The following is a 54,609-nucleotide window of genomic DNA, read 5'->3' on the forward strand; positions in this document are numbered from 1 at the left end:
CTTCCAGCGGGGTTCGTGGGGTCAAAGGAGCGATACCCAAAATTGTAAACGTACTGCGGAAGCCCGCTCGTGGCGGTCTGGTTGGCGTTGAAGGCGGTCCTGTCGAAGCCGTAGGATTGGTAAGTTACTCGGTCAGCGACCGTCGCTCTACCGATGGCGAGGCCGCCTGTAACAAAGGGCAGGAAACTGCCAAACGCATAGCCGGCGCGTGCCCGTATAGTCCCGTAATCCTGGACGCGGGTCGATGAACTGCCGGTCAGGCTGATGGTTTCGAGGACGCCGTCGGCTCTGTTTAGCGTTCGGCCAATAGAGTCGTTCGAGATGCCGCCGCCGGCGAACAATGTATAATCGCCTTCGATGCCGATCACGGCGTCGTCGAACTGGAAATTGTAACCGACGATGGCGCCGAATGTCGTGCGGTCTCTGCGGACGGGACCTGTCCGAAGGAGCGTGGACGCGCCGAAGTCAGTTTCCGCGAAGCTATCGTGGAGCGCGTTGCTAATCATCTCCTGGTAGACGTTCTTGAAGCCAAGCGCAGCCGAGCTGTACCCGCCATGGCCGCCGATATAGAAGCCGCTCCAATCGATGATCTGCGTCGTCACTGGCTCATAGTCAGCACCACGCAGGTAATCGTCGGCGAAATCGGCGGCGTGCGCGGTCGACATGACGCCGAGTGCGGACAGTGCCAGAAAACCGATGGTGAGTTTACGCATCGTCATCGTCCTACGGGCAGCGACGCGTCGGCGCGGCTTACCTCATGAGACGGTCTTACTTGAGTAACCTTAATGGTCGGTTGCTTTGCCTCGATTTGTCTTGATCCGAAACGGTGCTTTGTGCCGACCAATCCTTTGCGCAAACTCAAACGGCGTGCCGTCCTGTACGGCACACCGTTTCATCGCGTCGGGGCTGGTTCAATTGCCGTAGGGATTTTGCGAGATCATCGGCAGCAGGCCGCCCGCAAATTGGTAACGCAGGCCGATGCGCACCTCGTTGGACGTCAGGTCCTTAAGCCGCGTGCTGAAACCTGAGGAGTCGAGGCCGCTTTTGACGCCGCCAAGGTCGACGTAGCGATAGGCTGCGTCAAGGCTCAAGCCCGGCATGAGCTGGTACGACACGCCAGCCGTAAGGCTCCAGGCCAAAGAGGTGAAACCGTGATCGGGGCGTGACACCGGCGTGCGCGGTCCGATTACCGGATTGCCGTCGCAATTCGTCGCGCTGGTGCAGGTCGTCTGCGTATAGTTGCGGTGAAAGCTGTTGTCGGCCAAGCCAATGCCACCACCGAGATAGGGTGTCAGACCCCACCATGTCCCGAGATCGGCATAGACATTGACCAGGCCGGTCAGCACGTCGACGTCGCCCACCTCGATATTGTAGCCATAGGCGAAGTTGGAGCCCGACGAGACCGCGCGAAAGCGCGAGGGCGCACGCTGATCAATCGTCGCGTCGACCCGAAGCCATTCGTTGACCCGGTAGCCGATGCCGCCGCCGTAGCCGGCCTCGCTGCTCAGCCGCAGCTCGAGATAAGGCGGTAGGCCTGGGCTGGGCGGTGTCGCGTCGCGCGGCTTGCCGAAATCGCTCACCGTCGCGTCGGCACGGAGATACCAGCCGCTCTCGACGGGGGCGGACGCGACGAATTCCTCAGGCAGTGGGGCATGGCGCAGGAGGTCAGCCGCGCTGGCCGACCCAGTGGACAGAGCGGCAGCGAGCACGAGCCCGGCTTTGATGATCCAGGCGCAATCCGGAAAACGCATGTCGGTGATCTCTCTGCCGGCAGCCCGAGGCGGACTACGCCGCTTCATCCCGGCCAGGGCTCTGATCTCATCCTGTCAGATCGAAGTTATGATCTGATTAAGCCTAACCACTTCGGTATGAACGCAGGTTAGAAGTAGAAACGGCGCGGATATAATCCGCGCCGCTCCGAATGTTCGATCTGATGTATGCAATCAGTATTTGCGAACCAGCGGGCCGGGCTCGTAGGCCGGTGCCAGCGACGGCAGCGGAGCCGCAGCCACCCCACCGATGAGGTAGCGCAGGCCGATCTTCACATCGTGAGATGTGAGCTCGCTGACCTTGTAGGTCGCAACCGAACAGGTCGGATCGTTGACGCAGGTCACGGGGCCGGTCTTGGCATGGCCCATGTTCAGGTACCGATACCCGACATCGACCTTGAAGTTGGGCGTCACGTCGTAAGTCACACCGGCCTGAGCGGCCCAGGCAAAGCTGGTGGTGTTCTTTGACAGAGCGGTGCCGAAGCCGCCCGCGGCCGTGCCTGCGCCGACGTCCTGGTAGCTGCTGATCTGGTTGAAGGCTGCACCGACACCACCGCCGATATAGGGGGTCAGGCACCACCAGGTGCCGAGGTCGATGTAGCCGTTCGCCATCGTGACGATCGAGCGGAACTTGCCGGTGTTCGTGTCGATGCCGGTACCGCCATTGAGGGGGAAGCGCTCCACGTAGTGGAGGTTGCCGCCGCCACGGTATTCACCCGTGATGTCGCCGCGCAGGAAGCTGTTGAACTGATAGCCGACACCGGCGCCGGCGAAGAACTGGTCGTCCTGGTGACGGTCGGTGATGGTGTAGCCGGCGGGCAATGCAGCGCCGGTGACGCCAAGATTCGTGCTGACTTTCTCGAACTCGGCAGCGCCAACCCCGACGTCACCGCGCAGATACCAACCACCGCCGACATCGACGGGGGCAGGCATGGGCGGGGGTGGGGGCGGTGGTAGGAGGTCCGCGGCATGTGCGAGGCAGGGCGCTCCGACGCTCGCCATGAGCGTGAGGGAGCGCGCCAATGCATGAAGCTTGGAGCGGCCCATGGGATTTCCTTCACTCTTCGATACGTGCCGGAAGCCGCATGCGGCCGGCAGGGAGAACGAAGGACATCATGGCCAAGGTTGGTTAAGTCGCACTTAACGTAAAAAATTAGCCTTGCCGAAGTGTTGATCGATCAAATGACTGGCGCTGTACAAGTTAACGAAAGGTTTTCGCGTGCCGTGCGGCAGAGGAGCGAGCCGTCCAATGCAAAATCGGGCGACCCGTTACCGGAGAGGTGAGTCAGGCAGCGGCCCGGGTCACCGCGTCGACGACTTCATCCACGACCGCGTTGACGAGATCGCGGTCGTCGCCTTCGGCCATCACACGGATGACCGGCTCCGTGCCCGAGGGCCGAATGACCAGTCGGCCGGTATTGCCAAGTCGCGCCTTGGCCTGTGCGATGGCCGTGACCACGGAGTCCTGCCGCAGCGGCTCGCCGGAGCGGTAGCGCACATTCTTCAGGATCTGAGGTAGCGGATCGAAGCAGTGGCAGACCTCGCTCACCGGCCGCTCCAGGCGTTTGACCACGCTGAGCAGCTGGAGGGCGGCGACAAGGCCGTCGCCGGTGGTGGCGTAGTCTGACATGATGATGTGGCCGGATTGCTCCCCGCCGAGATTGTAGCCGTGCTCACGCATGTGCTCGAGCACGTACCGATCCCCAACGGCGGTGCGGGCGAGATTGAGCCCAAGGCCGCCAAGGAAACGCTCCAGGCCGAGATTTGACATGATCGTGGCCACGAGGCCTGGCTGCGTCAGCCGTTCGTCCTCCTGCCAGGAACGCGCAACCACGGCCATGAGCTGGTCGCCGTCCACCTTCTGGCCCTTCTCGTCGACGATCAGGACCCGATCGGCGTCGCCGTCGAGGGCGATGCCGACATCGGCGCGCAACTCGCGTACCTTGTTGATGAGGGCGTTCGGTGCCGTCGAGCCGACGTCGTCGTTGATGTTGAAGCCGTCCGGGTCGACACCGATCGAGATGACCTCGGCACCGAGCTCCCAGAGGGTCTCGGGAGCGACACGGTAGCCAGCACCGTTGGCGCAATCGACGACGACACGCAGGCCGTCCAGAGTCACGTGGCGCGGCAACGTGCGCTTGGCGAACTCGATGTAGCGAGCATGCACGCTCTCGATGCGCTTGGCCCGCCCGAGGTCGCGCGAGCCGGCAAGATGGCGCTTCATCTCGCCATCGATCAGCGCCTCGATCTCGTGCTCGACGTCATCGGACAGCTTGAAGCCGTCAGGCCCGAACAGCTTGATGCCGTTATCCTCGAACGGATTGTGGGAGGCCGAAATCATCACGCCGAGATCGGCACGCATGGAGCGCGTCAGCATCGCGACGGCTGGCGTCGGCATCGGACCGAGCAACATCACGTCCATGCCGACCGAGGTGAAGCCCGCGACCAGCGCCGTCTCGATCATGTAGCCGGAAAGGCGGGTGTCCTTGCCGATGACGACGCGGTGGCGATGGTCTCCGCGCTGGAAGGTCAGGCCGGCAGCTTGGCCGACCTTCAGTGCCAGTTCGGGCGTAATCACGCCGTTTGCGCGCCCGCGGACGCCATCCGTGCCGAAATACTTGCGCGCCATCGCCGTCTGAACCCCGCTCCCGGCAGCCCGTGGTCGTCTTTCCGAGACGAACTCTCTTGGGGTGCCACTGCCTCGCATCCGTGCGGCGAGTTTGGCCGCGAAGATTGAAGAGGCCCTTTTGATCTAGCTCCCAAAACGGGCAATCGCGAGGCTTCGTTAGCAGGTACTTTCAGGAAGCCGCGGGACTGCCGAAACGAGACGAGCCCGCTCCAGGCGGGCTCGACATGTCGTCGCTCTCTCCAGTCCGTATCGACTACGGCTGTGGCGAGGGCTCCAAGCCGCCATCGTTCTCCCGCGGGCGGCCACGGCCGGCCGAAGGGACTACCGAGCCGCGCGAGGGCGTCGAAGGCATATCCCCGGAATCGCGCACCGGCGGCTCGCCCTGAAGCAGCTTGCGGATCTCGTCGCCGGACAGCGTCTCGTATTCGAGCAGTCCCTGTGCGAGCGCCTCCAGATCGTCCTTGTGCTCGGCAAGGATGCGGCGAGCGTCCTCGAGCCCGGTCTCGACGAGACGGCGGACCTCGGCGTCGATCTTCTGCGCCGTCGATTCCGAGACCGTCTGCTGACGGCCCATCGACATGCCCAGGAAAACCTCGTCGTTGTTGTCGCCATAGGCGACGGTGCCGAGCTCGGGCGAGAAGCCCCAACGCGTCACCATCATCTTGGCCAGCCGCGTGGCCTGCTCGATGTCGGACTGAGCGCCCGAGGTGACCTTGTCCTTGCCGAAGATCATCTCCTCGGCGATGCGTCCGCCCATCATGATCGCCAAGCGCGACGTCATCTGCTCGTAGCTCATCGAGAGCTTGTCGCGCTCTGGCAGCTGCATGACCATGCCAAGCGCCCGGCCGCGCGGAATGATCGTCGCCTTGTGGACGGGATCGGTGGCCGGCACGTTGAAGGCAACGATGGCGTGGCCGCCCTCGTGATAAGCGGTCAACCGCTTCTCATCCTCGGTCATGACTAGGGTACGCCGCTCGGCGCCCATCATCACCTTGTCCTTTGCGTCCTCGAACTCATGCATCGTGACGATGCGTTTGCCGCGGCGTGCCGCGAGCAGAGCCGACTCGTTGACGAGGTTCATCAGATCGGCGCCCGAGAAGCCGGGGGTGCCGCGTGCGATGACCTTGAGATCGACGTCCGGTGCCAGCGGCACCTTGCGGACGTGGACGCGCAGGATGCGCTCGCGGCCGGTCACGTCCGGGTTCGGCACCATGATCTGGCGGTCGAAGCGGCCGGGACGCAGCAGCGCAGGGTCGAGCACGTCGGGGCGGTTCGTCGCCGCGATGATGATGACACCCTCGTTCGCCTCGAAGCCGTCCATCTCGACGAGGAGCTGGTTCAGCGTCTGCTCGCGCTCGTCGTTACCACCGCCGAGGCCGGCGCCGCGGTGACGGCCGACGGCGTCGATCTCGTCGATGAAGATGATGCAGGGCGCGTTCTTCTTGGCCTGCTCGAACATGTCGCGCACGCGGCTTGCGCCGACACCGACGAACATCTCGACGAAGTCCGAGCCGGAGATCGTGAAGAACGGCACGTTGGCCTCGCCTGCCACGGCGCGTGCGATGAGCGTCTTACCGGTACCGGGCGGGCCGACGAGCAGCACGCCGCGCGGAATGCGGCCTCCGAGCCGCTGGAACTTCTGGGGGTCGCGCAGGAACTCGACGATCTCCTGCAGGTCTTCCTTGGCCTCCTCGACGCCGGCGACGTCGTCGAAGCTGACGCGGCCCGAGGCCTCCGTCAGGAGCTTGGCCTTCGATTTGCCGAAGCCCATCGCCCTGCCCGCTCCGGACTGCATCTGGCGAGACAGAAAGATCCAGGCGCCGATGAAGACGAGGATCGGCAGCCAGCTGACCAGGAGCTGGATAAACCAGGGCGTGTTGTCAGAGGGCGGTCGTGCGTTGATCTGCACGCCCTTACCCGACAGCTTGGTCACGAGATTCGGGTCGTTCGGCGCGAAGGTCGAGAAATTGCCGCCGCCGACATAGGTGCCGCTGATGTCCTGGCCGGCGATGACCACGGACTGGATCTTGCCGGCGTCGGCGTCGTTCAGGAGTTGGCTGTAGGAGATTTCGCTGCCGCCGCCTCGGTGCCCCTGGCCCTGAAACAGGGTCACAAGGGCCAGGACGAGAAGGAAGATGACAACCCAAAGGGCAAAGTTGCGAAAATTCGGGTTCATCGACCAATCATCCCAGGACGAGCGCTACGGGCCGTCCGTTCCCGCCTCTCAGAGAGACCCTTACCCGGACGCACCACCCTCCCCGCTTCTCCCGGAGGAGATACGGATAAAGGCAACGTTCGGTGAAGGCGGGTCACTCTGGACACGCCCTGCCAATGTAAGCGCCACCCCCTGCCTTGCCAAGTAAATCGGGAGGCGACGCGACGTGACTGCCCGGATTGTCGCTGCGGGAGGTGCTGCGGGGCGGTGCCGGCGCAACCAGGACGAGGCCGGCAGCCGTCGCCTCGACCACCGTCCCTCGCAGCGTGCGTCTCAGGCATGCGCCCTGGTCGAGAGCAGGCAGGAGACTGCCGAGAACCAGACGTTCAAGGCGTTCGAGGCGTCGCGGTGTTGCGCGCTGTGGGTCCGACTGCACCGCCTCGATGGCTTGTTCGAGTACGCGAAGGGTGAGCGCCTCGGGTGCGGCAAGCAGAGGCCTACCGTCAAACGCGATGGTTCCGATCGCCGCCGGACGGCGTGCGGCATCGAAGAGGTCGCGCGCTTTCCGGACGAGCGCAGCTTCGTCACGGGCGAGCCGTTCGGCAAGACGCGTGAGCCGCTCCGGCGTCAGGCCCTCTGCGCGGAGGCGCGGCATTAAGCTGCGCAGCCGGGCGCGGGTAAAACGGTCGTCGGCATTGGACGGGTCATGCACGTATGGCAGGGCGTTTGCCGCGCAGTAGGCGATGAGTTCCGCCTTCGACATGTCGAGGAACGGTCGAGCGAGCCGGATGCCCTCCGCGAGCGGCCGCTCGCGGCGCATACCGGCGAGCCCTGCCGGGCCGCTGCCGGCGATGAGCCTCATCAGCACGGTTTCCGCCTGGTCGTCGGCAGTATGGGCTGTAAGCACCAGATCCGCGCCGATCGCGGCGGCATGGGCAGCGAGCAGCCGATAACGGGCAGTCCGTGCCGCGGCCTGGATGCCGCCGCGCGGCTCTGTCTCCCAGCGCAGGATGTTGTGCGCGAGACCGAGCGTCTTCGCGAGGCGGCCAACGGCCTCGGCTTCGCGACCGGAATCGGGCCTCAGGCCATGGTCGACCGTGGCGACGGAGAGAGCGATGGTTGGCGCGGCGGCTGCGGCGGCGTGCATCAGCGCCGTCGAGTCCGGGCCGCCCGATACCGCCAGGAGCACACCGCTCGGGGCAGGCCTATCGCGAAGGTAGGGAGCGAGGGCGCCTGTCAGACGGCTGCCGTCCTCACCGGAGGTCACGCCGCGCAGCGGGCGCGCTTCTGCTCGCGCTCGACGCTCTGACGAACGCTGGCTGTCGCGCTCGGATACTTGCGCTCGATCTCGGCGAGCGTCGCGCAGGCCTGGGCCTTGGCACCAAGCGCGTTGAGCGAGGTGCCGAGCTTCAGCATGGCCTCGGGCGCCACCGGCGATCCGGCATAGTCGGTCGAGACCTTGAGGAATTGCTCGGCTGCCTCACGAGAGCGATTGCGCTGCAGGTAGCTCTCGCCAAGCCAGTAGGTCGCCTTCGGCACGAGCTTGTCGCGCGGGTGCGACTGAATGAACTGGCGCAGGCTCATCTCGGCCTGCTCGTATTGCCGGCCCTGGATCAAGGCATAGGCGGCCTCGAAATCGGATTTTGCGTCGTTGCTGCCGGTTGCGGCGATGCTGGTGGACGGCGCCGGCTCGATGGCGCCGGTCGTCGGCACGGTAGGCGGCGCCAGGTCCACCGGGCCGCCGGGGCCTGCATCCTGATCGTCGTCCGCGCCTTCGTAATCGATCGCGGCCGGAACGCGGCGCAGGCCTTGGGCTTCACGCGCGACAGGCCCCTGCGAGGCCGCGGCGGGCGGGGCGGCGAAAGGCGCTGACGGGGCGGCAGTGCCGATCTGGCGCGGGGCGCCCGGAGCGCCGGGGTGCTGTTCGGGCTCGAAGGCGTCGCCGCGCTTGCCGGGCCGGCCTTCACCGGGATTGACCCCCAAGGGTGCCGGGCTGGCCGAAGGTGCACGCTTTACCGCCCCTCCCCCGCCCTTGGAGCCTTCCTGCAGGCGGAACTCGACGTCTTCCTGGAATTTCCGAAGCTGCTCCTTGAGCTGCCGGTTCTCGTACTGGAGGGTCTCGATCTGGCCCGAGAGCTGACGCGTGACGTTCTCGACGCGGTTGAGTCGGACGATCACGTCGGCGGCATCCTGCGCCTGTGCCTGCGGGCTTCCGAGGAAGACGAGGCTGCTGGCGAACGACGAGGCGAGAAGCAGGCGGCGGAGCATGGCGTAGGGCACCGGTCGAAGGACGTGCGCGCGGGAAGTCCGCCGCGCGCCGTATCAGAAGCCCCGGCTCGCGGCAAAACGAGGGCCGCAAGCCGTGAGGCCGGGTCGGACAGGATCAGGAGCCGGCGCGGCCACCGTCGAGGACGCTCACCGCGCGGCGGTTCTGCGACCAGCAGGAGATATCGTTACACACGGCCACCGGGCGCTCCTTGCCGTAGGAGACGGTGCGCATGCGCGACGAGGCGATGCCGCGCGAGGCGAGGTAGTCCTGCACGGCCTGGGCGCGGCGGGCGCCGAGGGAGTAGTTGTACTCGCGGGTGCCGCGCTCGTCCGCATGGCCCTCGATCAGGAAGGTGTAGCGCGGGTAGCGCTGCAGCCAGGAAGCCTGCTTGTCGAGCGTGGCGGTGGCAGTGGGGGTCAGGTCCGTCGAGTCGGATTCGAAGAACACGCGGTCGCCGACATTGACCACGAAGTCCTGCGCGCTGCCCGGCGTCGCCGCGCCCGCGCCGAAGGCCGATGCGTCCGCGAGGTCCTTGTCGTTGGAGCACGCCGCAACGCTGAGCGCGGCGCAGAGCGCGACGGCCAAGGGAAGCACGCGGAAGCGGGCGGGTCTGGACATGGTCTTGTCTCCTCGCGCGGCTGGACTGTGCGATCCGCCGCGCCTTGAAAGCTTCGTCCAGGCCTTTTTAGGCCCATGCGGTTAAGCGAAGGTTCGATCAACCTTGACGAGAGCTTTCCGTGTGCTGGTTTGATGCCCGATGCGGTGCGTGATCGCACGCAGCATCCGGCTCTCTCGTCTGTGCCGATCCACCGGAACGGCAGGGCCTTCTTCGCGCGACGATTGCGGCGTGGCGGCGGCGCGTTCTATGGCGATGCGAGATGGCGTGAGGCTGTGGCCCGGCGACAACAGCAGGATCAAACCCCGCCGCGCAGCCTCGCGATTACCGGCCTCGCCCGCGCCGCCTCGGCTCGCACAGCCTGGAGGGAGCTGTCGATGCCCGCACCGTCCAGACAGGCCAACTCGAGGTTCGCGCAGGCCCGCGACAGGCTCGCGAAGCCGAGGGTGCCGCTGACCGAGACCAGGGCGTGGGCATTAGCGCCGAGGTCGGTGCTCGCTACCGTGATCTGCTCCAGGCGCCGGACGATCTCCTCGTCGAGCCCGGCGAGAAGGTGCGTCAGCCGCTCCTTCCCGAATAGGTCCGTGAGATCGGCCAGCGTCTCGCGATCACAGACGGCCGGATCGACGTCGCTGAATGTCCCGGCCGCAGCGCTCAACATTTTGTCGCTTCTCCTGATTTGGTTACCGTATCAGGAGAGGATTTATCGATGATTAACTATTGCCACGTCTTCTGGGCAGAGAGCGCATGATGCGACCCCTCGGTCCGCGCGTGCCTCGGACACCAGACTGAACCACGAGCGTGACACGGCCTCGCCGATCCTGCTCTGAGACGGGGTCGAGCGCCATGACGCAGTCTGCCAGCGTCCTTATCGTCGAAGACAATTACCTCCTGCTCGAAATGCTCTCGAGCCTGTGCGAGCAGCAGGGAATTCGCGTCTTTGCCGCCTCCAGCGGAGAGGACGCGCTGACGATGCTGCGGCAACGCGCCTCCGAGATCGACTGGCTGTTCACCGACATCTCGCTGCCGGGCCTCATCGATGGCTGGGAGGTCGCCGCGGCTTATCGCGAGCAGAATCCCCGCCGCCCGGTCATCTACGCCTCGACCGCCCCGCATATCGCGCGGCGCACGGTCCCCGGAAGCATCTTCGTGCACAAGCCCTTCCAGGTCCGCGAGATCATCTCGCTGGCCAAAATGATGGTGCTGGCCGAGGGCGAGGAATCGCTGCTAAGCGCCGCGGGCTGAGGCGAACAGCGCCCGTATCCCAGGATCCGCGCGCCAAGCCGTGATGCGCTCGGCGCCCAATTGCTCGCGCGGCACCTGCGCATAGCGCGCGAAGCTCTCGGTGACGAAGCCCTTGAGGTTGTAGAGCCGCGGCGGGCGGCCTCTGACGGCCTTCGCCCGGAACAGCGGCTGCGCCTTCACGCCATAGTGAGCTGCTATGGCGGGATAGACTGGCCACAGCGCCTCCTCGACGAGCAGGTCCGGCAGGTAATCCTCGGCAGCGAGGTCGAGCGGCCCAAGGCCCGCCTCGACGGCGAGCCGGCGGGCGATGTCGGCGAGCACATGCAGCTTCGGATGGTTGCTGTCATGCATGAAGCAGCCGCGGCGCTGCCAGCGCGTGAGTTCCGTTTCCAGGCCGAACCCGACCTCCCGCGCGGCCATCAGCAGATGTGCCGTCCCCTCGTCCCAGGCGCGGTGGTATCCCAGCCGCTCGAAGACGGCGCCGTCATAGAGACCGAGTGTCTCCTCAATGCTCAGGCCTTCGAGGAAGCCGAACAGCGCGATCGCCGAGTGCGATGGCCCGAGAGGGCCGTGGACGAGCGCCGACAGCCTCAAGCTGGCGATGTCGCCGACATAGATCATGTCCGGATGGAAGGCCGGGAAGACCACGACGGGAAACATCCGGAGGCGCGGCAGCTTGCGTTGCAGGTCGAGCGTGTTGCCTCCCGGGAAGGAGGCGAGCCAGAAGAAATGCGAGAAGACGTGGTCGCTGTCGCGCAGGTGACGCGCCAGCCCGTCCTGATCGCCGAAGCGCTGCTTCAGATGGGCGATGAGATGAAGCTCGACTCGCGCATCGGGCAGCAGGAGTTGCAGCACCTGCGCGACGCCCTCCGCCTGGCAATTGCCGATGACGGTGATCTTCGGCCCGCGCCGCTCCGGTTCAGGCGCGGGCGAGCGCCACGGTATTGCCCAGGATGGTATCGAGAAGGTCAGGGCGGTGAACGCGCCAGCTGGTCCGGGCACGGGCAAGACTGCCGACGTTCCGGATGATGGAGACGGGTCGATCGTGGCGACGAACCCTTACAGCGATCTACCGGCCGAGCGATTCTGGCGCAAGGCCGTGGCCGGCGTGCCGCCCTTCGCGGTCGATCCGCGGCCAAAGACGGCCTTCGCGATCCGGCGCGAGGACCGGGTCGCCACCGCCGGCTCGTGCTTCGCCCAACGCGTCGCCGAGGCGCTGCGCGAGGCCGGCTTCAACTACTACGTCACCGAGACCGCGCCCGAGGGAACGCCGCGGGCCGAGGCGGAGGCGCGCCAGTTCGGCACCTACTCGGCCCGCTACGGCAACATCTACTACACCCGCCAGCTGGTTCAGCTCTTCGACCGGGCCTACGGCACGTTCCAACCCGAACTGACGGCTTGGCAGCGGCAGGATGGGCGCTGGGTCGACCCGTTCCGCCCGACCATCGAGCCGGCGGGTTTCGCGAGCGAGGCGGAGGTGATCGCGGCGCGCGACGTCCATCTGGCTCAAGTCCGCACCCTGTTCGAAACCCTCGACGTCTTCGTGCTGACTCTCGGTCTCAACGAGGGCTGGCGCTACCCCGCCGACGGGGCCGCGCTGCCGCTTGCGCCGGGCGTCGCGGGGGGCGTGTTCGATCCGGCGCTCTATGCCTGCGTGACCGCTGGCGCCGGCGAGATCGCCGAGGACCTGCGAGGCTTCCTGGCCCGGCTTCGCTCGGTCAACCCGGCCTCGCGGGTGATCATCACGGTCTCACCCGTGCCGATGATCGCAACCTACCGTGACAGACACGTGCTCGAATCGAACGGCTACTCGAAAGCAGTACTGCGGGCTGCGGCCGGCGAAGTCTGCGATGGCGCCGATCCCGCCACGGTCTACTTCCCCTCCTACGAGATCATTACCGGCAGCGGCCCGGCCGGGCGCTATTTCAACGACGACCTGCGCACCATCACCGATGCCGGCGTCGGCCACGTCATGCGCTCGTTTCTGGGAGCCTTCGCACCCAATCTTGCCGGGGCGCCTGTCGGCGCCGCCAGCTACGCCACGAAGGCCGAGTTTGCCGGTGTCTCGGGCGTCATTTGCGACGAGGAGGAGATCGAGCGCAGCGTGGCGTGACGCGGCCGGCCCCATCATGGGACAGTCGCAACGCCCCTCACGCCGAGGGGCCGCGCGATGCGGCCTCCAGATACGACCGCCGCTGATCGCAGCTTCAGGTAAGGGTCGTTCCCGGCGCCGAGCCGGTCTGCATCCTACTTCAGATGCTCGAAATACGTGTTGCCTGCGGCGCGCTTCAGCTCGGCCCCCGCCTCCCGGCCGATCGCGGCGGCGTCGCTGGCAGGGCCCTCGCGGGTCACAGCCCAATGCTGGCTGCCGTCCGGAAGGAATAGCAGCCCGTCGAGGCTGAGCCGGTCGCCCTCGATGCGGGCAAGGGCTGCGATCGGCGTGCGGCAGGAGCCGTCGAGCTCGGCCAGTAGGGCGCGCTCTGCATCGAGAGCCGTGGTGGCCTTGGCGCATGCGATGGGCTGCAGCAGCGCACGGATGGCGTCGTGGCCGGCCCGCGTCTCGATGCCGAGCGCTCCCTGCGCCACCGCCGGCAGCATCTCCTCGACGGAGAGCACGCTGCGCGCGACATCCTCCATGCCCAGCCGCTGAAGCCCGGCGAGCGCGAGCAGAGTCGCGTCGCACTCGCCCGCTTCGAGCTTGCGCATACGGGTGTTGGCGTTGCCGCGCAGTGGCACGATCTTGAGATCCGGCCGCTTCATCAGCACCTGCGCGCCCCGCCGCAGTGAGGAAGTGCCGACCCGTGATCCGGCCGGCAGATCGGCGAATCCGTTGGCTCCGTTGGCGGAGAGGAAGGCGTCGCGCGGATCGTCGCGCTCAAGGATGCAGGCGATGACGAGGCCGTCCGGCAGCCAGGTCTCGACGTCCTTCATGGAGTGGACGGCGACGTCGACCTCGTTGGCGAAGAGGGCCTGTTCCAGCTCCTTCGTGAACAGTCCCTTGCCGCCGATCTCCGAGAGCGGCCGGTCGAGGATCCGGTCCGCCACGGTGGAGACCACGACGATCTCGGTCTCCAGTCCCGGATTGGCCGCAACGATCCTGTCGCGGACCATGCCGGTCTGGGCCAGCGCCATCGGGCTGCCGCGGGTACCAATTCGGAGGGGGCGTGACAGGCTCATACCGATTGTCGTAGCCGAGGCAGGCTCGGGGTGTCACGCCCGCCCTGGCCGTTGCGCACTCAGAACGCCCGCAGCGTCAGCTCCGTATGTTCGACATGGGGCGGGCTTTCGAAGGTGTCGGAGACCAGCGCCCGGTAGTCCTTCCACGGCTGCGAGCCGGTGAAATCCTTGGTGTGAGCCTCGAGCGTGTCCCACTCGATGAGCAGCCGGTAGCGCTGCGGCTTCTCGACGGAGCGGCGGACCTGGAAGCTGCGGCAGCCGTTCGCCGCCTTGAAGATCGCAGCCGCCTGCTCGATGCCGGCCTCGAACTGAGCCTCGGAGCCGGCCTTGACGTCGATCTGTGCGATTTCGAGGATCATGGCTCGCTGCATACTCCGACTGTTGGCTGGCCGCGCTCATAGCGCCTTCACGATCGTTCTCCCAACACGTTTCCCTAGCCTCACCGCTTGATGACCGCGGTCAGTCCGGGTTCGGCTCACACGCCAGGGAATGACGCGGCGTGTCAAGATGCGCGTCATCGTCCCCGCGCGGTGCTCCGCCGGGGGCATGGCCTAAGACCACACCCCGATGAGGGGGTGACGCGGGACGCCGTGGAACCTCACGGCGCGCAGTGATCACAAACACATCCGCTTCCCCGGCGTCCCGCGGTTCCGCGCCGTTGTGAGCGGCGCGGGCCGGTTTTGCGTCACGATGCTCTCCGGAGCCTTCGACCTGTCGCTCAACACGCCCCGGTGCCGGGCGCCCATCTCGCAGGACGCCCCCATCCCGAGGAAGTTGCGTGGCACCTCCTTCCGTGCGCGACGCCTCCTAGTGGACGCCGCCGACAGCATCTCGGTGTCGCCGAGCCAGGGTCGGCCAAAGCCCGGCGCATTTCCTCGCCGAACCCCGCCCTGCCAGGACGAGCTTGCGTCGAAGCTCCGCCCGGGGCGGCGATGGGTGAGATCACCGACGCGGGCATCGCCCGACCTCCCACAAGCACCGCCCTCAACCCTGCGGCGCTCCCCCGACGGTTCGGGAAACCGGTACAGGCACAAAATCATATAATAGGAAATATGTCAAGACATAAAGCCTATGCTCACCGCCATCGCGGGCGCCGCAAAGCCATCCTGGGCCAACGATCTGAGGGGACGAGTGTGGATCCCGGATCGCTTCAGCTTCGCCCGACCACCACGGTGGACACGGCCCGAGCTTCACCGAGACGTCACGACCGATGCGATCGGTGCCTCGAAAGTCCCTCGCGGCCGGATCAGCGTGACGCTCCCTCGGTCCACCAGCACTTCTGCCGGGGTCGGATGGCTGAGAAAGCCGATCGGGCTTGCAGTGAGGCCGTAGGCACCAGATTGCAGGATCGCGACCAACTCGCCCGCGTGCAGGTCCGGCAGCGCGGCTTGCCGGGCCAGGGTATCGAGCGGCGTGCAGAGCGGGCCGACCAAGGTGCAGGGCGAGGCCTCGCGACCGGCCGGAGCGGCGGCGACGATCGGAAAGTCGCGCTTTATCACCTGGCCGAGATTGCCCGAGGCGGCGAGATGGTGGTGCATGCCGCCGTCGATCACGAGGAAGCGCGTGCCGCGCGACATCTTCGAGGCGAGCACCTGCCCCGCATAGAGCCCAGCGGGTCCAACGAGGAAGCGGCCCGGCTCGATCAGCACGCGCGCGTCGCGGATCAGGGGGTCGTCGCGCAGATAGGCGGCGAGGTGGTCGACGCGCTCCCTCAGCCGGCCGAGGTCCAGCGCGGTCTCGCCCTGAAAATACGGGATGCCGAGCCCGCCTCCGAGGTCGATCGTCTCCAGCGGCTGGCCGAGATGCCGTGCGGCTCGTGATGCGAGCTGCAGCCCATGCCCCCACTGACCGGCGAGGACGTCGGCATCCAGGATCTGTGTTCCGGCGAAGAGGTGGATGCCGGTGAGGCGCAGGGCCGGATGCGCCGTCACCGCCTCAATGACGGCCTTGATCTCCTCCTCGTCGAAGCCGAAGGGTGAGGGCTTGCCGCCCATCCGCATCGCCCCGCCCTGGGCAGCGGCCGAGGGATTGATGCGCAGCGCCACCGGCACCGTGACGCCGAGGCCCTGCCCGATCGCGGCGACGCGGGCGATCTCCTCGTGGCTTTCGAGATGGATCTCGCCGATGCCGCGCTCGATGACGAACGCGAGTTCGTCCAGCCGCTTGCCCGGCCCCGCGAACAGGATGCGCTCCGACGCGGCGCCGGCCGCGCACGCGGCGAGGTACTCCGCCGCCGAGGCGATCTCGAGCCCAGCGCCCTCTCTCACGAAGACCCGCGCGACGGCCGGGTTCGGGTTCGCCTTGATGGAGTAGTAGATGTCCGCGAAGCCCGCGACGGCCTCGCTCAGGGCGCGGAAGATGCGCCGCATGCGCTCGGCGTCGTAGACGTAGAGCGGGGTGCCGTGGTGCTCGGCGAGCGCGGATAGCGGAACGCCGCCCACCGCGAGCTCGCCCGCGACGGAGCCGAAGAGGTCGGCGAGCTGTTCGGCCGGTGCGGGGCCGTCAGGCTGCGGCATCCATGATCCTGTCCGCCGCGTTCCTCTCCGCGACCAGACGCTTGTAATCGACCTTGCCGTTCGGCGTCACCGGCAAAGCTGCCACGCATTCCAGGCTGCGCGGAACCATGTAGGCGGCGAGGCGCTCGCCCGCCGCCAGCAGCACGGCGGGAACGTCGAGGGCGCCCTCCCCCGCTACGGCGACCGCGTGGACACGCTGGCCGAGGATCGCGTCCGGCAACCCGATCACCGCGACCTGGCGCAGGGCCTTGGTCGCCATGAGGGCCTCCTCGACCTCGGAGGGGCTGATGCGGTAGCCGGCCGACTTGATCATCGCGTCGTCGCGGCCGACGAAGGTGAAGTAGCCGTCCTCGTCCTCGACCACGAGGTCGCCCGAATAGCAGACGAGGCCGCCGCCCTGCGCGGGGGCGTAGAGGGGATCGGGCCGCAGCACCCGGGCCGTTTCCTCCGGCCGGTTCCAGTAGCCGAGCGAGACCGTCGGCCCGCGATGCACGAGGATGCCGGGCTCGCCGGGCGCCGCGCGGCGCCCGTCCGGCGTCACCGCGAAGACCTCGCATTCGGGGATCGCCCGGCCGATCGAGCCGGGACGGCGCCCGACCTCGTCCGGCGGCAGGTAGGTCGACCGGAATGCCTCGGTGAGCCCGTACATCAGCACCACGTCCGTCCGCGGCCATTGCCGGCCCAGGCGCGCGACGATGTCGGTGGGCAGGGCACCGCCGGAATTGGTGACGTAGCGCAGGTCCGGCAGCGGCGTCGTCGCGAAGCGGGGCGTGGCCCGCGCCAGGATCGTCCAGATCGTCGGAACGCCGGCGAGTCCCGTGATGCGGTGGCGCGCCAGGAGATCGACGATGTCGTTGCCGAGCCGAAACCCTGCGAGCACCAGCACCGCCCGCTCCTGAACGGCGGTGAGCAACTGGTTCAATCCATAGTCGAAGCTGAACGGCAGCAGGGACAGGATGCGATCGCTGCCGGTGATCGAGAGATAGTTCGCGACGATCCGGCTACCGGCGAGCAGGTTGCGGTGGCTCAGCATCACGCCCTTGGGCGTGCCGGTGGAGCCCGAGGTGTAGAGGATCGCCGCGAGATCCTCGCCGAGGGCCGTATCGGCCGGCGGTTCGACCGCACCGACCTCGGCCTCCTCGACGAGAAGCGCGGTCGCAAGGTCGTGCAGGCCGTCGAGGGCGTCGCCCAGGGCGGACAGGCCGGCTCGGTCGGTAATCAGGACGCGGGCGCCGCAATCGGCCAGGATGTGGCGGACCTGAGCCGGTTTCAGCAGCGGATTGACGGGAACGAACACCGCGCCCGCATGGCTCACGCCGAAGATCGCCGCGCATTCCGCGATGCATTTCGGCAGCAGGATCGCGACGCGGTCCCCCCGCCGGATTCCCGCGGCGCGCAGGCGTGCCGCGCAGGCATGGGCCTCGGGGCGCAGCTCCGCATGCGTCACGGCCCGTTCGCCCTCGACGAGCGCCGTCCGGCCCGCATCGTCGGGGCGCGGTCCGAGCAGGTGGTGGAGCAGGTACATCGCGCGATCAGGCCGCGCGCTTGCGTGCGACGAAGCCGACGAGCCGGCCGAGCGTCGCGAGGTTGTCGGCGTCGAAATCGCCGTCGTCGAGGCCGATGGCATAGGTCTCGTCGAGGAACATCATCAGGTCGAGCACGCCGAGGGAATCGAGCGCGCCGGTGGTCAGGAGCGGAGTGTCGTCGGCGATCCCGCCGGCATGGGCCGCCGGAAAACGGCTCGCCATGAAGCCGAGGATCGTCTGCCGGATCGCGATCGGTGACTGGGATTGCAAGCGGGGGACTCCTCTTCGGGATCAGGTATCGAGGTCGAGCAGCACGAGTTCGGAGAAGGCGTAGTCGATCCGGTCACGGTCGAGGCCGCCCTTGCGGAAGCGGCAACGGCCTGTGCGGAAGAGGCTGCCGCGCGGGCAATCCGCCCGGTCCCCGTCGACCGTGAGCGCGAGGACGCCGCGCGCGACGAGGAAGCGGGCGATGGCGGCGCGGTTCGCGAGCACCCCCTGGCGGCTGTCGGCGTAGATCAGGTTGGCGTGACGGATGCCCATGCGGGGCGCCACCCGGAACAGCAGCGGCGACACCCGGTCGCCCTCGCGGAGCACGGCGGCGACGCAGCCCAAGGCCTCGTGCCGCTCCAGGAGATCGCCCTCGGCGACCTGCGCGGCCGCTGGATGGTTCAGCCCGACGACGCCGGCGCCGGAGGGCGAAGGCAACGCCGCCCAGGGCGGAAGGAAGGTGACGACTCGGCCCTCGTTGCAGGTCTCGAAGCCGAGCGCCGTGTTGAGCCGCTCGACCGAGGTCGACGGCGTCAGATCGGTGAAGACCGTCTCGCGCTCCGTGACGACCCGGCGCAGCATCATCGGCGCCTGCCAGCGATGCCCGGGGGCAACGTACCATCCCGCGAGGTTGACGGTCGCGGTACGGCCCTCGCGGCCGAGGCGCTCGCTGCGGAAGGTCAGCAGGACGCCGACATCCTCGCCGCGCGAGCGGAGCAGGTAGCCCAACGGACCGGATCGCCGCGCGGCGCCGAGGCGGGCGAAGCCCCGTTCCCAGAACCTGCGGTCCCGATCGGGGAAGCCGCGCCGGAGCACGGGGATCGCCTCGTCGAGTCCCCCGTCCGGGATCGGACGCAGGCCATCGCTTACGGGCGGCGCCTGGCTCTCCAATTGAAACGCGAGATTCGTCGACATGGACCGAATGATTGCAGCTCAGACCCGGCGTTGATGCTGTCGCCATGATCGATTGAGGCGACTATCTTGTCTATTTTTGCGTTCCTATTTAGTAAATCGGCGCAAATAGCTTAGCGAAGACGCAATGTGACAAAGTTTATACTTTCAGAGCATGAACGTGCGGAGCTGTCGATTAATCCGGTCGGCGCAACGAAAACCGCCCGACCGTTCGAAACATCGTGAATCGCGGTTAACGGCGGCGTGGCGCCCCGTGCCGAACGTCACCGCGTCCCCGGCAACCAACCTCGACTATGGGCGTTGACGGCAGAGTTTAGCTTGGCCTTACGCCGAAGAGGACCGCCATGACCGTGATCTCGCTTCTCGTCGCCGGAAATCTGCTTCTCGCCGGTGCCTTCTCCTGCGTGGCGATCCTGTCGGAGTGACGCGGCGGCCTGCCGCTCAGACCGACCCCACCGTCCTCAGCCGCGCCCGCGCGTGGATCTCCGCCTGACTCATCACCGGCGTCTCGCGACGGAAGCGCTCGATGATCGAGCGTACGAAGGGCCGTGATTGGACGGAAGTGACGAGCACTGGCATCTCGCCCATCCGGGCAGCCTGCTCGAAGCGGTCGCGTACCGCGTTGACGAAATCCGAGAGTTTGGACGGCTGCATCGCGAGGTAGCGCTCCTCGCGCTCCCCGACGATCGACTCGAGGAAGGCCTGCTCCCAGGCCGGCGACAGGGTGATGATCGGCAGCGTTCCGTCTGGCCCTTGATACTGTGCGCAGATCTGACGCCCGAGGCGAGCGCGGACGTGCTCGACGATGTCGCGCGGGTTCTTCACGTGGCCGGCAACCTCGGCGATGCCCTCGACGATGGAGCCGAGATCGCGGATCGAGACCCGCTCGGCCAGCAGGAGTTGCAGCACGCGTTGAATGCCGGTGGTGGCGATCTGCGAAGGCACGACCTCCTTCAACAGCTCGCCGTGCTCCTTGGAGAGTTCCTTGAGGAGCTTCTGGACTTCAACGTGGTTCAGAAGCTCGGAGACGTGCGCCTTGATGGTCTCTGTCAGATGCGTCGAAATCACGGTGGCCGCATCGACCACGGTGTAGCCCTTGAGCTGGGCCTGATCGCGCAGGGACGCGTCGATCCATGTCGCCGGCAGGCCGAAGGTCGGCTCCTGCATGTGCTGGCCGGGAAGCTGAACCTGGCCGCCCATCGGGTCCATCGCCATGAACTGGCCCGGGAAGACCTGACCGGTACCGGCCTCGATCTCCTTGACGCGCACAACGTAGGCGTTGGCCTCCAGCGCCACGTTGTCGAGGATGCGTACCGACGGCATGACGAAGCCGAGCTCGGCCGCGAGCTGGCGGCGCAGGGCCTTGATCTGGTCGGTGAGGCGGTCCTGGCCCTCACCGTTGACCAGGGCGAGGAGCGCGTAGCCCATCTCCAGCTTGAGGTCGTCGAGCTTGAGCAGGTCGGTGACCGTCTCTTCGGCGGGCGCGGTGCCTGCCTTGCCGTCGACGGCCTTCCCGGCCTCGTCGAGGGCCGCGGGGGCGTTCTTGTTGTCCCGGGCGATCTTCCAGGCGGCATAGCCCGCGGCGCCGCCGAGCAGTGCGAAGGGTAGCATCGGCATGCCGGGCAGCAGGGCGATCAGCCCCATCACGCCAGCCGACATGCCGAGCGCCTTCGGATAGTTGGCGAGCTGCTTCCCGAGCGCCTTGTCGGCTGAGCCGCGCACACCGGCCTTCGACACCAGAATACCCGCCGCCGTCGAGACGATCAGCGCCGGGACCTGGGACGCGAGGCCGTCGCCGATGGTGAGCAGCGTGTAGGTCTTGGCGGCGGCGCCGAAAGCGAGCCCTTGCTGCGCGACTCCGATGATGATGCCGCCGACCACGTTGATGCCGGTGATCAGCAGGGCTGCGATGGCATCGCCGCGCACGAATTTCGAGGCACCGTCCATGGCGCCGAAAAAGGAGGATTCCTCCTCCAGCGCGGCACGCCGCGCCTTGGCGGCTTTCTCGTCGATCAGGCCAGCGGAGAGGTCGGCGTCAATTGCCATCTGCTTGCCCGGCATGGCGTCGAGGGTGAAGCGGGCGGCGACCTCGGCGATGCGGCCCGAGCCCTTCGTGATCACCACGAAGTTCACGATGATCAGGATCGCGAAGACGATGATCCCGATCACGAAATTCCCACCCATCACGAAATGCCCGAAGGCCTCGATGACGTGTCCGGCCGCTGCGGTGCCCTCGTGGCCATGCCCGAGGATGAGGCGGGTCGAGGCGAGGTTCAGGGCCAGTCGCAGAAGGGTCGCGACGAGCAGCAGCGTCGGGAAGACCGTGAATTCGAGCGGGTTGTCGATGAACAGTCCCGTCATCATGATCAGCACGGACATGATGATCGACACTGCCAGCAGCAGGTCGAGCAGCACGGCCGGCAGCGGAAAGATCAGCACCGTGAGGATGCCGAGCACTGCGGTCGCGAAGAAAAGGTCCGTGCGCTTGCCGAGCGCCTGTAGGTCCGCGCGGGTCGGCAGAGACAGGCTGCCGAGGCCCGAGATGCCGGCACCGGCGCCGGGCGCGGCGCTCGCGGTCTCGCTCATGATCGTCCCGACTGCCTGAAAGCGCGGTGCGCATCGCCACACCGGTGCACCCGGCAAGATTTGCCGGGTGCATGGTTAGCGCTCCGTTAACGGCGGGATCCGGGCTGCTCTGGAACCCGATCGCGAGGCGATGGCTTGAACCGGCATTCAAGTCTGGCCGGGCTGCCGGACGCCTTCACGGACATGCATTCGAGGAGCCGAGCCATGGCCTCACGCGCCATCACCGCCCTGTTCGACGATTACGAGGAGGCCGTGAAAGCGGTCGACCGGATCGAGGCGGAGGGCGTTCCGCACGGCGACATCTCGATCGTCGCGAGTAACGAGGGCGAGCGCCATCTCGGCCGCCTGCCGCCGGCGGCGCATGCCACCCATCACGAGAGCGACGCCGCTGACGGTGCCGGTGCCGGCGCGACGGTGGGCACGGTCCTCGGCGGCGGAGCAGGCCTCCTCGCAGGCCTCGGCATGCTCGCGATACCTGGTGTCGGGCCGGTCGTGGCGGCGGGCTGGCTGGTCGCGGCGGTCACGGGCGCAGGCGTCGGCGCGGCGGCCGGCGGCCTGCTGGGTGCCCTGACCGGGGCGGGCCTGAGTCATTCGGATGCCGAGACCTACGCGGAAGGCGTGCGCCGCGGCGGGACCCTTGTTACCGTTCGCGCTGGTGACGATCGCGCAGACCGGGTGATGAGCCTGCTGCAGAAGAGCGGCGCGATCGACCTCGACGAGCGCGCGCAGGACTGGCGTGCGCAAGGCTGGACCGGCGGCACCGCAAGCGCCGGTCGGGCGGCTGCCCCGGTCGCGACCGGACACGCCCTCGCGGCAGACGATACGCCCCCCACTGCCACCCCGGTGCCCGCGACAGATCCCGACGCCGCTCCGCCGACGCGGCTTCCACCCAGTGCCATCCGGTGAGGCGCCGGGTCAGTTCGCGTATTTGCGGAAGATCACGGCAAGCGCGAAGGCAGCGAGCGAACCCGCAGCGATCAGGCTGATCATCAGTGTGCGGCGCGGCTCCGTCGACGATTCCGCGAGGATCGGTTCGACGATGGGGCTGAAGAATTCGAGCTGGCGGGCCGCCACGATCCGCGCCCGCTCATTCGCGGAGAGAACCTTCGCGAAATACTTCTCCGCGTCCTTGCTCTCGTTCTCGTAGGCCTCGAACTGCGCCAGGGCCGCCGACAGCACGCGCCGCTTGGCGGGATCCATGCTGGTGGCCTCACGCTCGAGCTTCTCGATATTCTCGTCGAGGTTCTTGATCTGCGCCTTCATGTCCTGGATGCGGCGCGTCTCAGGCGCGAGGTCGCGCAGCGACATGGCGAGCTGGACCTCCTGCTCGATCCGCACCTTGCGAAGCTCACTGATGACCTTGAGGTTGGCGTCGTTGGTCTTCGCCGCGTCGAGCACGCCTTCCCGGTTGCGCAGGTCGCGCATGGCGAAGCGTACCTTGTTCATCCGCTCCTCGGCACGCACGAGCTCGCGCTGACTCTCCGCGAGCCCATCGTCACGCAGTTTCTGCGAGAGCTCGTTCACCTTCCGCTCGCTCTCCCTCATCACGGCTTGCGCGAGCGCCAGGGATTCGTGCGGGTCGAACGCCTCGACATGCAGGGTGATGATGCCGGAGCCTGTTTCGATCTTGGTTTGAACCCGCTCGCCCCAGTATTTGACGAGCTTCTCGATCGGCTTCTCGGGATTGAAGCGCGACAGCCAGTCGATGCTGTCGCGCGAGAAGATTTCCCGCAGCGGCATCTGTCGCTCGATCGCCTCGATCATCGGACGGCTGTTGATGTAGTTCGAGGTGATGATGGTGTCCTGGGCGATGAGCTGCTTGGGCACGCCGTTACCGGTGCCGACCTCGTCCGAGGATGCCTTCTCCGTGCCCCCGACAGCGGGCCGGATGGCGAACCGCGCCTCGGTGACGTAGCGATCCGAGGCGATGACGCCGAAATACAGCGCGCCGAGCAGGGTCGGCACGAGGCAGATCGCCACGAACAGGAACGGCAGTAGCGGGTCGCTCTTGACGTGGCTGTGGTAGGACCGGATGCCCTTGTTGCGGTCCGCGAAGCGCGAGGCGCGCGCCATCTGCCGCAACGATTCCGCCACGGCGTTCGAGCGGTCTGCCGTGGTGAGAGCCTGGCCCTGCGGAGTGCGGATCTCGACGGTCATAGGCCTGTTGGTCCGTGTGGTTCACCCGCGGTCGGGGTGCAGACCCCCGTCTCCGCCTATCTCGGATCGCTCATCTGACTTACGGGCACGGCGAAACCGTGTCCGTCGGGCCGCTTTCGCGAAGCCCTCAGGTGTTGAGGCGCCGATACACCTCGATCGCCTCGTTCACGTCGTCGTAGATGATCGCGCGGCCGCCCACGAGGATGATCACCTCCGAGCAGTACGAGCGGATCGTCTCCATGTCGTGCGAGATCAGAATCACGTCGGCCGTCTCGCGGCGGGCGTTGAACACCTCCGCGCAGCGCTTCTGGAAGCGGCCATCGCCGACCGCGAGAGTTTCGTCGATCAGATAGCAATCGAACGGGATGGCCATGCTCATGCCGTAGGCGAGCCGCGCGCCCATGCCAGAGGAGTAAGTCTTGATCGGCACGTCGAGGTAGCTGCCGAGCTCGGAGAAATCCTCGACGAATTCGAGCACGCGGCGCGGATCCTCGCCGTAGATGCGCGCCACAAAGATGACGTTGTCGCGCCCCGTCATCAGCGGATGGAACCCACCAGCGAAGCCGAGCGGCCAGGACACGCGCAGGCCCCTATGCACCTTGCCCTTGGTCGGTTCCTCGGTTCCGGCGATCAGGCGCATCGTCGTCGACTTGCCCGCGCCGTTGATCCCGATGATGCCGTAGCTCGTTCCCGGCCGCAGCGTGAACGAGACCTTTTCGAGAATCGTCCGCTTCTGCCCGTTAGTGCGATAGATCTTCGTGACGTTGTCGAAGCGGATCACCAGCCGTCCATCCCCGATGCCGCCGGCTCACGCCTGCGTTCGCAACCGGCTCGATGTCCTGGGAAAGCGGCAAATCTGAGGATCGCCAAGGCGATGCGGGTCGCGCTGGACGTCCATCGGCAGAGAACCCACCCGACACGCTTCGAGCGCCTTGCCAGCTGTGGCCGCAGCGGGTTACAGGACGCCGCCCGCGCTGATGTGCGGGCCTGGAGGGGTGGCCGAGTGGTTGAAGGCGCACGCCTGGAAAGTGTGTATACGGGAAACCGTATCGCGGGTTCGAATCCCGCTCCCTCCGCCAGCCCATCGATCTGATTTTCGGCAGCCCTTCGGCTTTGAAGCCGGGCCGCCTTTTCGCTCGCTCATGTAACCGCGCTGGTCAGCGTTTGCGCCTGCTTCGCAAGGCAGAGCCTTACCCGTACAGGGCGCCTCTCCATCCTCATGCGGTAGCAAGATCGCTATCAATAGGTCGCAGCACCCTCGCAGAACAGAGCCGCTTTCACGGCTTTGATGCAGCAGAGGCGCAGTAAGCGCGACCTGAAAACGAGGCTCAGATGGTCAGAGGCTGGCAGCGCCTGATGCGAGGCTCCGGCGCGATCGGGTCAGCGACCGCGGAGAAAGAAGAACCAAATGAGCAGGATCACCGGGATCGGGATGCCGATGAGCCACAAAAGACCGCCCATAAGCATGATGTCCTCCTGAATTGCAGCCGGCAACGCTAAAGCCGGCAAAAGGTTTTGAGGGCTGACCGGCTCTCGCCAAAAAGAAGGCCCGCCGACATCTCAGCCAGCGGGCCGGTCGGCTTGTGCGAGCGAGCTTCAGTTCGAATTGTTGCCGCCGCCAGCGCTGCCGCGAGCGCCCGGCTGTGAGGGCGACGACGAGTTGCCGCCAGCGGCCGACGAAGTGGCGCCACGCCCGCCGGTGTTGCTGGGGCTCATGCTCTTGGTGGTCGACATGCGCTTGTGGCGACTGCGTGCTTCGGCAGAATCCGCCATCTGCGCCAGAGTGAACGAAGAGAGCGCCAGAGCGCAGGCAGCGATGGTCAATTTCTTCATGATCAGCTTGTCCCTCAAGGGCTTGGGACTCACGCAACGGGCCACCAGCCCGAATAGTTCAGTCATCGGCCCACGAAAAACGTCCGCCGCCGCGACGGAGCGCGAGGACGGGGCTGTTACGATGGGTGGAAGGGGACTGATGGTGGGCCCGGCAGGACTCGAACCTGCAACCAGACCGTTATGAGCGGTGTGTAGGAAGCCTTTGTCGCCCTGTGGAGGGTGAGAACAAACGACGTACCGGAACCGCTATTCCCCCCGAATTCCCCCCATTCCGGTTCCGGTTCGGTTCCGGTACCGAAACGCTCAGGCGGCCTTCGCCTTCGCCACGGTCGCCAAGGACCGGTGCACCAGCCCGAGCCGCGTGAGCCGCGCATCCCGGTTCGCCGCCGCGATGCGCAAGTCCTTGTCGCGGTGGTAATGGATCGAGAAGGCGTCATGGAGCTCGGGCGGCGGGAGCAACCGCTTCTTCCGGCCGCCGGCGATGCCCGCCTGGTAGTCGGCGGCCCAGTGGCCGTAGACCTCCAGCAAGATCTTCTCGCTCATCCCGAGGTAGTTCGCGGCGTCCCACGACTTCAGGCCGCGCTGCAATAGCCAAGTCGCGCAGGTATGCCTCAACATATGCGGCGTGCCCTTGAGCCCGGCGTCGGCCAGGGCTACGCCGAAGCCTTTGTTCACCTGTTCGACCGGCTGCCCGTTGTACTCGACGACGTAGTCCCTCGACACGCCAAGGCGCTTCCACCGGCGGATGTGCGCTAGGAGGCGGTCGGGGATTCGGACAGGCGGCTGGCGCTTGTTCGTGGCGGCTTGCCCGACTGCGAGGCGGTGGAACATCCCGGTGTCGAGGTCGAGCCACGACCGCCCCGGGATGGGGTCGAACGCGGCCGTCGCGATGGCCCCGGCCCGGGTGCCGGTGTAGATGCCGAGCAGCGTGAACCGGCACAGGTGCCGGTGCGGCCTCTTACGCGACAGCACCACCTGGCCGGCGCGCGTGGGACTGTCCTTGCGGACCGTCATGACGGCCCGCTTGCGCCACATGCCGAGCAGCAGCCGGGCCGCCTCGGGGCGCTCCAGGTGGTTCTCCTTCCGCTTCCCCTTGACCGGCAACGCGACCTCGACGATCTCGCGGCAGTAGCCTCGGCCGCGGTGCCAGTTGATGGCCGCCCGCATGTCCTCAAGTTCACGCCTGGCGCCCTGCGGCGAGACGGTGCGGGCCTCGTTGCCGGTGTCCTCGGGGCGCGCGCTCTTCCAGGCCTGGCCGCAGCGCCAAGCCACGTAGGCGTCGCAGGAGTCACCGTCAACGTCCGCGAGCGTCTTGCCTTGCCACCACTCGCCGAGTTGAAGGAGCCGCGCCATGCACCTGCCGGCACGCGCCTCGTAGATCGCCGGCTTTTCGTGGGCGATGCCGGCCTTGGCGTCCTCAGCCCGCAGGTCCTCGACCTTCTTCTGGACGACGCGCTCGCCCCACATCAGGAGCACGTCGACGACTAGGATCTCGCCGGCGCCGCGGCCCTTCTGGACGGACGGGGTGTGCTTGGCCGTGATGTAGGCGGCCAGGGCCTGCGCCGCCTTGGCTTCCTCGGCCTCGTTGAAGGCTAGGGCTTCGCCCTTCGCGGCGCCCTTGAGGCCGCGGACATCGCGCGCAAAGCATCCAACGGGCTTCCGGACGCCGCCGTCGTCTTTGATGTGCCACTGGGCAAGACGCTCGGTGCCGCCATCCTTGGCGACTTCGCCGGGCCTGAGCCAGAGACGCGGTCCACTGTTCCTGCGCGGCATGCTTCCCGCCACTCCCTGATGATGCGCTTCGTCACGACAATTTTCCGCCCATGCCGCTCGGGCAGGAGATCGACCCGGTCGATGGCCTCTCGAAGCTGACGCTCCGTGTAGGCAGGCCACCAGCCCACGTCGGGGAGACCGCGCAGGCGCACGGGTGTCCGGAGCTCGGGCAGCCAGATCGCTGTTTCGAGGTCGAGCGGCGTGTCGTCTAATGCCGCCTCCGCGACTTCGACGCGGCCCTCGAAAATGTCATCGGTCACTATGAAGGTTGTCGTCGTCATGCGAGCGATGATCGCCGCTTCGCTGGAACCGGGCAACGGTGACCGTCGCACGTTGAGGGTCCGAGGTTAACGTCGTTGCCCTCCCGGTCCCTGGGCCCAGGCTTCCCGCTTCACTCATCCTTCACCGTGGCGGTGGATGGCCCCTCTGCCCCAGTTGACCGCACGATTCGCGAGCTGCGATCCTCCCTTCATCGACGCCACGAGGCTCCCATGAAACCGCGCATAGCCCCCTACCAGACCGAGACCATTCCCGGGGCGTGACGCCGTGCGCGCAGCCCCCGCCAAGGAGGCTGCCTTCATGAAGACCAAGCAAACCCGCCAGACGTATTCGTCCCACCGCACCTGGTTCACGGCCGACACGCATTACGGCCACCGGGGCATCCTCGCCATGGAGGGCCGCCCCTGGGACGACATCGCCCGCCACGACGACGACCTGGTCTACGCCTGGAACGCTGTCGTGCGCCCGGGCGACCAAGTCTTCCATCTCGGCGACTTCGCCATGAACAGCAGCGCCGAACGGTGCCAGGATATCTTCGCTCGGCTGCGGGGCGATAAGCACCTGATCATCGGCAACCACGATAAGCCGAGGCACCTCGGGCTTCCCTGGGCGAGCCCGCCGGAGATGCTCCGGACGGTCCACGTCGACGGCACTCGCATCGTGCTCTGCCACTATGGCCTCCGGACGTGGAGCGGGTCCTGGCGCGGGGCGCTCCACCTCTACGGGCACTCACACGGCAAGCTGCCGGGGACATCGCGGTCCTGCGACGTGGGCGTGGACTGCTGGGGCTTCCGTCCGATCAGCCTGGCCGACATCCTGGAACGGATGGCCGCGACGCCGACGCCCCCCGAAGAGCAGCGCGCTGAGGCCGACGACGCGGAATGAGAAAGGGCCCCCGGATCGCTCCGGGGGCCCTTTGCGTCAGGGCATCAGCGCATCGGCTACGCTGGCGGCCTCGTCCGCCTCGGCGTGGAGATCTCGGGCCCGTCGCCATAGGAGCCCCACCAGGGCGGGGCGGACCCAGCCGGGGATCTCGCGCTGCCCGAGCGACCACCGGCTAACGAGCCGCTGATCGAGCTCCTCGCGGGGACCGTCCGGATGCAGCGGCCCCAACGCGCGGGCGAGCGGGCGCCGCCATTCGTCGCCGGCGAGCGCCCGGCCGGCGCGGGCGAGGAGCTCCGGCGTCATAACGTCCGCCGGGCGTAGGCGACCCAGGCGGACCAGACGACCTCCGGTTCGGTGTCGGGGCCGCACCAGAGCACGACGTCCCGGTCAACCTGGTCGCCGAACCAGGCGCTCGACAGGGACAGGACCTCCCCGGTCGCGAGCGTGGCGACGTAGAGGGCAGCCGTCGGGTCATCGAGCCAGTCCGGCGCCTTTGCCCGGGACGCCCATAGCAGGTGGTCGGTGAGCTCGGTCGCGTCGTCGAGGTCGTGGCAGGCGTCGTACGCAGCCCGGACGGTCACGGGACTCGCGAGCGTGGGCGCCATCTCGGCGCGGAGCCGGGCCCACTGCTCGTCGGTCGGGCCCGTGGCCATTAGGCCGAATGCGGAGCGGAATTCGCGGCGGTCCATGAACGCCCCCTTAGATCGGCAGGGCGGCCGGTGCGGCCACTACCTCGGCCTCGGCGGCCTTCCGGACGCGCCACTGCGGTTCCGTGTAGCCCGGCGGCTTGACCCATGGGCCCCGCTCCCCCGCCGCCTTCGCCGCATCGCGGTGGCGGTCCCACTCCCTGTTCTCGCCCCTCCTGATGCCGCGGGCGTGGATGTCAGCCAGCGTCACGATGATGTAGGGGGCCATGGTCGGGATGAGGTGCTCGAACGCACGGTCGGTGTCGACGCGGATCAGCGAGAGGCACTCGTAGCGCTCCTCGACTTTGTAGTTCGGCGCGAGGCGGGCGTTCAGCACCTCGACGTCCAGCTTGGGGCGCCGGACCTGCACGAGGGCCTGCCCGCGTTCGGCGAGGATGTCCGCGACTTGTGCGGCGATGCGGTCGGAGATGGGTGTGCGCTTGGTCATGGTGCCGGTTTCCCTTGCTGAGTGGGAGGCAGCGCCGTCCCGCATGGGGGTAGGCTACGAAGGGGCGAGCGAGCGACAAGCCACGCTGCTCGATGCGCTCGACGCGGCCCCGCCGTAACAAGCTAGGCCGGCATGGAGGTACGACACATGTGCAGTAGTCAGGACTTGATCTGACAGAGGGTGTCGTTGAGCTGAGGCGAGAGCCGAGGCCGGGCGCGGAGTGGTCGGGGTGCGCAGCGCCCGGCCTCGGCGTTTTCGAGGACACCGACCATGACGAGGGAACAGAAGGTCATCCGCGGCAAGGTGGGCCTGCTGGAGCTGGCCAAGCAGCTCGGCAACGTCAGCCAAGCCTGCAAGATGATGGGCTACTCGCGCGACAGCTTCTACCGGTTCCGAGAGCTGTACGACACGGGCGGCGAGGTGGCGCTGCAGGAGTTGAGTCGGCGCAAGCCGCTGCTGGCCAACCGCACCGCGCCCGAGGTCGAGGCGCTGATCGTGGAGATCGCCCTGGAGCAACCGGCCTACGGGCAGATCCGCGTCGCCAATGAGGTCCGCAAGCGCGGGCATTCCATCTCACCGGCGGGCGTGCGCGGCGTCTGGCAGCGCCACGACCTGGAGACCATGAAGAAGCGGCTGAAGGCTCTGGAGGCCAAGGTCGCGCAGGAGGGGCTGGTGCTCACGGAAGGCCAACTCGCGGCGCTGGAGAAGGCCAAGGCCGAGAAGGAGACGCACGGCGAGTTCGAGAGCGAGTGCCCCGGCTACTGCGGCGCGCAGGACACCTTCTACGTCGGCACCATGAAGGGGGTTGGGCGGATCTACCAGCAGACCTTTATCGACACCTACGCCAAGGTGGCGTTCGCCAAGCTCTACGACCGCAAGACGGCCCTCACGGCGGCCGACCTGCTCAACGACCGCGTGGTGCCGTTCTTCGACGCGCAGGAGGTGAAGCTCTGCCGGGTTCTGACCGACCGTGGCACCGAGTACTGCGGCAATCCCGAGCACCACGAGTATGAGCTCTACCTCGCGGTCGAGGACGTGGATCATTCCCGGACCAAGGCCAAGAACCCGCAGACGAACGGCATCGTCGAGCGCTTCCACAAGACGGTGCTGAACGAGTTCTACCGCGTCACCTTCCGCAAGAAGATCTACGGCTCATTGACCGAGCTGCAGGCGGACCTGGATGGCTGGATGAGGAGCTACAACGACGAGCGACCGCATCAGGGCCGCTGGTGCTTCGGCAAGACGCCGATGCGGACCTTCCTTGACGCCGTCCCGATGGCCCAGGAGAAGATGATCGCCACCTGAGCACCATCAGGCAGTCGAGACCGACCACCTCCGGACATCGCCTGTCAGATCGAGTACCAGCTACTACAACACATGGAAGGTCGGCGACCCCGTCCCGCCGGGCTGGTACCCGCCCCGGCCCGGCGACGAGCCCCGGAAGCCGCGTCGGGTGAGCATCAGCACGCAGCCGCTCGATCCCATCATCGTGGCGATGGTCGAACAGGCGGTGGCCGAGGTCTGGTACCAGCATCGGCCGGACCCGTTTACCGGCACACACGAGACCGTGCGCCACCACGACTGCGTCGTCACCTGCCTGGAAGCCTTCGACGGCGGGCTCACCGAGGTTCGCGTCCGGGGCGAGCCGGACGCCTGGACGATCCACTGGCAGTACGTCCCGGGCGCCTCCGCGGACTAACACTACAGCGGCCTAGCTTGGTGCGTGGACAGCCAGACCTGGTGGCACCTGCCTGCCAACCGCGTCCTGGAAGAGGCCACCGGCGACTACGTCAGACGCCCGTCGGCCAAAGCCGCCTAATCGCCCTGGTCGCTTGCTCCACCCTGCAGACAATGGACCCGTCACCCCCTCTCGAAGGAGACCCCACCCCCATGAGCATCCGTCGCATGTTCGTCGCCGCCATCCTGGCCATGCTGGCCGCCCCCCGCCTCGTCCTCGAAGGCGGCAAGTGGGTCCTGCGCAGCCTGTTCGCCCCACCCGTCGGTGCCCACGCCGAGGTCGAGGACATGATGGACGCCGTCCGGCACGCCGCGGCCCCGACTGCGCCCCCGGCGGCGGACACCGTCCAGGCCGAGGACATCGTCCGCGTCGCCGCCCCGTTCGTGTCCCGGACACCGTCCGAGACCGAGGAGGCCATCGTCGCATGGGGGCGCGTCGCCCGGACGTACGCCGTCTCCCGCCTGTCTGACGAGCCCGAGCCCGACATGCGCATCCTCGACGAATCCGCCGAGGTCTGGTTGCGGCGGCTGAGCGATCAGGAGTGCATGAGGCTCCTCGATTTCGGGGCGCGCCGCGTCAGCGACCACATGACAGGTTCGCACCTGATCCCCGGCCTGACCCGCTGCCTCGTCCGCCCGGAGTGGATGCCCCCGCTGGAGCTCGCGAGCGTCGACGGCGACGAGCTCTACGAGAGCGTCCGGGCTGACCTCGCCCGGGACCCCGGCCTCGTCCCAGGCTACCGCGTCGCCGCCTGACGCCACCCCCGGAACGGCCAAGGCCCGCCTCCTTCCGGGGGCGGGCCTTTCGTTTGCCTGCGCACGCCTGCGACAGCCTGCCACGCTAGGGATGTACGATTTCAGTTGTCCCTTGCCCTGTGCGCATCTGTGCGCACACGAGATGCTGACGTCGTGCGCACGTCAGCACGCGAGGACATCACGTCATGCCGCACGGCGGGCGGCGGCCTCCTTGGCGGCGCGGATCGGGCGGGCCTCGGCCTCCAGGGCGCGGCTTCGCATCCGGGCGAGCTCGTCCCGGAGCCGGGCGTTCTCTGTGCGGAGGGCGGCGGCTTCGGCACGGAGGCGGGCGGCCTCTTGCTGGGCGGCAACGAGCTCCCGGCGCTGGCGCTCGACGGCGGCGACGGCGCGCTGGGCCGCCGACATGTTCCGGCAGGCTTGCTCGTAGTCGGCGTCAGCCTGGCGCTGCCGGGCATCCTGGATGCAGGAGGCTGCAACGCCGGCCAGGGCGAGGCCACCGCGGTCGAAGGTGCTGGCAATCCCGTGTGCGCTCGTCATGGCGGCCTCCTGCGTAGGTGAGGCCACGTTCTCAGCTCAGGGACTCGGCGTCGACCTGGCGTCAAGGGTTATCCCTGGACTGCGGGATGGATTGGACACCGCCGCAGGAGATTGTTTCCACCATCGTTAGCGCCCCGTTACTTCAGCGAACAGTAACGCCATATCTTGGAGGACACCGTCCCGCCTCAGCGCAGGCGAAGCCGCTGCTGGAGGGCCTCGATGGCCGCCGCCTTCGTCACTGGCTGCCCCTCGACCTTGCCGCGGCGGATGCCCCGGAGCGCGTCCCGCAGGACAACCTCAAGGTCGAGCTCCATCCCCTTGGCGCTGCCCTGCGCGCGCATCCGCCCGACGACGTCGGCGCGCTCCAGTGCACCCACGAGGGCACCGACGATGGCGACATCCACGGCCCGCAGGTCAGGCAGGCCGGCATTCTTGCGGGCCTGGCGCTCGATGCGCTTGCGCTCGGCATCAGAGATCTGCGGCGGGGGAACGGGGAGCGGCTCGGGCTCCAGGAAGAACCGAGAGAGGTCAGCCGGCGCGGGGAAGGTGTCGATGGTGTCGAAGCCCATTGGATGCCTCTTTGGTAACGAACCAGGGTGCGGCTGTTGGGCGAAATGCACAAGGGTCCAATGCTTCCGGCGGACGGCGTCCTCAGGGCCGGACGAGCCCTTAACCAAAAACTTTGCGGACGGTGTCCGGGGCCGCAGTGGAGTTTCGCAGGTCAGGCTGGAGCGTCAATTCCTGCCTCCATCGCCAAGACCTTCTGCTCCTCGCGGCCCGTTTTGCCATCGACCTCGGGACCGCCTCCAAGACGCCGGAATGGCTGAGTGCCCAGGATGCCGCCCTGCTCTTCCGCCTCGCCTACCGCACGATGAAGACTGCCTTCGAACGCATGCAGGCGACGCTGCTAGCCGAATGACCCTTCCCTGGCGGATGTTGCGCAACCACGTGGGCGCGGCGGCATGCGTCCACCGTGACGACCTCGCCTTCATCGGCATGCCTGTCGGCGGGGTGCCCGACAGTCACGGTCACAGGCGCACCGCACGCAGCCGGAGCGCATTGCCGATCACGCTGACGGAAGACAGCGACATCGCCGCCGCCGCGATGACGGGGGACAAGAGCAGGCCGAAAATCGGGTAGAGCACACCGGCCGCGAGCGGGATGCCGGCGGCGTTGTAGGCGAAGGCGAAGAACAGGTTCTGTCGGATGTTGCCCATCACCGCGCGGGACAGGCGACGGGCCCGCACGATGCCGGTCAGGTCGCCCTTGAGAAGGGTGATGCCAGCGCTCTCGATGGCGACGTCCGCACCCGTCCCCATGGCGATGCCGACATCCGCCGAGGCCAGCGCCGGCGCGTCGTTGACCCCGTCCCCCGCCATGGCGACGACCTGGCCCGCCGCCTTGTGGCGCTCGACGACGGCCGACTTCTGGTCGGGCAGGACATCCGCCTCCACCGCCTCGATCCCGAGCTGACGGGCGACGGCCTCGGCGGTGGTGCGGTTGTCCCCGGTCAGCATCACGACGCGGATGCCTTCCTCCTTGAGGCCGGCCAGGGCCTCGGCGGTGGTCGCCTTGACCGGGTCGGCGATTGCGATGATGCCCGCGGCTCGTCCGTCGACGGCGGCGAAGATCGCGGTGGCCCCGTCCCTGCGCAGCCCGTCGGCCACCGCGTCGAGATCTCCCGTCGCGACGTTCTCCCCGGCAAGGAATTTCGCGTTGCCAAGAAGGACGCGGCGTCCCTGGACGGTGCCAAGGACACCCTTGCCGGTGGGCGAATCGAACTCCGAAGCCGCCGGGACCGCGATGCCGCGCCTTTCCGCCGCCGCCACGATGGCAACGGCCAGCGGATGTTCGCTGGACCGCTCGACGCCGGCCGACAGCCGCAGGATTTCCTCCTCCGCGAAGCCATGGGCCGGGACGATGCGGGTCACCGTCGGCTTGCCCTCGGTGAGGGTCCCGGTCTTGTCGACCACCAGGGTCGTGACCTTCTCCATACGCTCCAGCGCCTCGGCGCTTTTGATCAGAACGCCGACCCCGGCGCCGCGCCCGACACCGACCATGATCGACATCGGGGTGGCCAGGCCCAGGGCGCAGGGACAGGCGATGATGAGGACCGCGACCGCGGCGACGAGCGCGTAGGTGAACCGTGGCTCCGGCCCGAAGGCCATCCAGGCCGCGAAGGCGAGGACCGCGATACCGATGACGACGGGGACGAACCAGCCCGCGACCTGGTCGGCGAGGCGCTGGATCGGGGCGCGGCTGCGCTGGGCCTCGGCCACCATTTGGACGATGCGGGCCAGCATGGTATCACGACCGACCCTGAGGGCCTCCATCACGAGCGCGCCGGACTGGTTGATGCTGCCGCCGACGACGGTCGCGCCGGCCTCCTTCGTGACGGGCATCGACTCCCCCGTGACGAGGGACTCGTCGACCGAGCTTCTGCCCTCGACCACGGCGCCGTCGACCGGCACCTTCTCGCCGGGACGCACGCGCAGGCGGTCGCCCACCGCGATGCCCTCAAGCCGGACCTCCTCGTCGGTGCCATCGGGCTTGAGCCGGCGCGCGGTCTTGGGCGTCAGGTCGAGGAGGGCCCGCAGCGCGCCGCCCGTGCTCTCACGCGCCCGAAGCTCCAGCACCTGCCCGAGGAGAACGAGCACCGTAATGACGGCGGCGGCCTCGAAGTAGGCGGGCACGGCGCCGCCGTGTCCTCGCAGGGCCATCGGGAACAGGCCCGGCGCCAGGGTGGCCACCACGGAGTAGGCCCAGGCCACGCCGGTGCCGAGAGCGATCAGCGTGAACATGTTGAGCGAGCGCAGGACCACGGACTGGTAGCCGCGCACGAAGAACGGCCAGCCGGCCCAGAGCACCACGGGCGTGGCCAGCGCGAACTGGATCCAGTTGGAGTTCTGCTGCCCGATCCGTTCCGTAAGGCCCGTCAGATGCCCGCCCATCTCCAGCGCGAACACCGGCAGGGTCAGGACGAGCCCGACCCGGAAACGCCGGTTCATGTCGGCGAGCTCCTCGTTCGGGCCATCGTCCAGGCTCACGGTCTCCGGCTCCAGGCCCATGCCGCAGATCGGGCAGGCGCCGGGTCCGACCTGACGGATCTGGGGGTGCATCGGGCAGGTGTAGGTCGTTCCCTCCGGCACGGGCTCCGCCTTTTCCGCGGCGCTTGCCGGGTCAAGGTAGCGGGAGGGCTCCGCCTCGAACTTCGTCCGGCAGCCGTTCGAGCAGAAGTAGTACGGCCGACCGCCGTGTTCCGCGCGGTACTTGGCGGTGTGCGGGTCCACCGTCATCCCGCAGACGGGATCCTTGACCGACCCGGCGGCGGTGGGCGCCTCCTCATGGCCATGCCCATGGTGCGCGTGGTCGTGCCCGGCATGGTGGTTGTCGCCTCCATGCGCATGGGCGTCGACGTTCGGTCCGGTGCCGTGGGCCATGATCCAATTCCCCTGCGTTCGTATTGCCTATCGATCTGCGCCTTCCCATGATGGGAAGGTCAACCATGGAGTACGCCATGAACATCGGGCAGGCGGCCGAGGCATCGGGTGTCTCGGCCAAGATGATCCGGCACTACGAGGCCATCGGGCTGGTGCCTCCCGCCGAGCGCCGCGAGAGCGGCTATCGCGAGTACGATCCGGAGGACGTCCACCGGCTCGGCTTTGTCCGCCGCGCCAGGGACCTCGGGTTCTCCCTGGAACGCATCCGGGTGCTACTGGGCCTGTGGGGCGACCCCGGTCGCAGCAGCGCCGAAGTGAAGGCCCTGGCCCTGGCCCACGTCGAGGAACTCGAAGGAAAGGCCCGGCACCTTCGGGAGATGGCCGACGTCCTGCGAGGCCTGGCCCTGGCCTGCGACGGCGACGAACGGCCGGACTGCCCCATCATCGCGGGCCTGGAGGCCGGCCCGATACCGGCCTCCAGGCCCACCGTCGACTGGCCTACTTCGCGTTCTTCTTCAGCCAGGCCTCCATCTCGCCGATCTCCTTCTCCTGGTCGTCGATGATCTTCTGGGCCATCTCCTTGGTGGACGGGTCCTTGGCGTGCTTGAGCGCCACCTTGGCCATCGCCACCGCGCCCTTGTGATGCGGGATCATGTGGGTGCGGAAATCGACGTCCGGATCGCCCGTGTAGGGCACGTGCATGTCGTGCATCATGGCCATGTCGGCGGTCTTGAAGTCCTTCGTCGAGGCCGGGTCCTTCGGGTCCGGCTTCATGTCATTGATCATCTTCATCATATCGTTGTCATGCGAGGCCTTCGGGTCGCCGGCCATTTCATGCCCGCCATGGGAGTGGGTGCCTTGGGCGAGGCCGTGACCGGCCATTCCGAGGCCGAGCAGCGCGGCCAATGCAATCCTGCCGATGGTCCTCATGGTCGTTTCCATTCCTACGTGACGTAACTCGGTTGCGGGTCGGTGGGAGCCCTGCGGCCCGGACGGTCGCATAGGCATCCAGGGTCTGGGCGACGGATCAGCGGTTGCGGGACGGCTTGGATGCCGATCCCTCGGGATGGGCGTGATCCATGCGCTCGCTCGACCCCGTCGAGCCCGTCTCGCCCGGGCGGGCATCGTGGGCCGGTCCGCCCGAGGTGCCGCCGCGGTTCGGCGTCGGCTGGGTCTGCTGCTCGGCATTGGCGTTGCCCTGGTCGTCGGCCAGGGCCGGGGCGACCGCCGAGAGGACGATCAGCAGGGCGGCGGCGGTCATAGTCTTCATGGCGTGGGCTCCCTGTTCCGTCGTGATGGACAGGACGGCGAAGCGTCGGCTTCCCGGCCTGTGGCTTGGGCAGGAGGGACATGCCTTCGGCCGGTCCTCCTGCATCCCTACGCGGGATCGGTCGGGCCCTCCCGCCCGCGTTCGAGGCGGAAGGGCCATTGGTCAGTTGAACTTGCCGCTGGCGGTCGCGCCGTCCGGGGCGGTGAGCTGGACGGCGCCCTTCGGGCTCTCGCCGAGTGCCACGGACGCCTTGCCCGAGAGGCGGTTGCCGTCGGCCGGCTCCAGCGGCACCCGGGCCGGCTTTCCGCCGACGACGAGGATGGCGGTGCCCTTGAAACCAGTAGCGGAAACCGGCTTCTGACTGCCGTCCGACACGAACACGTCGACGGTCTCGCCCTTGGCGACGAGCTCGACGTGGTACTTGCCGGCGTCCGTCACGCGGCCGCCGTGCTGGCCGGACACCTCGTGCGCATGGACCGGCAGGGCGAGCAGCGCGCCGACCATCAGGGCCATCCTCCAGGGAATCATCGGTTCTCTCCGTTTTTGGGGTGGGGTGGCTCAGAACGCCTCGACAGGACGCGGCTTGGTGCCGTCCGGACGGGGAGTGTTCGGGGTCTCGGCTTGCGCCGCGCCCAGACGCTCCAGCGGGGCCTTGCCGAAGCGCAGGAAAAGGACCGGCGTCAGGACCGTGTCGAGCAGGGTTGCGCTGATCAGGCCGCCGAAGATCGTCACCGCGACCGGGTGCAGGATCTCCTTGCCCGGGTTGGCGGCGTCGTAGAGCAGCGGCACCAGGGCGACGCCGGCCGACAAAGCCGTCATCAGCACCGGGGTGAGCCGCTCCAGGCTGCCGCGCACGACGAGGTCTCGGCCGAACGGCATGCCCTCGTGCAGCGACAGGTTCAGGTAGTGGCTGATCTTCAGGATGCCGTTGCGGGCGCTGATGCCGGTCAACGTGATGAAACCGATCATCGACGCCACCGAGAGCGGCTGTCCCACCAGCCACAGGGCGAGCACGCTGCCAATGAGGGCCAGCGGCACGTTGCCCATGATGATGAGCGCCAGCACGACCGAGCGGTAGCGGCTGTAGAGGATGGCGAAGACCAGGGCGAGGGAGAGCCCGGACAGAGCCGCGATGGTCCGGCTGGCCTCCTCCTGCGCCTGGAAGGTCCCCTCCAGGCTCGCGAAGAAGCCCGGCGGGAGCTTCGCGTCGGCGACCTCCTTGCGGATGGCCGCCACGATGGTGGCCATGTCGCTCTCGCCGTTGGTGTTGGCCTGGACGACGAGGCGCCGCCGGCTGTTCTCCCGCAGGATCTGGTTCGGCCCGTCCGTCTCGCGGATGTCCGCGACCTGGCGCGCTGGCACCCATCCGGAAGGCGTCTCGATCAGCAGGTCCTTGAGCCCCTGCGTCGTGCGCTGGCGCTCGGGCAGCCGCAGAACGACGTCGAAGCGCTTGTAGCCGTCGGCCACGGTCGAAACGACGCGTCCGTTGGACAGGCGACTGAGTTGCTCGACCACCGCCGAGGGCTGGACCCCGTAGAGGGCCGCCCGGGTGTAGTCGACCCGGATCTCCAGTTGCGGGATGCGGACCTGCTTCTCCACCTGCAGGTCGGCGAGGCCGGGGATCCTGGCCATGCGGTCGCGCAGATCGTTGGCCACGCTCCGCAACGCATCGAGGTCCTCCCCGAAGATCTTCAGGGCGAGCTCCGCCCGGACCCCGGACAGCATGTGGTCGAGGCGGTGAGAGATCGGCTGCCCGACGTTCACCGAGAGCGGAAGCCGGGACAGGCGCTGGCGGATGTCGGCGACGACCGCGTCCTTCGGCCGGCCTCCGCCCTTGAGCTCCACCTCGATCTCCGAGGAGTGGACGCCCTCGGCGTGCTCGTCGAGCTCGGCCCGTCCGGTGCGGCGACCGACCGAGGCGACCTCGGGGATGTCGAGGAGCAGCTTCTCCGCGATGAGGCCGACGCGGTTGCTCTCGGAGAGCGAGATCCCGGGGTTGAAGGTCGTGTTGACGGTGAACGAGCCCTCGTTGAACGGCGGCAGGAAGGCGCGGGGCAGGTTCCAGGCGGCGATGCCGGCTGCAACCACCGCAAACGCCACCGTGGCGACGAGCAGGCGCTGGTGCCGGAAGGCGACCCCGAGCAGGCGGGCGTTGCCGCGCTTCAGCCATCGAAGCATGGCGCTGTCGTGCTCGGCCAGGCTCTTCAGGCCCGGCAGGAGGTAGTAGGCCAAAACCGGCGTCAGGGTGACCGACACCAACAGGCTCGCCAGGATCGAGATGATGTAGGCTTGGCCTAACGGTGCGAAGAGGCGCCCCTCGATGCCGGACAGGGCGAACAACGGCACGAACACGAGGACGATGATCATCGTCGCGTAGACGATGCCCGAGCGCACCTCCGAGGACGCGGCCACCACCACGTCGAAGGTGGATCTCGGCGAGCCGGCCGCCCGGTTCTCGCCAAGGCGGCGAAAGATGTTCTCGACGTCGACAACGGCGTCGTCGACGAGCTCGCCGATGGCGATGGCAAGGCCGCCGAGCGTCATCGTGTTGATCGATAGCCCGGCGAGGTGGAAGGCGATGGCGGTCGCCAGGATCGAGACCGGGATGGCGGTCAGCGAGATCACCGTGGTGCGCACGTTCAGGAGGAACGCGAACAGCACGATGGCCACCACCACGATGGCCTCGACGAGCACGCGCTCGACGTTGGCGATGGAGGTCTCGATGAAGTTCGCCTGGCGGAACAGGACTTGGTCGGCCTTGATGCCGTTCGGTAAGGTGGCGGTGACCTCCTTCAGGGCCGCCTCGATCTCGCGGGTGAGCTTCACGGTGTCGACGTCGGGCTGCTTCTCGACGGAGACGATGACCCCGGGCTTGCCCATGAAGCCGCCGTCGCCGCGCTTCACCCGCGGGGCGAAGGAGACCTCCGCGACCTGGCGCAGGTAGACCGGCGCGTCGCCGACGTTGGCGACGACGACGCTGCGCAGGTCGTCGAGGCTCATGGTCCGGCCGATGTTCCGGATGAGGTACTCGCGGGCGTACTGGTCGGTGAAGCCGCCACCGGCGTTGGTGCCGAACTGGGTCAGGGACGCCTCAAGCTGCGCGTTGGTCACCCCGAGCGCCCGCATGGCCGCTACGTTCGGGCTGACCCGGAACTGGCGCACCTCGCCGCCGATGGGAATGACCTGGGCGACGCCCGGGATGGTGAGGAGGCGCGGCCGCAGGATGAAGTCGGCCGCCTCGCGCACCTCCATCGGGGTGGCGTTGTTTCCGGTGACGGCCACCAGCAGGATCTGGCCCATGATAGACGAGATCGGGCCCATTTGCGGGGTCACGTTCGGTGGGAGCTGGTCACGGACCAAAGTGAGGCGCTCGGCGATCTGCTGCCGATTCCGGTAGATGTCCGTGCCCCAATCGAACTCGACGTAGACAATGGACAGGCCGACGCCGGAGACCGAGCGCACCCGGCTGACGCTCGGCAGCCCGTTCATCCGGGTCTCGATGGGATAGGTGACAAGCTGCTCGACCTCCGGGGGCGCAAGCCCCTCTGCCTCGGTCATGATGGTGACCGTGGGCTTGTTGAGGTCGGGAAAGACGTCCACCGGCAGCTTGGTGGCCGTGAAGGCGCCGTACAGGATCAGGACGGCGGCCACCGCCAGGACGAGGAGCCGGTTGCGCAGGGACTGCGTGACGAGGACGTTGAACATGGCTGGGCCTCCTCACCGGACCTGATCGAGGAGCTCGGCGCCCTCGGTGACGATGCGCTTGCCCGCGCCTACGCCCTCGGCGACGAGCACGTTGGTCCCGTCGAGGGGCTCGACGCGGACCTGTCGGGCCTCGAAGCGCTCGGCGGCGACGTGCTCGTAGACGATGGCCTGCCCGTTGCCGGAGCGGACCACCGCCGCCCGCGGCAGGGCGAGCCCGGACTGCTCGGCGTCGGTGCCGGCGAGCACGGTGAGGAACTGCCCGACCCGCAGCCCGGCGGTGTTGCCCTTCACCGCGAACTGGACCGGGATGGCCTGGTTGCGGTCCGCGAGGCCGGCGCCCTGGTAGTCGAGAGAGAGGGTGCGCCCGTCTGCGAAGCGGGCGGTGGCGTTCCCGGCCGGGGTCAGGGCGTCGAAGCTCAAGGCCTCCACCCAGAGGCGGGTCGGGTCCACGATCTGGAAGACCATCCCGCCTGCCGTTGCCATCTGGCCCGCCACCGCGGAGGCCTGCGCAATCACGCCGTCAACCGGCGCGACAAGGGCCTCCGGCTGCTGGCGCACCTTGTCGAGGGCCGTGCGGCGGTCCTGCAGGCCCTTCAACTCGGACAGGGCGTCGTCGAGTTGGGTCTGGGCGACCGCACCCGTCGTGGCGAGCTTGCGGTAGCGGTCCACCCGGCGCTCGACGACGTCGATCTGCTGGTCGAGCTCGCCCTGGCGTTGGCGCATGTCGGAGACGTCGACGGCCTGGACCGGCGGCGTGACGTAGGCCAGCACGTCGCCCTTCTTTACGGTGGTACCCAAGCGCGGGAATAGGCCCGAGGCCGGCGGCGAGAGCCGGCCGCCGACCGAGGATTGCACGACGCCGCTGGCGTTCGGGTCCGGGATCACGCGTCCCGGCAACTCGACCGTCCGGTGGAACGTCGCCTGCTCCGTCATCGTGGTGCGCAGGACCAGGAGGCGCTGAGTGGGCTTCGGCACGAACACCGAGCCGTCGGGCAGGCGCTGGGCCAGGTCGGACGAGGGTTGGGCAGGGTCGAGCAGCGCCGCGCCTTGCACGGGCGCACCCTTGGCCGGGGCGCCATGGTCCTCGTCGCCATGCGCGAAGGCCGCGGTTCCGAGCGCCAGGGTCACGACCACGGCCATGACCGCCACGGCCGGCAGGCTCCGGCGGCCCCGCGCGAGCACGGTGATCAGCATCCCGAGGAGGAAGGCGGCCGACGCGGTCAATATCAGGATCGGGTCCTTGGCAACGAGGCGCGCCTTCAGGTCCGCGACGGCGGCGGACGACCGCGCCAGAGCGTTCTCGCCCGGTGCCGCGGCGGGAGCGGCGCCGGGCGCCTTCGTCTCCGGGATGGACAGGGCGACGGTGAGGACGTCGACCGCATCCCCGGCGGTGACAGTCACCATGAGGTCGTGCGAGCCGGCGTTCGCGAGCCAAGGCGCGGGCAGCAAATAGGCTGCGTCCTCAGTCTCGGTAGCGGTCTTCGGCCCCTCGGGCGTCTCGATCTCCAGGACACCGCCGCGGACGGGCTCGTTCGTCCGGAAGCGGTCGAGGTAGAGCATGACCTTCCCGTCCCGCGGGATGGCGGTCAACTCGAACGCCTCGGACGCGGCCTCACCGCGCGGAGCGATGGACTTCGAGACGGGCGGGGGCGGCGCACCGTGGTCATGCCCTTCATGGGCGCGTGCGGGACCAGCCAGCGAACCGACGGCCAGCCACGCCGCGCCAAGGGCGGCGGCAATACGGAAAGACATGAAAGGGAATCCTCGCGTCGGGAAGACCGGACGCACGCGGCCGTTTTCGGGCGCAGTCCGGGCGTCGCGCGCCTCAGGCGCGCCTCACGTCACGCGAGGGTTCGTGGGGGTTTGGGCAGGGCCTCGGGGCCGGCGCCTGAACGGACGTCGACGTCTTGCGGGATCAGCACGACGGTCCGGGACAGGGGCACGGACAGGGAGGCGAAGGCACCGAGGATGCCGGACGCGCAGCAGACCATGGTCCCGCAGCACGAGCCCTTGCAGGCAGCGGGGCAGCAGCCCCCGCGGGCATCGTCCGCCCAGATGGCGGCCCCCGGTCCGACGGCCAGGACCATCGTGCCGAGGACGGGCATCATGGCCGCCCCGGCGGACGGGGACGGCGTGGCGGCCGCCGTAATGGGAGACGGTGCGTCGACCTGCATCGCTGCGGCCAAGTGATGGCCGTGGTGGGCATGGCCCTCATGAGCCTGGACGGCGGACGGCGCGAGGTAAGCGATGATCGCGAGGATCATCGCCGCCATCAGGCGCACGATATGCCGGTCGGAGCTCATGGGCTTGGCTTACACCGTTTTCGATGGCTGAACTACTTGTTCGGCCAGAACGTGAATGCCGGACCGAATGCTTGGTTGCCGAAGCGGCGCTTCAAACCGCTGCGATCAGCGGCTCCGCCGGGTAACCGGCGGCAGCGATGGCCCCGGCGATCCGTTCGACCGAGCCCGCGGCCCCGGCGACGGCCACGACCTTCGCCGTCAGGTCCACCTCGATCCGGGCGTTCGGCTCGACGCCCAGGATGGCGCGCGTGACGGCCTTGGCGCAGCCACCGCAACCCATCTTGTCGACCTTATAGCTGTTCATGACGCTCTCCCCTTGGTGGCGTCCCGCGTAGATGGGGCTTCCTATGGTGGGAAGGTCAAGGGGCAATCCTGTCGGTGATTGGCATCCCGGCCTGGCCTGGCTTACGAGGTGACGGCTTGCGTCATTCGCGGTCGTGCCCGGCGCGCCGCCTGTCGGGAGGAAGCGCGGTGGTTGGGGAAGGAGCGACGGCCTTGCTGGTCGGGTTGGTCTCGGCCGTCTACGCGGCGGCGGGCCAGGCGGGCGGTACGGCGTTCCTGGCCGTCATGGCCTTCGCCGCCGTCCCGGCCACGGAGATCCGTCCCACCGCCCTGGCGCTCAACGTGGTGTCGGCCGGATACGCGACCTGGCGGCTCCATCGGGCCCGGGCCATCGACTGGCCCCTCCTGCGCCGGCTCGGGGGACCGTCCCTGCCGGCCGCCCTCCTCGGCGGTCTCGTCGTGCTCGGGGGACGAACTTACCTCCTTCTGACGGGTTCGATGCTCCTGCTCGCCGCCTGCCTTCTCCTGACCCGGTCGCGGGCCGATGCCGTCGACGAACCCGAGGTCGGGTGTGGGCCCGCCACCGCGGCCGGAGCGGCGACGGGCTTCCTCTCCGGGCTGACGGGCGTCGGGGGCGGGGTCTTCCTGGCGCCCCTGCTGATCGGCCTCGGCTGGGCGTCCCCAAAGCGCGTGGCCGGCCTCTCGGCCCCCTTCATCCTCACCAACTCGGCGGTCGCCATCGCCGGCGTGACGCTAGCCGGCCAGACGGTGGCCCCCGGGGTTTCCCTCTACGGCCTGTTCGCCTTTCTCGGGGCCGTGGCCGGCACGGCCGTCGGGCTACGCTGGATGTCCCAGGCCGCCACCCGCCGCCTCATCGCCGGCATCCTTGCCCTGGCGGGAGCGAGCCTCCTGCTAGCTTGAGCTGTCATGCCACGTTCGCACGGTACCGCGCGAACGTGCGCCGTCCCTCGGGTCCGAACGGCACGACGTCGTTGGTGTCGGGCTGCATGCCCACGATATCCATGCCTGGCGATCCGGCCGGCATGCCCGGAACGGCCAATCCGGTGGCCCGCGGCTTCTCCGACAGGAGCCACTTGATTGCCCCCGCCGGGACGTGGCCCTCGGCCGCCTTGGGCCGCTTCATCGACGTGTCGGTCGGCGGGGTGCCCGACAAGGCCGCGCGATGGCTCGGCCTGACGGAAGCGGGCGCCGCTTTCCACCGTTCCCTCGCCAGGTCCGGACCTCTCCAGAGCCTGTTCGACGCCTTTGCACTCCCCTCAAGTCCATCAGCGGCCCGCCCCGGTCCCGGTCGAAGGCATCGACTTCACCGTCGCCATGAGGCGGGCCGGCCCCAGGGCGGCCGTCAGCGTCGCGGCCGCCGACCTGCCCGCCGTCGCGACATGGGTGGCCAAGGTCGGCGACCGCTCATGCGAAGGCTCCCTGCCCGACGAGGAGACCCGGCTCCCGGCCGATGAACAGGAAGCCGGGCTCAGGTTCGCGCCGGCCTGACCGCACTCCGCCTCCCCGTCAGGCTCCCCGCTTCGCGGCACGCCGGCCCCTTTCGATACGATGACCCTCGTCTTCGCACCGACCATGGTCCGAGAGCACCTCGATGACCCGGCATTCCCCGACCCGGCCATGCCCGCATGCACCGATCATGCGGGACAGCTCGCCTCGCAGCGCCGTGAGCCTCTCGATGCGGCGCTCAACCTCGGCGAGATGATGTCGGGCGATGACATCGACCTCGGCACAGGAGCGCTCGGGCTCCGCCGCCAGCGCCAGCAGCTCGCGGATGGCGTCGACCTCGAAGCCAAGCTCGCGCGCGTGCCGGATAAAGGCCAGGCGCTCGACGTCCGCTTGCCCATAGCGGCGGCGTCCCCCTTCCGTGCGCGGAGGCGGCGGCATCAGGTCGGCCGTCTCGTAGTACCGGATGGTGGTGGCGAGCACGCCGGTGCTCCGCGACAGATCGCCTATCGAGAGGTCCATGTTTGCGCTTGCTCCTCCAGTCGCTGGAGGAAGTAGACGTCCATTCAGGATTCGGGAAGGAGGCGTCATGGCCGAGGATTGCTGCGGCTCGACCGGTACCCGATGCGGGGCGTCGGCGGACCATGCCCGCGTGCCGGTGTCGGCCCCACCCGCCGCGGCGGATGCCTGCGAAACCGGGAATGCCTGCGGCTGCTCCGGCGGCGTGCCGGTCTTCGACGGCGTCGACCCGCGCTACAGACGCGTGCTCCGGACGGTCATCGCCATCAACGCTGCGATGTTCCTGACGGAGATGGCCGCCGGGCATCTCGCTGGCTCGCAGGCGCTCCAGGCCGACGCCCTCGACTTCCTGGGCGACACCGTCACATACGGCCTGAGCCTCGCCGTTATCGGCGCCTCGCTGCGGGCGCGGGCTACGGCGGCGCTCGCCAAGGGCCTGTCCCTGAGCCTGATGGCGCTCTGGGTGTTCGGCTCGACCGCCTACCACGTCCTCATCCTCGGGGTGCCCAAGGCCGAGGTCATGGGCGTCATCGGCCTGATGGCGCTCGCGGCGAACCTCGGCTCCGTGCTGCTGCTGCGGCCCTACAAGGACGGCGACGCCAACGTGCGCTCGGTCTGGCTGTGCTCGCGCAACGACGCCATCGGCAACGTCGTGGTGCTGGTGGCGGCGCTCGGCGTCTGGGGCTCCGCGTCCGCCTGGCCCGACCTCGCCGTCGCGACGGTGATGGCCGGCATCTTCCTGACCTCCTCGGTGCAGATCCTCCGGCAGGCCTGGGCGGAGTACCGGGAGGGCGGCGCCACGACCCGAACCGTACCGGCCGGTTAGGGCACGCACGTATGCCCAGACCGACCAAGACGTCTACAGGACGACAATGAAATCGCACGACGCACACGCCGGACACGACCATGGATCGCAGGACCATGGGAACCATGCCGGACATGCCCATGGGCCGGGGCACGGCCACGCACCCGCGAGCTTCGGGCGTGCGTTCGCCATCGGCATCGCGCTCAACGTCGGCTTCGTCGCCGTGGAAGCGACCTATGGCGTGCTGGCGAACTCGGTGGCCCTGCTGGCCGATGCGGGCCACAACCTCTCGGACGTTCTCGGCCTCGTCGTGGCGTGGATCGCGACGGTGCTGGCCAAGCGTGCCCCGAGCCCGCGCTACACCTACGGGATGAAGGGCTCGTCGATCCTCGCGGCCCTGTTCAACGCCGTGTTCCTGCTTGTCGCGGTCGGCGCCATCGGCTGGGAGGCCATCCAGCGCTTCGGCGAACCCGCTCCGGTCGCGGGCAAGACCGTGATGGTCGTCGCGGCCGCCGGCATCCTCGTCAACGGCATCACCGCCTGGCTGTTCGCCTCCGGGGCCAAGGGCGACATCAACATCCGCGGCGCCTTCCTGCACATGGCGGCCGACGCCGCCGTTTCCGCCGGCGTGGTCCTAGCCGGCTTGGTGATCCTCTACACCGGCTGGACCTGGCTCGACCCCGTCGTAAGCCTGGGCATCGTCGCCGTCATCGTCTGGGGCACCTGGGGACTCCTGCGCGACAGCCTCGCCATGTCGCTCGCGGCGGTCCCCCGCGGCATCGACCCGGCCGCGGTGCGCCGGCACCTCGAAGCCCTGCCGGGCGTCATCGCCCTCCACGACCTCCACATCTGGCCGATGAGCACCACCGACGTCTGCCTCACCGCCCATCTCGTGATGACGGGCGGCCATCCCGGCGACGCCTTCCTCATGGAGACGGCGCAGGTGCTGCGCGAGCGCTTCGGCATCGGGCACGCCACCCTCCAGGTCGAGACCGGCTCGGGCGCGGCCTGCTTCCTGGCCCCAGACCACGTCGTCTGACCCGTCCCGGCCTGCCACAGCCGCACCTTGAACCATTGGTCCGGGCCGCCGCTTGCACGGCCTGTACCGCGCGAGCAAAGCGAACATGGTCCAGCCCACCGACATCGCGGCGCACATGGAGGTCGGGTCCTCGGACGGGCTCCATGTCGGCAGGGTCGACCACATGGAAGGCGACGGGCTCATCAAGCTGATCCGGAAGGACCCGGCCGCCCATGGCCGGCACCACCTGCTTCCCCTGGCCTGGGTCGACCGCGTCGACGAGCGCGTCCACCTCTCGGCGACCGCTGCTAATGTCAGGAGCCTTTGGGAGGAGGATGTCCCTCCACAGTCAGGGTAATGAACGAGGACGATTTCACGTCGGCACCGGCAAATTTTGATGAATAACACCTTAACGATGGCATAAAGGCCCAATTATATTGCGCACGAGATAAGACGCTTTCAGCGATACGTTTGAGGAGCGATAATAATCTTGGATCGGTTTCAGAGGTGAGCGCGTTGCTGCCCGTACAATGTTTCCGGGAGCACCAAGATGAAGCGCAACCTTCTCGCCTATACCGCCGTCGCCGCCCTGGCCCTTTCGCCGGCCGCGGCCTTCGCCCAGCACATCGACGTCGGCCCGGGCGGCGTCGGCGTCCATGGCGACAGCCACGGCGAACGGCACGGTGACCGTCACCACGACGACCACCACGAGGTCGTGCGCGAGCACCACCACCATGACCACCACGACGACGACCACGGCGGCGAGCGCCGCACGACGGTCATCGAGCGCCACTGAGGTCGTTCGACCCGGGACCCCGCAGGATCCAACCGCGGGGCCCCGGCAGACAGTGCCTGAGGCGCGAACGCATGAACGGGGACTTCAGGCCGCGTTCAACTCTCCGCGCCCAGTATGCCGGCATCAATCCCCGAGGAACGAGCCATGAGAGCCCGCATTGCAGCCCTGGTCGCCGCGACCGTGATCCTCGTCCCCGCAGCCGCATCGGCTCAGTATTACGGCGGCGACTTCGAGCGGCGCGGCCGCGACGTCCATGTCGACCGGTACCATCACGGCGACCACGACGACGTCGTCGTGCATCGTCATCGCCGACACTACGAGGAGCGGCCGGTCTACTTCGAGGACCGCCACCACCATCACCATCACCACCACGACGACTGAGGCCGGAAGCTTCGCAAGGGCCGCCTGGCATGTACGGGCGGCCAGGAATGGTTCATAAGGCAGCCATGAGCGCGGGATCCTCCTTCAGGGCCTACGAGGCAATGCGCGGCTGGTGGGCGACCGCCATTCGTGCGCTGTCGCTCATGCTCGCCCTGGCGCTCGTCGCTCCCGGCGCGATCCACTCCGCCGAAGGCCATACGCCGGCGCACCACGATCTCTCCATCACGGTCAGCGCGGACAGCGCCGCCCCCGGGCACTCGGATACCTGCCCGGCCTGCCACGCCAACTGCGGCTGCCACCAGGCCATCAGCCCCGAAGGGACCTCAGGGTCCTTCATGGCCGCAACCGCAAGTCCCACCTACGCGACGCTGGACGTCACCGTCGCCTCCGTTTCCCCGGACCGCCTGCCAAGGCCCCCTCGCGCCTGAGGCGGCGTCGCCACCGTCGTGGCGCGTCCCGGCCGGGCATCCCCGCGGATACCGGCCTCCTCATCGAGCGTGACCAGTAAGGGATGACCCGGAACCGCGAGCGCGGTCGCCCGGCCTCCCAGGCGAAACGGCCTTCTTCCATGCGTGCATTCCTGTCCGTGGCCTTCCTGGCCATCGGCATCGCCATCGGCGGTGCCTTCCCCCGCATTTCCGAGACCGTGCAGGGTGCTCTTGCCGCCGCCGGCCTGACGAACGCCCGTGCGGCGCCGCCCACCAAGGCGGCCATGACCATGTCGGCGGCCGACGACAGTCACGGCCATGGCAAGCACGGCCATGAGCATGCGGAAGGTGAGCCCAAGCCCGCCGGTGAGCACAGGCATGCCGAGGGCGAGGCGTCGTACGATGGGGCAGCCAACAAGCAGTCCGAAGGCGAGGCCAAGCCCGCGGCCGGTGGGCACAAGCACGCCGAAGGCGAGGCTCACGGGCACGACGAGGAGGGCGAGGGCAAGATCAGGATGTCGGCCGAGCAGGCCGCTGAGCAGGACATCAAGCTCGCCCGCGTCGGCGGCGGCATCCTCTCGCGTCATCTCCTGGTGCCCGGCACCATCGCCCAAGACGCCGACCGGATCGCCCGCGTCCCCGTGCGGGTCGTCGGCACCGTCGCCGAGATGCGCAAGCGGCTCGGCGAGGAGGTCGCCAAGGGCGAGGTCGTGGCCGTCCTCGACAGCCGGGAGGTCGCCGAGGCCAAGAGCGACTTCCTGACCGCTACGGTGAAGGCGGACCTGGAGAAGACCAACTTCGACCGCCAGCAGGCCCTGTGGGACAAGCGGATCTCGGCGGAATCGGCCTTCCTGAACGCGAAGGCCGCCTACTCGGAGGCGACGCTGCGCGTCGACCTCGCCCGCCAGAAGCTCTCGGCCCTGGGCCTGAACGCCGCCGAGGTCGCCACGTCCGCCAAGAAGGACGAGACTACCCCGAACCTATCCAGCCTGCGCCGCTACGAGCTGAAATCACCGCTTGCCGGACGGGTGGTCGAGCGCAAGGTCGACGTCGGCACCGCGGTCGGCAAGGAGGGAGATCCGGCCGACGTCTACACCGTCGCCGACCTGTCCTCAGTGTGGATCGAACTCGCCGTCCCGACCACCGAACTGTCGAAGGTCCGCGAGGGCGCCAAGGTGACCATCGTCGGGAGCGACGACGCCTCGCGCGGCGAGGGCAAGGTCGTGTTCGTCAGCCCGCTCCTCAACCCAGAGACGCGCTCGGCCCGGGTCATCGTCGCCCTTCCGAACAAGGACATGGCCTGGCGTCCCGGCACCTTCGTCACCACCGAGGTCGAGATCGCGCAGGACAAGGTCGCGGTGCGCCTGCCGAAGTCCGCCGTCCAGACCATCGGGGGCGAGAAAGTGGTGTTCGTGCGGACCGCGGACGGCTTCGAGCGCCGGGACGTGACCATCGGCAAGGCCGACGACGACGCCTTCGAGATCCTCTCCGGCCTCAAGCCCGGCGATGAGGTCGCTGTGGCCAACTCCTTCGTCCTCAAGGCCGAGCTCGGCAAGGCCGAAGCCGACCACGACCACTGAGCGGGGACCGGACATGATCTCGAAGATCCTCGACTTCTCGGTCCACCAGCGCTGGCTCGTGGTCCTGCTTTCGCTGCTCGCTGCGGCCTTCGGCGCGTTCTCGCTGACGAAGCTCCCCATCGACGCCGTGCCCGACATCACCAACAACCAAGTGCAGATCAACACCACGGCGCCCTCGCTCTCCCCGGTCGATATCGAGAAGCAGGTGACTTACCCGGTCGAGACCGCGCTCGCCGGGATCAAGGGCCTGGAATACACCCGCTCGCTCTCGCGCAACGGCTTCTCACAGGTCACGGCGGTCTTTTCCGAAAAGCTGGACATCTACTTCGCACGCCAGCAGGTCGCGGAGCGCATCGGCGAGGCGAAGTCGACCCTGCCGCCGGGGGCTGAGCCCCACATGGGCCCGATCTCGACGGGCCTCGGCGAGATCTACATGTGGTCGGTCCACTACGCCAAGCCGGAGGAGCGAAAGGTCTCTCCCGACGGCAGGCCCGGCTGGCAGTCGGACGGCAGCTACCTGACCCCCGAGGGCCAGCGGCTCACGACCGAGCTCGAACGCACGGCGTATCTCCGTACGGTCCAGGACTGGATCATCCGCCCGCAGGTGAAGACCGTGCCGGGCGTCGCTGGCGTCGACAGCATCGGCGGCTTCGACAAGCAGTACCACGTCCAGCCCGACCCGATGAGGCTGACCGCCCTCGACCTGTCCTTCGCCGACATCGGCCGGGCGCTGGAGGCCAACAACGCCAACCAGGGCGCGCGGTACCTGGAGGACAACGGCGAGGGCTACGTCGTGCGCGCCGCCGGCCGCCTGGAGACCATGGAGGACATCGGCTCCGTCGTCGTGACCACACGCGGCGGCGTGCCGGTGCGCATCTCTGACATCGCCGAGGTCCGGATCGGGCGCGACCTGCGCACCGGCTCGGGCAGCGAGGACGGGCGCGAGGTGGTCATCGGCACCGCCCTGATGCTGATCGGCGAGAACAGCCGCACCGTGGCCGCCGCGGTCGATGCCCGGATGACCGAGATCCGGCGCACGCTCCCGCCGGGGGTCGAGGCCCAGACCGTCCTCAACCGGACCCTGCTGGTCGAGGCCACCATCCGGACGGTCGCCAAGAACCTGGCCGAGGGCGCCGCCCTTGTCATCGTCATCCTGTTCCTGCTGCTGGGCAACATCCGCGCGGCCATCGTCACAGCCCTCGTCATCCCGGTGGCGATGCTGATGACCATGACCGGCATGGTCCAGGGGCGCATCAGCGCCAACCTGATGAGCCTGGGCGCCCTCGACTTCGGCCTCATCGTCGACGGCGCCGTCATTATCACCGAGAACGCCCTGCGCCACCTCGCGGAGCGCCAGGCCGAGCGCGGGCGCAAGCTCGACCTGGAGGAACGCCTCGCCACCGTCCGAGCCTCGGCCGAGGAGATGATCAAGCCCTCCCTCTATGGGCAGGCCATCATCATCCTCGTCTACGTACCGCTCCTCACCTTCACGGGGGTCGAGGGCAAGATGTTCGAGCCCATGGCGCTGACCGTCATCATCGCCCTCGTCTCGGCCTTCGTTCTGTCGTTGACCTTCGTGCCCGCGATGATTTCCATCGTCATCACCGGCAAGGTCACGGAGAAGGACAACCTCTTCGTCCGCGCGATCAAGGCCGCCTACCGCCCCGTCCTCGGTGCGGCCCTGCGGGTCCCCATGACCTTCATCGCGGTCGCGCTAGCGCTGCTCGTCGGGGCCGGGTTCCTGTTCACGAGGCTCGGGCAGGAGTTCATCCCACAGCTCGACGAGAAGAGCATAGCGCTCAACGCGCAGCGCATCCCCTCGACCTCGCTGACCCAGTCACAGGCGATGCAGTTGAAGGTCGAGCAGGCCATCAGCCGATTCCCGCAGGTGGCCTACGTCTTCTCGAAGACCGGCACCGCCGAGGTGGCCTCCGACCCGATGCCTCCGAGCTCGTCCGACACCTTCGTCATCCTCAAGCCCCAGGAGGAATGGCCCGACCCGGACCTGTCGAAGGCCGAGCTCCAGGAGAGCATCGAAAAGGCCCTCGGGGCGCTGGCCGGCAACGTCTACGAGTTCTCCCAGCCGATCCAGCTTCGCTTCAACGAGCTCCTGGCCGGCACGCGCGGAGACCTCGCCGTCAAGATCTTCGGCGAGGAGTTCGAGCCGATGGTCGCGGCGGCCAACCAGGTCGCGGCGGTCTTGCGCGGGACCGAGGGCGCCGACGACGTGAAGGTCGAGCAGACGGCCGGCCTGCCCTTCCTGGAGATCAGGATCAACAAGGCCGAGGCCGCCCGCCTCGGCCTGAGCACGTCCGCGATCCAGGACGTCATCGGCGCCGCCATCGGCGGCCGTGAGGCCGGAATGGTGTTCGAGGGCGACCGGCGCTTTCCCATCGTCGTGCGCCTGAACGACAAGGTGCGCGAGGACCGCGAGGCCCTGGAGAACATCCCGGTACCGCTGCCCCCCGGACCGAACGGGCGGGCCTCCTCTGTGCTCCTGAAGCAGGTGGCGAGCTTCTCCGTCACCGAGGGTCCGAACCAGATCTCGCGCGAGAACGGCCGGCGCCGCGTCGTCGTCACCGCCAACGTCCGGGGCCGCGACATCGGCTCGCTCGTCGCCGAGGCCCAGGCCAAGGTCGCGTCCGGGGTCCGGCTTCCGGCCGGCTACTACGTGACCTGGGGCGGGCAATTCGAGAACCTTGCCTCGGCCCGGAAGCGCCTCATGGTGGTGGTGCCGGTTTGTTTCTTCCTGATCTTCCTGCTGCTGTTTTCAGCCCTGAACTCGGCCCGTGATGCACTCCTGGTGTTCAGCGCCGTCCCGCTGGCGCTGACCGGCGGCATCGCGGCCCTGTGGCTGCGAGGGATGCCGTTCTCGGTGCCGGCGGCCGTCGGGTTCATCGCCCTGTCAGGGGTGGCGGTCCTTAACGGCCTCGTCATGCTCACCTACGTCAAGCAGCTCATCGCCGAGGGGCGGCCCCGGCGCGAGGCCATCCTTGAGGGCGCGATGACCCGCCTCCGGCCGGTGGCGATGACCGCCCTGGTGGCCTCCCTCGGGTTCGTGCCGATGGCGCTGGCCACGGAGACGGGTGCGGAGGTCCAGAGGCCGCTCGCGACGGTGGTGATCGGCGGACTCATCTCGGCGACCCTGCTGACCCTCGTCGTGCTGCCGGCGCTCTACGCGCGCTTCGCTGGGGCCGCGGCGCCGAGGACGGCTTCGGGCACGCAGCCAGACCATGCTTCGCGCCCGGTCATTCCCCAGGCTGCGGAGTAGCCCCGGCACGGAGGGACGGGCCATGGACGGCAAGGTTTTCGGGGTTCTCCTCTGTTGCGGGGCGCTGTCCCCCGTTGCGGCCCAGGAGGCTCCCCTAGGTCTGTCATGGGGGCCGGTAACTGAGGTTCCGAAGCCATCGATGGTCGACCGCGAGGCGAACGTCACGGCCCTCATCTACCTCCACGACCGACCCCTGGCCGCAGGCGCGGACACCGACAGGATCATCCTTGAGGTGTGCAAGGACGAGGGCCTGCAGCAGGTGATCTGGCTAAGCCGCCCCCTGTCCGAGGCCGAGACGCCTTCCCGGTACGAGGCCATCTACCGGGAAGGCGTTCGCCGATACGGGCAACCCCTGTCGCAGGCACAAACGGAGACCGTCGCCTGGCCGGGAGGGCGGGCACTCCTCGCGGTCCGCAGGACGCTGCCCGGGGAGCGGCGGCTCCTGATGGTTTCGCGAGGTAGCCGCTACGCGGCTTGCTCCGATACACACCGGGCCGCGACGGGGCATCCGGCCAGCCTGCACGCGTCCACGCTTCTTACCGGTGGAGCCGATGAGCCATGATGAAGCCGACAGCCGCACTCCTGTTTC

At 68.1% G+C, this 54,609-nt stretch carries 56 protein-coding genes, 1 tRNA gene and 1 pseudogene (2 of these 58 cut by a window edge); 22 read left to right on the forward strand and 36 right to left on the reverse strand.

What is annotated here, in order from left to right; all coding sequences use genetic code 11:
- The 9 genes from MGN01_RS03290 to MGN01_RS03330 form a co-directional block, all read right to left on the reverse strand.
- Window positions 1-713 carry the 5' portion of an outer membrane protein gene (locus MGN01_RS03290; RefSeq protein WP_147045135.1) on the reverse strand. Its footprint begins 196 nt before the window's first position, so only the first 713 of its 909 coding nucleotides appear in the window; it begins with the start codon at window positions 711-713; its stop codon lies beyond the left edge, outside the window.
- A 198-nt stretch (window positions 714-911) separates the two neighbouring features.
- A complete protein-coding gene (locus MGN01_RS03295; protein ID WP_147045136.1) occupies window positions 912-1,751 on the reverse strand; it encodes an outer membrane protein in 840 nt (279 codons plus the stop codon).
- A 192-nt stretch (window positions 1,752-1,943) separates the two neighbouring features.
- Window positions 1,944-2,816 (reverse strand): outer membrane protein, encoded by an 873-nt coding sequence (locus tag MGN01_RS03300; RefSeq protein WP_147045137.1) that lies wholly within the window; start codon window positions 2,814-2,816, stop codon window positions 1,944-1,946.
- 238 nt (window positions 2,817-3,054) lie between these two features.
- A complete protein-coding gene (gene glmM, locus MGN01_RS03305; protein WP_147045138.1) occupies window positions 3,055-4,398 on the reverse strand; it encodes a phosphoglucosamine mutase in 1,344 nt (447 codons plus the stop codon).
- A 253-nt stretch (window positions 4,399-4,651) separates the two neighbouring features.
- Window positions 4,652-6,574, reverse strand: coding sequence for an ATP-dependent zinc metalloprotease FtsH (ftsH, locus tag MGN01_RS03310; protein ID WP_147045139.1), 1,923 nt, complete (start codon window positions 6,572-6,574; stop codon window positions 4,652-4,654).
- A 133-nt stretch (window positions 6,575-6,707) separates the two neighbouring features.
- Window positions 6,708-7,820 (reverse strand): tRNA lysidine(34) synthetase TilS, encoded by a 1,113-nt coding sequence (tilS, locus tag MGN01_RS03315; RefSeq protein WP_244612296.1) that lies wholly within the window; start codon window positions 7,818-7,820, stop codon window positions 6,708-6,710.
- On the reverse strand, window positions 7,817-8,821 hold the full coding sequence (gene ybgF, locus MGN01_RS03320) for a tol-pal system protein YbgF (protein ID WP_147045140.1): 1,005 nt from the start codon (window positions 8,819-8,821) through the stop codon (window positions 7,817-7,819). The genes tilS and ybgF overlap by 4 nt, the downstream gene beginning before the upstream one ends.
- A gap of 115 nt (window positions 8,822-8,936) precedes the next feature.
- Window positions 8,937-9,440 carry a peptidoglycan-associated lipoprotein Pal gene (pal, locus tag MGN01_RS03325; RefSeq protein WP_147045141.1) on the reverse strand — a complete coding sequence of 168 codons (504 nt, stop codon included), beginning with the start codon at window positions 9,438-9,440 and terminating at the stop codon, window positions 8,937-8,939.
- A 296-nt stretch (window positions 9,441-9,736) separates the two neighbouring features.
- Entirely contained in the window at window positions 9,737-10,099 is a 363-nt protein-coding gene (locus MGN01_RS03330) for a hypothetical protein (RefSeq protein ID WP_147045142.1), read from the reverse strand.
- Window positions 10,100-10,284: 185 nt separating this feature from the next.
- Here MGN01_RS03330 and MGN01_RS03335 point away from each other — a divergent pair, with 185 nt between their 5' ends.
- Entirely contained in the window at window positions 10,285-10,683 is a 399-nt protein-coding gene (locus MGN01_RS03335) for a response regulator (protein ID WP_147045143.1), read from the forward strand.
- On the opposite strand, the gene MGN01_RS03340 is transcribed toward MGN01_RS03335, so the two are convergent.
- Entirely contained in the window at window positions 10,666-11,538 is an 873-nt protein-coding gene (locus MGN01_RS03340) for a WcbI family polysaccharide biosynthesis putative acetyltransferase (RefSeq protein WP_174804541.1), read from the reverse strand. The genes MGN01_RS03335 and MGN01_RS03340 overlap by 18 nt on opposite strands.
- 190 nt (window positions 11,539-11,728) lie before the next feature.
- On the opposite strand from MGN01_RS03340, the gene MGN01_RS03345 reads away from it, so the two are divergent.
- A complete protein-coding gene (locus tag MGN01_RS03345; protein ID WP_147045286.1) occupies window positions 11,729-12,796 on the forward strand; it encodes a GSCFA domain-containing protein in 1,068 nt (355 codons plus the stop codon).
- Window positions 12,797-12,930: 134 nt separating this feature from the next.
- On the opposite strand, the gene hemC is transcribed toward MGN01_RS03345, so the two are convergent.
- The 7 genes from hemC to flhA form a co-directional block, all read right to left on the reverse strand.
- Window positions 12,931-13,860: a hydroxymethylbilane synthase gene (gene hemC / locus MGN01_RS03350; RefSeq protein WP_147045145.1), complete on the reverse strand. Its 930-nt coding sequence runs from the start codon at window positions 13,858-13,860 to the stop codon at window positions 12,931-12,933.
- A gap of 59 nt (window positions 13,861-13,919) precedes the next feature.
- Window positions 13,920-14,219: an antibiotic biosynthesis monooxygenase family protein gene (locus MGN01_RS03355; RefSeq protein ID WP_147045146.1), complete on the reverse strand. Its 300-nt coding sequence runs from the start codon at window positions 14,217-14,219 to the stop codon at window positions 13,920-13,922.
- A gap of 831 nt (window positions 14,220-15,050) precedes the next feature.
- Complete coding sequence (locus MGN01_RS03360) at window positions 15,051-16,376, reverse strand: type III PLP-dependent enzyme (RefSeq protein WP_147045147.1); 1,326 nt, start codon at window positions 16,374-16,376, stop codon at window positions 15,051-15,053.
- Window positions 16,363-17,901, reverse strand: a complete 1,539-nt coding sequence (locus MGN01_RS03365) for an AMP-binding protein (protein ID WP_147045148.1) — start codon at window positions 17,899-17,901, stop codon at window positions 16,363-16,365. The genes MGN01_RS03360 and MGN01_RS03365 overlap by 14 nt, the downstream gene beginning before the upstream one ends.
- Before the next feature lie 7 nt (window positions 17,902-17,908).
- Window positions 17,909-18,172 (reverse strand): acyl carrier protein, encoded by a 264-nt coding sequence (locus MGN01_RS03370; RefSeq protein WP_238258176.1) that lies wholly within the window; start codon window positions 18,170-18,172, stop codon window positions 17,909-17,911.
- Between the two features lie 21 nt (window positions 18,173-18,193).
- Window positions 18,194-19,084: a hypothetical protein gene (locus MGN01_RS03375; RefSeq protein WP_147045149.1), complete on the reverse strand. Its 891-nt coding sequence runs from the start codon at window positions 19,082-19,084 to the stop codon at window positions 18,194-18,196.
- 438 nt (window positions 19,085-19,522) lie between these two features.
- Complete coding sequence (gene flhA, locus MGN01_RS03380) at window positions 19,523-21,667, reverse strand: flagellar biosynthesis protein FlhA (RefSeq protein WP_147045150.1); 2,145 nt, start codon at window positions 21,665-21,667, stop codon at window positions 19,523-19,525.
- Window positions 21,668-21,871: 204 nt separating this feature from the next.
- Between flhA and MGN01_RS03385 the strand changes: the two genes are divergently transcribed.
- On the forward strand, window positions 21,872-22,573 hold the full coding sequence (locus MGN01_RS03385) for a hypothetical protein (RefSeq protein WP_147045151.1): 702 nt from the start codon (window positions 21,872-21,874) through the stop codon (window positions 22,571-22,573).
- A gap of 9 nt (window positions 22,574-22,582) precedes the next feature.
- Here MGN01_RS03385 and MGN01_RS03390 read toward each other — a convergent pair whose 3' ends face one another.
- Both MGN01_RS03390 and MGN01_RS03395 read right to left on the reverse strand, forming a co-directional pair.
- Window positions 22,583-23,824 carry a KpsE/RkpR family capsule polysaccharide export protein gene (locus tag MGN01_RS03390; RefSeq protein ID WP_147045152.1) on the reverse strand — a complete coding sequence of 414 codons (1,242 nt, stop codon included), beginning with the start codon at window positions 23,822-23,824 and terminating at the stop codon, window positions 22,583-22,585.
- A 127-nt stretch (window positions 23,825-23,951) separates the two neighbouring features.
- Window positions 23,952-24,605: an ABC transporter ATP-binding protein gene (locus tag MGN01_RS03395; protein WP_147045153.1), complete on the reverse strand. Its 654-nt coding sequence runs from the start codon at window positions 24,603-24,605 to the stop codon at window positions 23,952-23,954.
- 208 nt (window positions 24,606-24,813) lie between these two features.
- Between MGN01_RS03395 and MGN01_RS03400 the strand changes: the two genes are divergently transcribed.
- Window positions 24,814-24,903 (forward strand) — tRNA-Ser (locus MGN01_RS03400).
- 517 nt (window positions 24,904-25,420) lie between these two features.
- On the opposite strand, the gene MGN01_RS03405 is transcribed toward MGN01_RS03400, so the two are convergent.
- Window positions 25,421-25,657 carry a hypothetical protein gene (locus MGN01_RS03405; RefSeq protein WP_147045154.1) on the reverse strand — a complete coding sequence of 79 codons (237 nt, stop codon included), beginning with the start codon at window positions 25,655-25,657 and terminating at the stop codon, window positions 25,421-25,423.
- A gap of 303 nt (window positions 25,658-25,960) precedes the next feature.
- Window positions 25,961-27,430, reverse strand: coding sequence for a site-specific integrase (locus tag MGN01_RS03415; protein ID WP_170245825.1), 1,470 nt, complete (start codon window positions 27,428-27,430; stop codon window positions 25,961-25,963).
- Between the two features lie 579 nt (window positions 27,431-28,009).
- On the opposite strand from MGN01_RS03415, the gene MGN01_RS03425 reads away from it, so the two are divergent.
- Window positions 28,010-28,594, forward strand: a complete 585-nt coding sequence (locus tag MGN01_RS03425; RefSeq protein ID WP_147045155.1) for a metallophosphoesterase — start codon at window positions 28,010-28,012, stop codon at window positions 28,592-28,594.
- Between the two features lie 36 nt (window positions 28,595-28,630).
- Here the strand turns inward: MGN01_RS03425 and MGN01_RS03430 are convergent, their stop codons facing one another.
- The 3 genes from MGN01_RS03430 to MGN01_RS03440 all read right to left on the reverse strand — a co-directional run bounded on the left by MGN01_RS03430 (window position 28,631) and on the right by MGN01_RS03440 (window position 29,728).
- Window positions 28,631-28,897: a hypothetical protein gene (locus tag MGN01_RS03430; protein WP_147045156.1), complete on the reverse strand. Its 267-nt coding sequence runs from the start codon at window positions 28,895-28,897 to the stop codon at window positions 28,631-28,633.
- Window positions 28,894-29,175 carry a hypothetical protein gene (locus MGN01_RS03435; protein ID WP_170245826.1) on the reverse strand — a complete coding sequence of 94 codons (282 nt, stop codon included), beginning with the start codon at window positions 29,173-29,175 and terminating at the stop codon, window positions 28,894-28,896. Before MGN01_RS03435 ends, MGN01_RS03430 begins: the two co-directional genes overlap by 4 nt.
- Window positions 29,176-29,293: 118 nt before the next feature.
- Complete coding sequence (locus MGN01_RS03440) at window positions 29,294-29,728, reverse strand: hypothetical protein (protein WP_147045158.1); 435 nt, start codon at window positions 29,726-29,728, stop codon at window positions 29,294-29,296.
- Window positions 29,729-29,998: 270 nt separating this feature from the next.
- Here MGN01_RS03440 and MGN01_RS03445 point away from each other — a divergent pair, with 270 nt between their 5' ends.
- From MGN01_RS03445 to MGN01_RS03455, 3 genes are all read left to right on the forward strand, one after another.
- Window positions 29,999-31,033: an IS481 family transposase gene (locus tag MGN01_RS03445; RefSeq protein ID WP_147045159.1), complete on the forward strand. Its 1,035-nt coding sequence runs from the start codon at window positions 29,999-30,001 to the stop codon at window positions 31,031-31,033.
- 148 nt (window positions 31,034-31,181) lie between these two features.
- A complete protein-coding gene (locus MGN01_RS03450; protein WP_147045160.1) occupies window positions 31,182-31,427 on the forward strand; it encodes a hypothetical protein in 246 nt (81 codons plus the stop codon).
- Window positions 31,428-31,618: 191 nt separating this feature from the next.
- Window positions 31,619-32,221 (forward strand): hypothetical protein, encoded by a 603-nt coding sequence (locus MGN01_RS03455; RefSeq protein ID WP_238258300.1) that lies wholly within the window; start codon window positions 31,619-31,621, stop codon window positions 32,219-32,221.
- A gap of 183 nt (window positions 32,222-32,404) precedes the next feature.
- On the opposite strand, the gene MGN01_RS03460 is transcribed toward MGN01_RS03455, so the two are convergent.
- Both MGN01_RS03460 and MGN01_RS03465 read right to left on the reverse strand, forming a co-directional pair.
- Entirely contained in the window at window positions 32,405-32,758 is a 354-nt protein-coding gene (locus MGN01_RS03460) for a response regulator receiver protein (RefSeq protein WP_147045161.1), read from the reverse strand.
- Between the two features lie 185 nt (window positions 32,759-32,943).
- Window positions 32,944-33,327, reverse strand: a complete 384-nt coding sequence (locus MGN01_RS03465; protein ID WP_147045162.1) for a hypothetical protein — start codon at window positions 33,325-33,327, stop codon at window positions 32,944-32,946.
- Window positions 33,328-33,449: 122 nt separating this feature from the next.
- On the opposite strand from MGN01_RS03465, the gene MGN01_RS03470 reads away from it, so the two are divergent.
- Window positions 33,450-33,677: a hypothetical protein gene (locus MGN01_RS03470; protein WP_147045163.1), complete on the forward strand. Its 228-nt coding sequence runs from the start codon at window positions 33,450-33,452 to the stop codon at window positions 33,675-33,677.
- Between the two features lie 109 nt (window positions 33,678-33,786).
- Here the strand turns inward: MGN01_RS03470 and MGN01_RS03475 are convergent, their stop codons facing one another.
- Window positions 33,787-36,198, reverse strand: coding sequence for a heavy metal translocating P-type ATPase (locus tag MGN01_RS03475; RefSeq protein ID WP_147045164.1), 2,412 nt, complete (start codon window positions 36,196-36,198; stop codon window positions 33,787-33,789).
- A gap of 77 nt (window positions 36,199-36,275) precedes the next feature.
- Between MGN01_RS03475 and cueR the strand changes: the two genes are divergently transcribed.
- Window positions 36,276-36,761: a Cu(I)-responsive transcriptional regulator gene (gene cueR, locus MGN01_RS03480; protein WP_147045165.1), complete on the forward strand. Its 486-nt coding sequence runs from the start codon at window positions 36,276-36,278 to the stop codon at window positions 36,759-36,761.
- Here cueR and copM read toward each other — a convergent pair.
- The 7 genes from copM to MGN01_RS03515 form a co-directional block, all read right to left on the reverse strand.
- Window positions 36,697-37,128, reverse strand: a complete 432-nt coding sequence (copM, locus tag MGN01_RS03485) for a CopM family metallochaperone (RefSeq protein WP_147045166.1) — start codon at window positions 37,126-37,128, stop codon at window positions 36,697-36,699. The two genes, cueR and copM, sit on opposite strands and share 65 nt — an antisense overlap.
- 97 nt (window positions 37,129-37,225) lie before the next feature.
- A complete protein-coding gene (locus tag MGN01_RS03490) occupies window positions 37,226-37,468 on the reverse strand; it encodes a hypothetical protein (RefSeq protein ID WP_147045167.1) in 243 nt (80 codons plus the stop codon).
- 162 nt (window positions 37,469-37,630) lie between these two features.
- Window positions 37,631-37,996, reverse strand: a complete 366-nt coding sequence (locus MGN01_RS03495) for a hypothetical protein (protein WP_147045168.1) — start codon at window positions 37,994-37,996, stop codon at window positions 37,631-37,633.
- Window positions 37,997-38,026: 30 nt separating this feature from the next.
- Window positions 38,027-41,173, reverse strand: a complete 3,147-nt coding sequence (locus MGN01_RS03500) for an efflux RND transporter permease subunit (RefSeq protein WP_147045169.1) — start codon at window positions 41,171-41,173, stop codon at window positions 38,027-38,029.
- 12 nt (window positions 41,174-41,185) lie between these two features.
- Window positions 41,186-42,925 (reverse strand): efflux RND transporter periplasmic adaptor subunit, encoded by a 1,740-nt coding sequence (locus MGN01_RS03505; RefSeq protein WP_147045170.1) that lies wholly within the window; start codon window positions 42,923-42,925, stop codon window positions 41,186-41,188.
- 89 nt (window positions 42,926-43,014) lie between these two features.
- Window positions 43,015-43,476, reverse strand: coding sequence for a hypothetical protein (locus MGN01_RS03510; protein WP_147045171.1), 462 nt, complete (start codon window positions 43,474-43,476; stop codon window positions 43,015-43,017).
- A gap of 91 nt (window positions 43,477-43,567) precedes the next feature.
- Window positions 43,568-43,780 carry a heavy-metal-associated domain-containing protein gene (locus MGN01_RS03515; RefSeq protein ID WP_147045172.1) on the reverse strand — a complete coding sequence of 71 codons (213 nt, stop codon included), beginning with the start codon at window positions 43,778-43,780 and terminating at the stop codon, window positions 43,568-43,570.
- A gap of 167 nt (window positions 43,781-43,947) precedes the next feature.
- Between MGN01_RS03515 and MGN01_RS03520 the strand changes: the two genes are divergently transcribed.
- Window positions 43,948-44,679, forward strand: coding sequence for a sulfite exporter TauE/SafE family protein (locus tag MGN01_RS03520; protein ID WP_147045173.1), 732 nt, complete (start codon window positions 43,948-43,950; stop codon window positions 44,677-44,679).
- 4 nt (window positions 44,680-44,683) lie between these two features.
- Here MGN01_RS03520 and MGN01_RS03525 read toward each other — a convergent pair.
- Window positions 44,684-44,881: pseudogene (locus MGN01_RS03525) on the reverse strand (DUF411 domain-containing protein); the annotation flags it as partial.
- Window positions 44,882-45,024: 143 nt separating this feature from the next.
- On the opposite strand from MGN01_RS03525, the gene MGN01_RS03530 reads away from it, so the two are divergent.
- On the forward strand, window positions 45,025-45,267 hold the full coding sequence (locus MGN01_RS03530) for a hypothetical protein (RefSeq protein ID WP_147045175.1): 243 nt from the start codon (window positions 45,025-45,027) through the stop codon (window positions 45,265-45,267).
- 18 nt (window positions 45,268-45,285) lie between these two features.
- Here the strand turns inward: MGN01_RS03530 and MGN01_RS03535 are convergent, their stop codons facing one another.
- On the reverse strand, window positions 45,286-45,744 hold the full coding sequence (locus tag MGN01_RS03535) for a MerR family transcriptional regulator (RefSeq protein ID WP_147045176.1): 459 nt from the start codon (window positions 45,742-45,744) through the stop codon (window positions 45,286-45,288).
- 67 nt (window positions 45,745-45,811) lie between these two features.
- Between MGN01_RS03535 and MGN01_RS03540 the strand changes: the two genes are divergently transcribed.
- The 10 genes from MGN01_RS03540 to MGN01_RS03585 all read left to right on the forward strand — a co-directional run.
- On the forward strand, window positions 45,812-46,567 hold the full coding sequence (locus MGN01_RS03540; RefSeq protein ID WP_147045177.1) for a cation efflux transmembrane domain-containing protein: 756 nt from the start codon (window positions 45,812-45,814) through the stop codon (window positions 46,565-46,567).
- 46 nt (window positions 46,568-46,613) lie between these two features.
- Window positions 46,614-47,585 carry a cation diffusion facilitator family transporter gene (locus MGN01_RS03545; RefSeq protein ID WP_147045178.1) on the forward strand — a complete coding sequence of 324 codons (972 nt, stop codon included), beginning with the start codon at window positions 46,614-46,616 and terminating at the stop codon, window positions 47,583-47,585.
- 85 nt (window positions 47,586-47,670) lie between these two features.
- The gene (locus tag MGN01_RS03550; protein ID WP_147045179.1) at window positions 47,671-47,922 is read left to right on the forward strand and encodes a DUF2171 domain-containing protein; all 252 of its coding nucleotides are present in this window, start codon (window positions 47,671-47,673) and stop codon (window positions 47,920-47,922) included.
- 192 nt (window positions 47,923-48,114) lie between these two features.
- Window positions 48,115-48,360: a hypothetical protein gene (locus MGN01_RS03555; RefSeq protein ID WP_147045180.1), complete on the forward strand. Its 246-nt coding sequence runs from the start codon at window positions 48,115-48,117 to the stop codon at window positions 48,358-48,360.
- Between the two features lie 144 nt (window positions 48,361-48,504).
- Window positions 48,505-48,741 carry a hypothetical protein gene (locus MGN01_RS03560; RefSeq protein WP_147045181.1) on the forward strand — a complete coding sequence of 79 codons (237 nt, stop codon included), beginning with the start codon at window positions 48,505-48,507 and terminating at the stop codon, window positions 48,739-48,741.
- Between the two features lie 65 nt (window positions 48,742-48,806).
- A complete protein-coding gene (locus MGN01_RS03565) occupies window positions 48,807-49,169 on the forward strand; it encodes a hypothetical protein (RefSeq protein ID WP_238258296.1) in 363 nt (120 codons plus the stop codon).
- Between the two features lie 140 nt (window positions 49,170-49,309).
- Complete coding sequence (locus tag MGN01_RS03570) at window positions 49,310-50,749, forward strand: efflux RND transporter periplasmic adaptor subunit (RefSeq protein WP_147045182.1); 1,440 nt, start codon at window positions 49,310-49,312, stop codon at window positions 50,747-50,749.
- Between the two features lie 13 nt (window positions 50,750-50,762).
- The gene (locus MGN01_RS03575) at window positions 50,763-54,020 is read left to right on the forward strand and encodes an efflux RND transporter permease subunit (RefSeq protein ID WP_147045183.1); all 3,258 of its coding nucleotides are present in this window, start codon (window positions 50,763-50,765) and stop codon (window positions 54,018-54,020) included.
- Window positions 54,021-54,042: 22 nt separating this feature from the next.
- A complete protein-coding gene (locus tag MGN01_RS03580) occupies window positions 54,043-54,582 on the forward strand; it encodes a threonyl-trna synthetase (RefSeq protein ID WP_147045184.1) in 540 nt (179 codons plus the stop codon).
- Window positions 54,579-54,609, forward strand: partial view of a hypothetical protein gene (locus tag MGN01_RS03585; RefSeq protein ID WP_147045185.1) — the 5' end (the start) only. 323 nt of this gene lie beyond the right edge of the window; 31 of the gene's 354 nt are visible here — the first part of the coding sequence; its start codon is at window positions 54,579-54,581; the stop codon falls past the right edge of the window. Before MGN01_RS03580 ends, MGN01_RS03585 begins: the two co-directional genes overlap by 4 nt.

Source organism: Methylobacterium gnaphalii, from assembly GCF_007992215.1.
In the GTDB taxonomy this organism is placed as follows: domain Bacteria; phylum Pseudomonadota; class Alphaproteobacteria; order Rhizobiales; family Beijerinckiaceae; genus Methylobacterium; species Methylobacterium gnaphalii.

What these genes read in the sequence shown, in the direction of transcription:
- MGN01_RS03440 (WP_147045158.1), bottom strand. Translation starts at nt 29,728, where the DNA reads ATGACCAAGCGCACACCCATCTCCGACCGCATCGCCGCACAAGTCGCG.
- MGN01_RS03355 (WP_147045146.1), bottom strand. Translation starts at nt 14,219, where the DNA reads ATGATCCTCGAAATCGCACAGATCGACGTCAAGGCCGGCTCCGAGGCT.
- ybgF (WP_147045140.1), bottom strand. Translation starts at nt 8,821, where the DNA reads ATGCTCCGCCGCCTGCTTCTCGCCTCGTCGTTCGCCAGCAGCCTCGTC.
- pal (WP_147045141.1), bottom strand. Translation starts at nt 9,440, where the DNA reads ATGTCCAGACCCGCCCGCTTCCGCGTGCTTCCCTTGGCCGTCGCGCTC.
- MGN01_RS03375 (WP_147045149.1), bottom strand. Translation starts at nt 19,084, where the DNA reads ATGTCGACGAATCTCGCGTTTCAATTGGAGAGCCAGGCGCCGCCCGTA.
- flhA (WP_147045150.1), bottom strand. Translation starts at nt 21,667, where the DNA reads ATGAGCGAGACCGCGAGCGCCGCGCCCGGCGCCGGTGCCGGCATCTCG.
- MGN01_RS03490 (WP_147045167.1), bottom strand. Translation starts at nt 37,468, where the DNA reads ATGAAGACTATGACCGCCGCCGCCCTGCTGATCGTCCTCTCGGCGGTC.
- MGN01_RS03385 (WP_147045151.1), top strand. Translation starts at nt 21,872, where the DNA reads ATGGCCTCACGCGCCATCACCGCCCTGTTCGACGATTACGAGGAGGCC.
- MGN01_RS03500 (WP_147045169.1), bottom strand. Translation starts at nt 41,173, where the DNA reads ATGTTCAACGTCCTCGTCACGCAGTCCCTGCGCAACCGGCTCCTCGTC.
- MGN01_RS03425 (WP_147045155.1), top strand. Translation starts at nt 28,010, where the DNA reads ATGAAGACCAAGCAAACCCGCCAGACGTATTCGTCCCACCGCACCTGG.
- MGN01_RS03445 (WP_147045159.1), top strand. Translation starts at nt 29,999, where the DNA reads ATGACGAGGGAACAGAAGGTCATCCGCGGCAAGGTGGGCCTGCTGGAG.
- ftsH (WP_147045139.1), bottom strand. Translation starts at nt 6,574, where the DNA reads ATGAACCCGAATTTTCGCAACTTTGCCCTTTGGGTTGTCATCTTCCTT.
- MGN01_RS03460 (WP_147045161.1), bottom strand. Translation starts at nt 32,758, where the DNA reads ATGACGAGCGCACACGGGATTGCCAGCACCTTCGACCGCGGTGGCCTC.
- MGN01_RS03535 (WP_147045176.1), bottom strand. Translation starts at nt 45,744, where the DNA reads ATGGACCTCTCGATAGGCGATCTGTCGCGGAGCACCGGCGTGCTCGCC.
- hemC (WP_147045145.1), bottom strand. Translation starts at nt 13,860, where the DNA reads ATGAGCCTGTCACGCCCCCTCCGAATTGGTACCCGCGGCAGCCCGATG.
- MGN01_RS03575 (WP_147045183.1), top strand. Translation starts at nt 50,763, where the DNA reads ATGATCTCGAAGATCCTCGACTTCTCGGTCCACCAGCGCTGGCTCGTG.
- MGN01_RS03405 (WP_147045154.1), bottom strand. Translation starts at nt 25,657, where the DNA reads ATGAAGAAATTGACCATCGCTGCCTGCGCTCTGGCGCTCTCTTCGTTC.
- MGN01_RS03580 (WP_147045184.1), top strand. Translation starts at nt 54,043, where the DNA reads ATGGACGGCAAGGTTTTCGGGGTTCTCCTCTGTTGCGGGGCGCTGTCC.
- MGN01_RS03560 (WP_147045181.1), top strand. Translation starts at nt 48,505, where the DNA reads ATGAGAGCCCGCATTGCAGCCCTGGTCGCCGCGACCGTGATCCTCGTC.
- MGN01_RS03545 (WP_147045178.1), top strand. Translation starts at nt 46,614, where the DNA reads ATGAAATCGCACGACGCACACGCCGGACACGACCATGGATCGCAGGAC.
- MGN01_RS03515 (WP_147045172.1), bottom strand. Translation starts at nt 43,780, where the DNA reads ATGAACAGCTATAAGGTCGACAAGATGGGTTGCGGTGGCTGCGCCAAG.
- MGN01_RS03550 (WP_147045179.1), top strand. Translation starts at nt 47,671, where the DNA reads ATGGTCCAGCCCACCGACATCGCGGCGCACATGGAGGTCGGGTCCTCG.
- MGN01_RS03505 (WP_147045170.1), bottom strand. Translation starts at nt 42,925, where the DNA reads ATGTCTTTCCGTATTGCCGCCGCCCTTGGCGCGGCGTGGCTGGCCGTC.
- MGN01_RS03465 (WP_147045162.1), bottom strand. Translation starts at nt 33,327, where the DNA reads ATGGGCTTCGACACCATCGACACCTTCCCCGCGCCGGCTGACCTCTCT.
- copM (WP_147045166.1), bottom strand. Translation starts at nt 37,128, where the DNA reads ATGAGGACCATCGGCAGGATTGCATTGGCCGCGCTGCTCGGCCTCGGA.
- MGN01_RS03495 (WP_147045168.1), bottom strand. Translation starts at nt 37,996, where the DNA reads ATGATTCCCTGGAGGATGGCCCTGATGGTCGGCGCGCTGCTCGCCCTG.
- cueR (WP_147045165.1), top strand. Translation starts at nt 36,276, where the DNA reads ATGAACATCGGGCAGGCGGCCGAGGCATCGGGTGTCTCGGCCAAGATG.
- glmM (WP_147045138.1), bottom strand. Translation starts at nt 4,398, where the DNA reads ATGGCGCGCAAGTATTTCGGCACGGATGGCGTCCGCGGGCGCGCAAAC.
- MGN01_RS03390 (WP_147045152.1), bottom strand. Translation starts at nt 23,824, where the DNA reads ATGACCGTCGAGATCCGCACTCCGCAGGGCCAGGCTCTCACCACGGCA.
- MGN01_RS03365 (WP_147045148.1), bottom strand. Translation starts at nt 17,901, where the DNA reads ATGTACCTGCTCCACCACCTGCTCGGACCGCGCCCCGACGATGCGGGC.
- MGN01_RS03510 (WP_147045171.1), bottom strand. Translation starts at nt 43,476, where the DNA reads ATGAGCTCCGACCGGCATATCGTGCGCCTGATGGCGGCGATGATCCTC.
- MGN01_RS03540 (WP_147045177.1), top strand. Translation starts at nt 45,812, where the DNA reads ATGGCCGAGGATTGCTGCGGCTCGACCGGTACCCGATGCGGGGCGTCG.
- MGN01_RS03475 (WP_147045164.1), bottom strand. Translation starts at nt 36,198, where the DNA reads ATGGCCCACGGCACCGGACCGAACGTCGACGCCCATGCGCATGGAGGC.
- MGN01_RS03455 (WP_238258300.1), top strand. Translation starts at nt 31,619, where the DNA reads ATGAGCATCCGTCGCATGTTCGTCGCCGCCATCCTGGCCATGCTGGCC.
- MGN01_RS03555 (WP_147045180.1), top strand. Translation starts at nt 48,115, where the DNA reads ATGAAGCGCAACCTTCTCGCCTATACCGCCGTCGCCGCCCTGGCCCTT.
- MGN01_RS03570 (WP_147045182.1), top strand. Translation starts at nt 49,310, where the DNA reads ATGCGTGCATTCCTGTCCGTGGCCTTCCTGGCCATCGGCATCGCCATC.
- MGN01_RS03330 (WP_147045142.1), bottom strand. Translation starts at nt 10,099, where the DNA reads ATGTTGAGCGCTGCGGCCGGGACATTCAGCGACGTCGATCCGGCCGTC.
- MGN01_RS03295 (WP_147045136.1), bottom strand. Translation starts at nt 1,751, where the DNA reads ATGCGTTTTCCGGATTGCGCCTGGATCATCAAAGCCGGGCTCGTGCTC.
- MGN01_RS03335 (WP_147045143.1), top strand. Translation starts at nt 10,285, where the DNA reads ATGACGCAGTCTGCCAGCGTCCTTATCGTCGAAGACAATTACCTCCTG.
- MGN01_RS03360 (WP_147045147.1), bottom strand. Translation starts at nt 16,376, where the DNA reads ATGCCGCAGCCTGACGGCCCCGCACCGGCCGAACAGCTCGCCGACCTC.
- MGN01_RS03300 (WP_147045137.1), bottom strand. Translation starts at nt 2,816, where the DNA reads ATGGGCCGCTCCAAGCTTCATGCATTGGCGCGCTCCCTCACGCTCATG.
- MGN01_RS03565 (WP_238258296.1), top strand. Translation starts at nt 48,807, where the DNA reads ATGAGCGCGGGATCCTCCTTCAGGGCCTACGAGGCAATGCGCGGCTGG.
- MGN01_RS03430 (WP_147045156.1), bottom strand. Translation starts at nt 28,897, where the DNA reads ATGACGCCGGAGCTCCTCGCCCGCGCCGGCCGGGCGCTCGCCGGCGAC.
- MGN01_RS03415 (WP_170245825.1), bottom strand. Translation starts at nt 27,430, where the DNA reads ATGCCGCGCAGGAACAGTGGACCGCGTCTCTGGCTCAGGCCCGGCGAA.